52 protein-coding genes and 3 pseudogenes (1 of these 55 only partly in view) are annotated in these 57405 nt (G+C 55.7%); 26 read left to right on the forward strand and 29 right to left on the reverse strand.

Features of this window, described 5'->3' with window-relative positions; all coding sequences use genetic code 11:
- Window positions 1-332: pseudogene (locus ACR0DK_RS08460) on the forward strand (DDE-type integrase/transposase/recombinase); the annotation flags it as partial.
- 210 nt (window positions 333-542) lie between these two features.
- On the opposite strand, the gene ACR0DK_RS08465 reads toward ACR0DK_RS08460, so the two are convergent.
- The 5 genes from ACR0DK_RS08465 to ACR0DK_RS08485 form a co-directional block, all read right to left on the reverse strand.
- On the reverse strand, window positions 543-908 hold the full coding sequence (locus ACR0DK_RS08465) for a redoxin domain-containing protein (protein WP_480735720.1): 366 nt from the start codon (window positions 906-908) through the stop codon (window positions 543-545).
- A gap of 85 nt (window positions 909-993) precedes the next feature.
- The gene (locus ACR0DK_RS08470) at window positions 994-2274 is read right to left on the reverse strand and encodes a TRAP transporter large permease (protein WP_170566058.1); all 1281 of its coding nucleotides are present in this window, start codon (window positions 2272-2274) and stop codon (window positions 994-996) included.
- A 9-nt stretch (window positions 2275-2283) separates the two neighbouring features.
- Window positions 2284-2811, reverse strand: coding sequence for a TRAP transporter small permease (locus tag ACR0DK_RS08475; RefSeq protein ID WP_170396119.1), 528 nt, complete (start codon window positions 2809-2811; stop codon window positions 2284-2286).
- A gap of 75 nt (window positions 2812-2886) precedes the next feature.
- Window positions 2887-3870, reverse strand: a complete 984-nt coding sequence (locus ACR0DK_RS08480) for a TRAP transporter substrate-binding protein (protein ID WP_170396121.1) — start codon at window positions 3868-3870, stop codon at window positions 2887-2889.
- A gap of 51 nt (window positions 3871-3921) precedes the next feature.
- The gene (locus tag ACR0DK_RS08485; protein ID WP_480503412.1) at window positions 3922-4707 is read right to left on the reverse strand and encodes an SDR family NAD(P)-dependent oxidoreductase; all 786 of its coding nucleotides are present in this window, start codon (window positions 4705-4707) and stop codon (window positions 3922-3924) included.
- A gap of 260 nt (window positions 4708-4967) precedes the next feature.
- Here ACR0DK_RS08485 and ACR0DK_RS08490 point away from each other — a divergent pair, with 260 nt between their 5' ends.
- Together ACR0DK_RS08490 and ACR0DK_RS08495 are read left to right on the forward strand one after the other, a co-directional pair.
- On the forward strand, window positions 4968-5648 hold the full coding sequence (locus ACR0DK_RS08490; RefSeq protein WP_480735724.1) for a GntR family transcriptional regulator: 681 nt from the start codon (window positions 4968-4970) through the stop codon (window positions 5646-5648).
- A 53-nt stretch (window positions 5649-5701) separates the two neighbouring features.
- Window positions 5702-5995, forward strand: coding sequence for a cupin domain-containing protein (locus ACR0DK_RS08495; protein ID WP_480736612.1), 294 nt, complete (start codon window positions 5702-5704; stop codon window positions 5993-5995).
- A 140-nt stretch (window positions 5996-6135) separates the two neighbouring features.
- On the opposite strand, the gene ACR0DK_RS08500 is transcribed toward ACR0DK_RS08495, so the two are convergent.
- Both ACR0DK_RS08500 and ACR0DK_RS08505 read right to left on the reverse strand, forming a co-directional pair.
- The gene (locus tag ACR0DK_RS08500) at window positions 6136-7773 is read right to left on the reverse strand and encodes a GMC family oxidoreductase (RefSeq protein ID WP_480735727.1); all 1638 of its coding nucleotides are present in this window, start codon (window positions 7771-7773) and stop codon (window positions 6136-6138) included.
- A 10-nt stretch (window positions 7774-7783) separates the two neighbouring features.
- Window positions 7784-8812 carry a LacI family DNA-binding transcriptional regulator gene (locus tag ACR0DK_RS08505; RefSeq protein WP_480735729.1) on the reverse strand — a complete coding sequence of 343 codons (1029 nt, stop codon included), beginning with the start codon at window positions 8810-8812 and terminating at the stop codon, window positions 7784-7786.
- A gap of 247 nt (window positions 8813-9059) precedes the next feature.
- Here ACR0DK_RS08505 and ACR0DK_RS08510 point away from each other — a divergent pair, with 247 nt between their 5' ends.
- The 8 genes from ACR0DK_RS08510 to ACR0DK_RS08545 all read left to right on the forward strand — a co-directional run bounded on the left by ACR0DK_RS08510 (window position 9060) and on the right by ACR0DK_RS08545 (window position 18015).
- Window positions 9060-10517, forward strand: a complete 1458-nt coding sequence (locus tag ACR0DK_RS08510; protein WP_480736614.1) for an aldehyde dehydrogenase family protein — start codon at window positions 9060-9062, stop codon at window positions 10515-10517.
- A 55-nt stretch (window positions 10518-10572) separates the two neighbouring features.
- Window positions 10573-11547 (forward strand): ABC transporter substrate-binding protein, encoded by a 975-nt coding sequence (locus ACR0DK_RS08515; protein ID WP_170403556.1) that lies wholly within the window; start codon window positions 10573-10575, stop codon window positions 11545-11547.
- Window positions 11548-11614: 67 nt separating this feature from the next.
- Window positions 11615-13150 carry a sugar ABC transporter ATP-binding protein gene (locus tag ACR0DK_RS08520; RefSeq protein ID WP_255612040.1) on the forward strand — a complete coding sequence of 512 codons (1536 nt, stop codon included), beginning with the start codon at window positions 11615-11617 and terminating at the stop codon, window positions 13148-13150.
- A complete protein-coding gene (locus ACR0DK_RS08525; RefSeq protein ID WP_170403552.1) occupies window positions 13135-14112 on the forward strand; it encodes an ABC transporter permease in 978 nt (325 codons plus the stop codon). The genes ACR0DK_RS08520 and ACR0DK_RS08525 overlap by 16 nt, the downstream gene beginning before the upstream one ends.
- Window positions 14113-14115: 3 nt before the next feature.
- A complete protein-coding gene (locus ACR0DK_RS08530) occupies window positions 14116-15111 on the forward strand; it encodes an ABC transporter permease (protein WP_170403549.1) in 996 nt (331 codons plus the stop codon).
- Complete coding sequence (locus ACR0DK_RS08535) at window positions 15111-16211, forward strand: mandelate racemase/muconate lactonizing enzyme family protein (protein ID WP_480735731.1); 1101 nt, start codon at window positions 15111-15113, stop codon at window positions 16209-16211. Before ACR0DK_RS08530 ends, ACR0DK_RS08535 begins: the two co-directional genes overlap by 1 nt.
- A complete protein-coding gene (locus ACR0DK_RS08540) occupies window positions 16208-17248 on the forward strand; it encodes an alcohol dehydrogenase catalytic domain-containing protein (RefSeq protein WP_170511749.1) in 1041 nt (346 codons plus the stop codon). Before ACR0DK_RS08535 ends, ACR0DK_RS08540 begins: the two co-directional genes overlap by 4 nt.
- A complete protein-coding gene (locus tag ACR0DK_RS08545) occupies window positions 17245-18015 on the forward strand; it encodes an SDR family oxidoreductase (protein ID WP_170396139.1) in 771 nt (256 codons plus the stop codon). The genes ACR0DK_RS08540 and ACR0DK_RS08545 overlap by 4 nt, the downstream gene beginning before the upstream one ends.
- A 30-nt stretch (window positions 18016-18045) precedes the next feature.
- Here the strand turns inward: ACR0DK_RS08545 and ACR0DK_RS08550 are convergent, their stop codons facing one another.
- The 7 genes from ACR0DK_RS08550 to ACR0DK_RS08580 form a co-directional block, all read right to left on the reverse strand.
- Window positions 18046-18465 (reverse strand): secondary thiamine-phosphate synthase enzyme YjbQ, encoded by a 420-nt coding sequence (locus ACR0DK_RS08550; protein ID WP_170423991.1) that lies wholly within the window; start codon window positions 18463-18465, stop codon window positions 18046-18048.
- 112 nt (window positions 18466-18577) lie between these two features.
- Window positions 18578-19441, reverse strand: a complete 864-nt coding sequence (locus ACR0DK_RS08555) for a sugar phosphate isomerase/epimerase family protein (RefSeq protein WP_480735733.1) — start codon at window positions 19439-19441, stop codon at window positions 18578-18580.
- Between the two features lie 11 nt (window positions 19442-19452).
- Window positions 19453-20343, reverse strand: coding sequence for an NAD(P)-dependent oxidoreductase (locus tag ACR0DK_RS08560; RefSeq protein WP_170511757.1), 891 nt, complete (start codon window positions 20341-20343; stop codon window positions 19453-19455).
- Window positions 20344-20567: 224 nt separating this feature from the next.
- Complete coding sequence (gene uxuA / locus ACR0DK_RS08565) at window positions 20568-21749, reverse strand: mannonate dehydratase (RefSeq protein ID WP_480735735.1); 1182 nt, start codon at window positions 21747-21749, stop codon at window positions 20568-20570.
- Complete coding sequence (locus ACR0DK_RS08570) at window positions 21746-22798, reverse strand: Gfo/Idh/MocA family protein (RefSeq protein WP_480735737.1); 1053 nt, start codon at window positions 22796-22798, stop codon at window positions 21746-21748. Before ACR0DK_RS08570 ends, uxuA begins: the two co-directional genes overlap by 4 nt.
- The gene (locus ACR0DK_RS08575; RefSeq protein ID WP_480735739.1) at window positions 22795-23796 is read right to left on the reverse strand and encodes a Gfo/Idh/MocA family protein; all 1002 of its coding nucleotides are present in this window, start codon (window positions 23794-23796) and stop codon (window positions 22795-22797) included. The genes ACR0DK_RS08570 and ACR0DK_RS08575 overlap by 4 nt, the downstream gene beginning before the upstream one ends.
- Entirely contained in the window at window positions 23793-24809 is a 1017-nt protein-coding gene (locus ACR0DK_RS08580) for a Gfo/Idh/MocA family protein (RefSeq protein ID WP_480735741.1), read from the reverse strand. Before ACR0DK_RS08580 ends, ACR0DK_RS08575 begins: the two co-directional genes overlap by 4 nt.
- A 123-nt stretch (window positions 24810-24932) precedes the next feature.
- Here ACR0DK_RS08580 and uxaC point away from each other — a divergent pair, with 123 nt between their 5' ends.
- Together uxaC and ACR0DK_RS08590 are read left to right on the forward strand one after the other, a co-directional pair.
- Window positions 24933-26276, forward strand: coding sequence for a glucuronate isomerase (gene uxaC, locus ACR0DK_RS08585; protein ID WP_223118261.1), 1344 nt, complete (start codon window positions 24933-24935; stop codon window positions 26274-26276).
- A complete protein-coding gene (locus ACR0DK_RS08590; RefSeq protein WP_480735743.1) occupies window positions 26277-27473 on the forward strand; it encodes a mannitol dehydrogenase family protein in 1197 nt (398 codons plus the stop codon).
- Here the strand turns inward: ACR0DK_RS08590 and ACR0DK_RS08595 are convergent.
- From ACR0DK_RS08595 to ACR0DK_RS08640, 10 genes and pseudogenes are all read right to left on the reverse strand, one after another.
- Window positions 27460-28323: a sugar kinase gene (locus tag ACR0DK_RS08595; protein ID WP_170733460.1), complete on the reverse strand. Its 864-nt coding sequence runs from the start codon at window positions 28321-28323 to the stop codon at window positions 27460-27462. The genes ACR0DK_RS08590 and ACR0DK_RS08595 overlap by 14 nt on opposite strands.
- Window positions 28320-29201: a DMT family transporter gene (locus ACR0DK_RS08600; RefSeq protein WP_170396161.1), complete on the reverse strand. Its 882-nt coding sequence runs from the start codon at window positions 29199-29201 to the stop codon at window positions 28320-28322. Before ACR0DK_RS08600 ends, ACR0DK_RS08595 begins: the two co-directional genes overlap by 4 nt.
- A gap of 3 nt (window positions 29202-29204) precedes the next feature.
- Window positions 29205-30125: pseudogene (locus ACR0DK_RS08605) on the reverse strand (NAD(P)-dependent oxidoreductase); the annotation flags it as partial.
- Window positions 30126-30231: 106 nt separating this feature from the next.
- Complete coding sequence (locus ACR0DK_RS08610; RefSeq protein WP_480735746.1) at window positions 30232-31236, reverse strand: Gfo/Idh/MocA family protein; 1005 nt, start codon at window positions 31234-31236, stop codon at window positions 30232-30234.
- Complete coding sequence (locus tag ACR0DK_RS08615; RefSeq protein WP_480735749.1) at window positions 31233-32735, reverse strand: UxaA family hydrolase; 1503 nt, start codon at window positions 32733-32735, stop codon at window positions 31233-31235. Before ACR0DK_RS08615 ends, ACR0DK_RS08610 begins: the two co-directional genes overlap by 4 nt.
- A gap of 24 nt (window positions 32736-32759) precedes the next feature.
- Window positions 32760-33710 (reverse strand): phytanoyl-CoA dioxygenase family protein, encoded by a 951-nt coding sequence (locus tag ACR0DK_RS08620; protein WP_480735752.1) that lies wholly within the window; start codon window positions 33708-33710, stop codon window positions 32760-32762.
- A 10-nt stretch (window positions 33711-33720) separates the two neighbouring features.
- Window positions 33721-35343, reverse strand: a complete 1623-nt coding sequence (locus ACR0DK_RS08625) for a TRAP transporter large permease (RefSeq protein WP_170403499.1) — start codon at window positions 35341-35343, stop codon at window positions 33721-33723.
- Window positions 35343-36185 carry a TRAP transporter small permease subunit gene (locus ACR0DK_RS08630; RefSeq protein ID WP_255612041.1) on the reverse strand — a complete coding sequence of 281 codons (843 nt, stop codon included), beginning with the start codon at window positions 36183-36185 and terminating at the stop codon, window positions 35343-35345. Before ACR0DK_RS08630 ends, ACR0DK_RS08625 begins: the two co-directional genes overlap by 1 nt.
- Before the next feature lie 16 nt (window positions 36186-36201).
- Window positions 36202-37371 carry a mandelate racemase/muconate lactonizing enzyme family protein gene (locus ACR0DK_RS08635; RefSeq protein WP_480735755.1) on the reverse strand — a complete coding sequence of 390 codons (1170 nt, stop codon included), beginning with the start codon at window positions 37369-37371 and terminating at the stop codon, window positions 36202-36204.
- 79 nt (window positions 37372-37450) lie between these two features.
- Window positions 37451-38464, reverse strand: coding sequence for a TRAP transporter substrate-binding protein (locus ACR0DK_RS08640; RefSeq protein ID WP_170396175.1), 1014 nt, complete (start codon window positions 38462-38464; stop codon window positions 37451-37453).
- Window positions 38465-38661: 197 nt separating this feature from the next.
- Here ACR0DK_RS08640 and ACR0DK_RS08645 point away from each other — a divergent pair, with 197 nt between their 5' ends.
- Window positions 38662-39312: a GntR family transcriptional regulator gene (locus tag ACR0DK_RS08645; RefSeq protein WP_170396177.1), complete on the forward strand. Its 651-nt coding sequence runs from the start codon at window positions 38662-38664 to the stop codon at window positions 39310-39312.
- On the opposite strand, the gene denD is transcribed toward ACR0DK_RS08645, so the two are convergent.
- Entirely contained in the window at window positions 39309-40277 is a 969-nt protein-coding gene (gene denD, locus ACR0DK_RS08650) for a D-erythronate dehydrogenase (protein WP_480735758.1), read from the reverse strand. The genes ACR0DK_RS08645 and denD overlap by 4 nt on opposite strands.
- On the reverse strand, window positions 40274-41158 hold the full coding sequence (locus ACR0DK_RS08655; RefSeq protein WP_480735760.1) for an NAD(P)-dependent oxidoreductase: 885 nt from the start codon (window positions 41156-41158) through the stop codon (window positions 40274-40276). Before ACR0DK_RS08655 ends, denD begins: the two co-directional genes overlap by 4 nt.
- A gap of 190 nt (window positions 41159-41348) precedes the next feature.
- Here ACR0DK_RS08655 and ACR0DK_RS08660 point away from each other — a divergent pair, with 190 nt between their 5' ends.
- From ACR0DK_RS08660 to ACR0DK_RS08680, 5 genes are read left to right on the forward strand one after another with little or no spacing between them, the layout of a single operon-like run.
- On the forward strand, window positions 41349-42107 hold the full coding sequence (locus ACR0DK_RS08660) for an SDR family oxidoreductase (RefSeq protein WP_170396183.1): 759 nt from the start codon (window positions 41349-41351) through the stop codon (window positions 42105-42107).
- On the forward strand, window positions 42104-43900 hold the full coding sequence (locus tag ACR0DK_RS08665; protein ID WP_170635306.1) for an IlvD/Edd family dehydratase: 1797 nt from the start codon (window positions 42104-42106) through the stop codon (window positions 43898-43900). The genes ACR0DK_RS08660 and ACR0DK_RS08665 overlap by 4 nt, the downstream gene beginning before the upstream one ends.
- 11 nt (window positions 43901-43911) lie before the next feature.
- Window positions 43912-44760, forward strand: coding sequence for a fumarylacetoacetate hydrolase family protein (locus ACR0DK_RS08670; protein ID WP_223117826.1), 849 nt, complete (start codon window positions 43912-43914; stop codon window positions 44758-44760).
- Between the two features lie 31 nt (window positions 44761-44791).
- Window positions 44792-45676, forward strand: a complete 885-nt coding sequence (locus ACR0DK_RS08675; protein WP_480735762.1) for a 2-hydroxyacid dehydrogenase — start codon at window positions 44792-44794, stop codon at window positions 45674-45676.
- Between the two features lie 16 nt (window positions 45677-45692).
- Window positions 45693-46283, forward strand: coding sequence for a LysE family translocator (locus ACR0DK_RS08680; RefSeq protein ID WP_170565705.1), 591 nt, complete (start codon window positions 45693-45695; stop codon window positions 46281-46283).
- A gap of 47 nt (window positions 46284-46330) precedes the next feature.
- On the opposite strand, the gene ACR0DK_RS08685 is transcribed toward ACR0DK_RS08680, so the two are convergent.
- On the reverse strand, window positions 46331-47098 hold the full coding sequence (locus ACR0DK_RS08685) for an SDR family oxidoreductase (protein WP_170565707.1): 768 nt from the start codon (window positions 47096-47098) through the stop codon (window positions 46331-46333).
- A 69-nt stretch (window positions 47099-47167) separates the two neighbouring features.
- Here ACR0DK_RS08685 and ACR0DK_RS08690 point away from each other — a divergent pair, with 69 nt between their 5' ends.
- The 6 genes and pseudogenes from ACR0DK_RS08690 (at window position 47168) to ACR0DK_RS08715 (ending at window position 54268) form a co-directional block, all read left to right on the forward strand.
- On the forward strand, window positions 47168-48226 hold the full coding sequence (locus tag ACR0DK_RS08690; protein WP_170511796.1) for an L-idonate 5-dehydrogenase: 1059 nt from the start codon (window positions 47168-47170) through the stop codon (window positions 48224-48226).
- Between the two features lie 4 nt (window positions 48227-48230).
- Entirely contained in the window at window positions 48231-49037 is an 807-nt protein-coding gene (locus tag ACR0DK_RS08695; RefSeq protein WP_480735765.1) for a phytanoyl-CoA dioxygenase family protein, read from the forward strand.
- Between the two features lie 247 nt (window positions 49038-49284).
- A pseudogene (locus ACR0DK_RS08700) lies at window positions 49285-49992 on the forward strand (IS6 family transposase).
- Window positions 49993-50562: 570 nt separating this feature from the next.
- Entirely contained in the window at window positions 50563-52020 is a 1458-nt protein-coding gene (gene xylB, locus ACR0DK_RS08705) for a xylulokinase (RefSeq protein WP_223117832.1), read from the forward strand.
- Window positions 52017-52970, forward strand: a complete 954-nt coding sequence (locus ACR0DK_RS08710; RefSeq protein WP_223117833.1) for an aldose epimerase family protein — start codon at window positions 52017-52019, stop codon at window positions 52968-52970. Before xylB ends, ACR0DK_RS08710 begins: the two co-directional genes overlap by 4 nt.
- Window positions 52967-54268 carry a cytochrome-c peroxidase gene (locus ACR0DK_RS08715; protein WP_480735767.1) on the forward strand — a complete coding sequence of 434 codons (1302 nt, stop codon included), beginning with the start codon at window positions 52967-52969 and terminating at the stop codon, window positions 54266-54268. The genes ACR0DK_RS08710 and ACR0DK_RS08715 overlap by 4 nt, the downstream gene beginning before the upstream one ends.
- Here the strand turns inward: ACR0DK_RS08715 and ACR0DK_RS08720 are convergent, their stop codons facing one another.
- Both ACR0DK_RS08720 and ACR0DK_RS08725 read right to left on the reverse strand, forming a co-directional pair.
- Complete coding sequence (locus tag ACR0DK_RS08720; RefSeq protein ID WP_223117835.1) at window positions 54269-55780, reverse strand: CRTAC1 family protein; 1512 nt, start codon at window positions 55778-55780, stop codon at window positions 54269-54271.
- A complete protein-coding gene (locus tag ACR0DK_RS08725) occupies window positions 55770-56987 on the reverse strand; it encodes an ROK family protein (protein WP_480735769.1) in 1218 nt (405 codons plus the stop codon). The genes ACR0DK_RS08720 and ACR0DK_RS08725 overlap by 11 nt, the downstream gene beginning before the upstream one ends.
- 151 nt (window positions 56988-57138) lie before the next feature.
- On the opposite strand from ACR0DK_RS08725, the gene xylF reads away from it, so the two are divergent.
- Window positions 57139-57405, forward strand: partial view of a D-xylose ABC transporter substrate-binding protein gene (gene xylF, locus ACR0DK_RS08730; protein ID WP_170626596.1) — the beginning only. The gene runs 753 nt beyond the window's last position; only the first 267 of its 1020 coding nucleotides appear in the window; the start codon lies at window positions 57139-57141; its stop codon lies off the right edge, out of view.

Consider the following 57405-nt stretch of genomic DNA (forward strand, 5'->3'; position numbering starts at 1 on the left):
AAGACATTGATGAAGCGACACGGTAAAGCGGAAAACGTTGTCACAGATCGCTTCGCCTCATACAGAACCGCTTTCAGAGAGCTTGGTGCTGACAAAAAACAGAAAACGGGCCGGTGGCTCAACAACTGCGTCGAGAATTCGCACCTGCCTTTCCGACGACCCGAACGCGCCATGCAACGTTTCAGGCGGATGCGAAGTTTGCAGAAGCTCGCCGCCGTCAATTCCTCTGTCTACAACCACTTCAACGAGAAAGAGCGCTTGCCAGCCGAGGCACCTTCAAGCTGATACTCACCGCCGCTCTCGCCGAGTGGCGGGGTCTTTGTGACGAATGAAGGACAGCTATACTGGCCTAGCTGGGACTGGTTCGAATTCGCCTGACTGCACTGTTGCAGTTAAAAAACTGTTCCTCGGGTCGGGCGGTTGTTTTCGATATTGAACTTCATTCCGTCTAGCAATTCTTCAAGATCCGGGCGCGCAGCAGGGCCATTCGAAATGTCGACCAACATCAAACTGCCATCTGGCCGAATTCCGAATGCGCCGGGCTATGCAAACAATGTGGTTGTCTCAGACTCCGAAAGAGGGTCCGACACGTAGAGTCCAAGTGATCGCATCTGCGTTTCGGTCAATCCAAAGCCCAAGTTAAATGTCCAACCGAACTCTTCCTTGTCGGCCAAAGCCTTTTCTTTAGAGTCAGCGGAAACGACCACTACATCCATGACGCTGCTCCAATCAGCCAGCATGGCGTTCAATTTGTTGAGAAATCGCTTGCATCTGGGACAGTGACGCCCGCGATAGACGAAAAGCATCGTCCATCGATCTTTGGGCCGACCAATCTCTATTTCGCCACCGCAGACATCAAAAACACTGATCTGCTCGACGGGAGCATTCACTTTGGGTTTTTGCGACATGTCAGCTTCCTTTTTTTCATTAAGAGAGAAACTCGAACACAAGCTTAGCTTCAAGTGTCTGCCTTTAAACTTGAATGTACTTTATTCACCCAACCAAGCTTGGCAGTGTTAGTGAAATCGCGGGTACAAAAGTGATAAGCATTAATGCGAAGAGAATTGCCAAGTAGAAGGGCCATATTGTTCGCACGGCTTTCTCCATTGGCAATTTACCCACGGCGCAACCGACAAACAGGCAGGATCCGACCGGTGGTGTGCACAATCCTAATCCCAAATTCACGAGCAAGATCATCCCGAATTGCAGCGGATCAATCCCAAGGCTGTTGGCAACGGGTAGAAAAATGGGTGTGCAGATCAGAATTAGAGCTGCCATATCCATAATCATTCCAAGCAACAACAAAACCGCATTTACCATCAGCAAGATGAGTATAGGATTTTCTGTCAACCCAGTAAGCAGATCTACGGTTCTGTCCGGAACTCTGTAAAAGGTCAGCATGTAGGCAAACGCACCAGCGCATGCGATTAATATCATTACCATCGCCGTCGTGCGCACAGCAGAAGCGACAGCAATACAAAAGTTTTCCCACGTTATGCTTCTGTAGACGATCAGTGTGACCACGAATGCATATATGGCCCCAAACGCTCCGGACTCCGTAACGGTGAAAATACCCGACAACACACCGCCGACGATAATCACAGCCGTCAAAAGCCCTGGAATAGCACTGAAGAAGCTCACCACGAGCGCTTGCCAACCCGGGAAGGTTTCAGCTTGATAACCTCTGCGCACCGCTACAAGGTACGCCGCCACAGCAAGGCAAAGGCACATCAAAACTCCTGGAATAACGCCTGCAAGAAATAGCTTCGAGATCGATATTCCACCCCCGGCTGCGATCGCGAAAATGATCATATTGTGACTGGGTGGAATAATTATTCCGGCAATCGAGGACGTGACGGTCACGTTTACGGCGTAATCTGCATCGTAACCTTTCTCTTTCATCACAGGAACCAAGATAGACCCCAGTGCGGAAATGTCTGCGATGGCCGACCCTGAAATCCCCCCAAAAAGCATCGAAGAAAACACGTTCACAATTCCCAAGCCGCCGCGCACGGCCCCGACAGCGGCTGAAGCAAACCTGACGAGACGCATGGCTATCCCGCCGTGGAACATCAGCTCACCTGCAAAAATGAAGAACGGGATCGCCATCAACGAGAATACATTGATCCCGGAGACGATCCGCTGAAATCCGATCATCAAGGGTAAGCCTTCGAACCAAAATGCCGAAATGGCCGCTATTCCAAGCGCGAATGCTACAGGCGTTCCGATCAGAACGCAGAGGGCGAACACGCCAAGCAACAGAAGTATTCCCATCATTCGCCTCTATTCGATGCTGTCATTGCGCTCGTCAAAACCGACATAGAGGCGGATTAGATGACCAACGGAAAAGAGCAATATGAGGCCTCCGCCAATTGTGAGAGGCAATGAACGCAAGCCTTCGGGGACTTGAATCAATGGGATTAGCGATCCCCACTTAAAGATCGTAAGTCGAGCTCCGAACCACAGCATCAAGGCGCCGAACCCAGACATAAGCACGTCTGTGCAGATAACCAAAATGGTCCTCACACGTGGAGGAACTGCGGAACGCACGAGAGACACGGACAAGTGCGTGTTATCGTGTACACCTACAGCCGCCCCGAGAAACGCTATTGTCATGACGAGTAGCAAGGCGACCTGCTCGACCCAGGTCGGCGTCGCATTCAGGACATAGCGACCAAATACAAGCCATCCGAATATGACCGTGATGACAACCAGTGCGACACCAGTCAAAACCCGGCAAATATCGGCGATCCAATCCAGGATCTGGATCATCTTGCGCACTGGTGCCGGGGGCAGGGAAGTATAACTCATTGGCTCACAACTCTTGATCAGGCGTCCGGACCCGCATGTGCGGGACCGGACAATATCAGACCCAATGTAGCTAAATCAGTCCGTCGCCTGGATAGTCTCGACAAGCGGGCGTAAATCGGGGTTCGTAGTAAAGTAGGCTTCGTAAACCGGGCCCATAGCCGCTTGAAACGGGGCTTTGTCGGCCACTTCATTCACGACCACACCAGCTTCTTCGACGGCTGTACGGCTGGCTGCTTCGCGCTCGGCCCACAATTGCCGCTGAAGTTTTGCAGATTCCTGAGCTGCCTCTCGAACCGCGGCCTGCATCTCAGGTGACAGTGCGTTGAACGTGTCGGTATTAATGCAGATACATTCGGGTATTATCAGGTGCTGAGACAGCGAATAGAAACCTGCAACTTCGAAGTGGCCAGTTGACTCGTATGATGGCCAGTTGTTTTCGGCACCATCGACGACACCGGTTTTCAGCGCCTGATAAACTTCGGCAAACGCCATTGGCGATGGGTTGCCACCAAGCTCAGAAATCATGCCTGTAAAGAGGTCATTATTCATGACCCGAACTTTCATTCCCTCAACATCGGCAGGTGCGTTGATTGCCTTTGTTCCGTTGTAGAAGGAGCGAGCGCCAGCGTCATACCACGCAAGAGGTGTCAAGCCTTTGGCTGCCATACCTGCCGCAATTGCCTCGCCACCATCACTGTCCAAGACGCGGAACATGTGCGGGACGTCTTTGAATATAAAGGGCAACGATACAACATTGGCCTCGGCGACAATCGGGCCAATTGGGCCCAGGTTAAAGTTGCCGACTTCCAATGCGCCTGCGCGGACCTGTTCAACCGCGTCGGGCTGACTGCCCAGCGTGCCCCCATGGAACATTTGAAGGCTGATTTCACCGCCAGTTTTTTCCGTAATGAGTTCTGCGAATTTGTCCATCGCGATGGTGTTTGGGTAACCATCCACGTGGATATTCCACCCGCGCCAATCCTCTGCGAAGGATGCGCTCCCGGTAATTGCGACCACGGTCGCGGCGCTCATCAGCGTTTTAGTCAGTTTGATATTCATATTTTCCTCCCTAGAAAACAGACAGTTGACTCGATGCCCGGCGAAGGCCGGTTATGAAAAGAGCAGGCCTCCGTTGATGTCGATGTTCGCGCCCGTAATGAAAGCAGCGGCGTCTGAGGCCAGATAGGCGACCAGATTGGCGACATCCTCAGATGTGCCTTCGCGTTTAAGCGGCGTGGCGCCGGCCACGTTGGTCCGCACTTCGCTTTTTGTGAAGACATTGTGAAAATCGGTGTCGATCATGCCCGGGCAAACCGAATTTACCCGGATGTCCGGCCCCAGTTCTTTGGCCAATCCACGCGTCATCGTCATGACCGCACCCTTCGAGGCCGCATAGGCGACCGCGCCTGGGCCACCCCCGTCACGCCCCGCCTGACTCGCAAACCCGACGATCGCGCCGCCTTTTTTCATATGCGGCAACACGGCCTGAACAGCGCGGGCAAAAGAAGTGGTGTTCAGGTCCATGACATGGCACCAATGCTCCATATCCATCTCAGACAGGGTCTTCCGGGCCAGCAATCCGCCGGTCACGTGGGCAAGAATGTCGATCCGAGGTCCGAATGTCGCAATAGTCTCCGAGATCAGCCTTTCCACATCCGCACCGGAGGTCATGTCGCCCTGTATGGCAATCGCCTTACCTCCGGCAGCCGTTATTTCCTGAACCGCCGATTCCGCACCCGAAGATGAGCTGTGATAGTTGATCGCGATCGACGCTCCAGCCTTGGCCAGTTTCATGACGCAGGCGCGGCCAATGTCCCGTCCGCCGCCGGTTACGATCGCAACCTTCCCTGCCAGTTCCATGTTCGGGCCAATCTGTTCAGCGTTCAATTCGGTCATTTTCTTGCCCCCTTGGCTCCCCGGTCATCCAGTCAGTGCGCCCGTTTTGGTCTTTGAGCCTTAACGAGCATTCAGCCGTGTTGCCTATTGTAGTCGACTAGGATACTAGTATTGTCAACAAATTTGTTTGGGAGCCACAAAAGGCTTCGCACGGCCCGTGCTAAATGGATTGGCTGGAGATACATTGAGGAGTATCGGAGGGAGAGGCCTAGTGGCCCAGAATGCCGCCGGTGTTGGTCACGCGCAGAAAAAGGCAGGAAATGCAAAGTATTACGGATAAAATCGAGCGGCGCACAACCACTGACATCGTATATGAGAGTTTGTACGAGGCGATCGTTTCACTGGAAATTCTGCCGGGAACAAAACTGTCCGAAGCAGATATTGCAAAAAAGTTCGAAGTGTCGAGGCAGCCGGTCCGCGATGCTTTCAACAGGCTTGAGGCGCAGGATTTGCTGCTGATCCGACCACAGAAAGCCACGCGGGTACGTAGTTTTTCCATGGAACGGATCGGTCATGCGCGCTTTGTTCGCCTCTCGGTCGAGTTGGAAGTGGTGCGCGCTGCATGTCGGAACTGGAAGCCCGAATATTCGAAGCTGCTGGAGGACAATCTCAAGCGGCAGAAAGACGTCGTTTCAAGGAACGAAGCCGAAAAGTTCCATCAGCTCGACTATGACTTTCACCGTCTGATTTGTGAGTTGAGCGGCAACCCGCTGGCCTTCAACACGATTCAGGAATGCAAAAGAAAGATCGACCGCCTTTGCGTTCTAAGCCTTGGGCGCGAGAGCGAGGCCGACATTCTGGTTCGGGATCATGTTGAGCTGGCAAAAGCGCTGGCAGACCGCGACGAGGCGACTGCGACCGAGATGATACGCCGCCATCTGGGCCGCATCGACAAGACCATCGAGGAGGTTCACTCGAAACATGCCGAGTATTTCGAATAAATTGAACGCCGCCAACTGACTAAGGACCTCGCATTATGACCTAGAGCTATCCGATTGTATCACCTGCATCAGGTGTCACGCGCCAGGTTTTGGCGGATAATGAAGACCTCATGATGGTTTCATTCCGGTTTGAAGAAGGTGCCGAAGGCGTGTTGCACGACCATCCGCATGTGCAGTCGACATTTGTGCGGTCCGGGCGGTTCAACTTTGTCATCGGAGATCAGGAGCGAGCGTTGGAACCCGGTGACAGCCTGATCATTCCGTCCGGTGTAAGCCATGGTTGTGTTTGCCTGGCTGCCGGAGAGTTGATCGATTGCTTCACGCCCAGGCGGGACGATTTTCTGTAAGGCGTTTTCCGTCCGCGCCATGACCTTTGGCCACGTTCTGCGCATTTAGGCAGGGTAGTCTATTTTCGGTGGGTCGGACAGGGCGACGCCATATTCTGCGTTAGAAGTCGGATCAATGACGGGCGACGCCGCAGCTCAGGTTAGGAATTGCGTATCTCGCGGGCTGATCCGATGCCGAGGATCAGGTCGGCGCATCGTTCGCCCAGCATCATGGCAGGTGCGTTTGTGTTGCCGGCGTTGATGTCGGGCACGGCTGACATGTCGCACACCCGCAAGCTCTCAATTCCGCGCACGCGCATCCTGGCGTCCAGCACGGCCATTCCGTCGCCGTCCCGGCCCATTTTGGCAGTGCCCGCCGGGTGATAGTTGGTTTTTACGAATCGCTTGCAATGTGCTCGTAGCGTCTGGTCGTCGTCCGCTGTGGGAATGACGATTTCGCGAACCCTTTGAGCAAGCGGGCCCGACGTGAATGCCCGGCGAAAGAACCGCTGCCCCCGGATCATCTCCTGCATGTCGTCTTCATGCTTCAGAAGGTTGGGCGAGACCACTGGCATGGTGTGAGGATCGGCCGAGCGAAGCCGGACCTCTCCGCGTGATTTCGGTTTGACCACGACGGTCGTAACGGTCAGGCCAAAGTCATCCTGCACCTCGTCCAGAGCGTCGCGATCCAGATAAACAATTGGCACGCAAAAAGCTTGAATGGTTGGTTCTCCATCAGGAATCGACGGATTGACAAACGCGCCGGCTTCGACACCGGCGGAAGTCACCGGTCCGCTGCCGAACAGTTTGAACTGGATGCCGTTGCGAAGCATCCGCCAGCCCTCACCTTGTTTGAAGTATCCGTAGGGACCGTTGGTAAAGGCGGTAATTGGAACTTCGGGGTGGTCGATCAGGTTCTGGCCAACCCCAGGCAATGGGCAGATCACGGGAATACCGTGATCGGCAAGATGTGCATCAGGTCCGATGCCTGATAGCATTAGGATTTTTGGCGTCACCAGAGCGCCCGCCGCAACGACAACTTCACCATCGCACCGGACCGTGTGGGTTCCGCGTTTGTCTCGATACTGCACGCCGACGGCCTTATCGTTTTCGATGATGACTTTGCTGACCGTTGCGCCAAGCTGGATGGTCAAGTTCGGGTTCGTCTCGAGAGGGGCGAGAAACGCATAGGCTGACGAACTGCGCTTACCGGCGCGATTGGTGAACTGATAGAACCCGACACCGCGCTGCGTTGCGCCGTTAAAGTCCGTGTTGAATGGTTCGCCAAGGGCCTGCACCGACTGAACGAACCAACGTGACATGTCGTCGATATGCCCCGGATCCGAGACCTGCACCGGACCGTTGCTGCCATGCAGGTCATTGTGAAGCCTGTTATTGTCTTCCATTCTACGGAAGTAGGGCAGCACATCATCCCATCCCCAGCCGACCCCGTCGTTGGTCTGTCGTAGCAGGTCGTCCCACGCGTCATAATCAGAAGGGCGGCCGCGCATATAGACCTGGGCATTCACAGACGACCCGCCACCCAACACGTTGGCCTGCGGAATGTCATGCACGCGACCGTCCAGGTGGTCCTGCGGTTCGGTCTGGTGGTAGGTCATGAACTTGGACCCGTTGATCATCTTGAAGATACCCGGCGGCATGTCCAGCAACGGATGGCGGTGCGAATGCCCGGCCTCCAGCACCAGAACCCTGCACTTGCCCTGGTTGACTAGTCGCGCTGCAGCGGCTGCGCCGGCAGAGCCGCCGCCGATGACGATATGATCGAAGGTTTCCGTCATGAATTCGCCTTCAGGCCCGGCGTTTGGGTTCGCTGATCGAGTCGCGCTCCACCAGTTCGCATTCAAGCTTCACGAGAGGGTGTCGCTGACCATCCGTCGGACCGTGGAACAACTGTTCGATGACCCAGCGTCCCATCGCCCTAGTTGGAAGGATCATCGAGGTCAGGGGGGGCGACAGGTGTCGCGCGGTTTCGTCATCGTCAAATCCGATGACCGAGATGTCTTCGGGGATGGATAGGCCAAGTTCCTTGAGCGCCTCATAGCAGCCGATTGCCATTCGGTCATTCTGACAGAAAATGGCGGTTGGCGGAGAGGGCAGGTCCATCAATTCGCGCGTGGCAGCATAGCCTGCGCTGGGCAGCCAGTTGCCCTCGATGACCAAATCCTCGTCAAATGGGATGTCGGCGGAAGCAAGGGCGTTTCTGTACCCGGTCGTTCGCCCTGCGGCGCATTCCATGAACGGCTCGCCGGTGATGGTGGCGATTCGTTTGTGCCCCGCCTTGATCAGGGCGTTGGTCGCCGTATGTCCAGCAGCGACTTCGCCAGGGATCACCGCAGGAAAAGAGAGGTCGTCGCAAAAGCAGTTCAGCAGCAGAACCGGGGTTGCGGTCTGCCTGAGTATTTCCGGAACGACCACCCGCCGGGTGAAAACGGTTGCGTAAATGATGCCCGCAACCTGTTGGTCGAGGAAATACCTAAGCGTTCTGGGTTCGACCTCGGAGTCGTTTTGGGTTTCTGCCAGCAATACAAGATTACCCGTGTCCCGAACGGCCTGTTTCACGCCATTAAACGCGTTTACCATTTCGGGGCTCGACGCCAGATCGTCCACGACAAAAGCGATGGTGCCGTCTAATGCCGAGGGCCGAGGCGCGCTGTCCTGGGGTTTCCTGAGTTGAGAGGGCATGGCGTATCCAAGCGTGTTGGCGGCATCCAAGACTCTTTGCTTTGTGTCCTCGGAGATTTTGACGGAATCGTTCTTGTTTAGAACCAGCGATACTGTCGTCTGTGAGCACCCGGCGACGCGTGCAATATCATGCATCGTTATGCGCTGCCGGCCCGCGACTCGTCCCACGCCCCTGTGCTGCCCGGTCTTGTTCGCTTGATCGTTCATCGCTCAACCTTTTTGTTCGCTTCCTTTTTATCGACTATGCGGAGGACACGCAACTAATATTAGTGAATAGTAATTAATATTAGTGTTGACGAAATAATATTATTAGTGTTTTGATCGGCAGTGCGGTCGCCAATGTGGTCTGACCGAGCAAACGCGGGAGGCGAAATTGCGGTCTGTGGTGGGGGAGTTGGGTCAGGTGGTTCGGCATTCGATGTTCATCGATGGCCGCTTTACCGACTCTGACGCGGACACGGTTGGTGTCGAGAACCCTGCAAATGAAGAGATCGTTGCGCAAGTTCCAGATGGCGGTGCCGCTCATGCGGATGCGGCCGTCGAGGCGGCCCATCGTGCTTTTAGCTCGTGGTCCTCGCGTCCGGCGATCGAGCGGGCGCGACTGGTTCAGCGGTTGGCCGAAGCCATCCGGATTGACGCCGGGCGTCTGGCAGCCTTGATCACGGTCGAGCAGGGCAAGCCGATCACGCAGGCCCGAAGTGAAGTTGATGCTGCTGTTACCTTTCTTTGCCATGCGGCTGAAGAGGCCCGGAGGATTTCGGGTGACATAGTGGCATCGGACAACAAGTCCGAGGAAATCCAGATCCGGCGTCATCCTTATGGCGTTGTTGTTGCGTTGACGGCCTGGAACTATCCGTTGGCATTGGCCGCCAGGAAAATCGGGCCTGCGCTGGTCGCGGGCAACACTGTTGTTCTGTTGGGGCACGAAATCACGCCGCTGTCCGGTCTCGCGATCGCCGAGCTTGCCGAAAAGGTCGGGTTTCCGCCCGGTGTTCTGAATGTTCTGACAGGCAAGGGGCCGGTGGTAGGGCAGCGGTTGGTCGAACACCCCGATACCTCACTGATCACAATGACCGGCAGTACGCGCGCCGGCAAAGAGATTTTTCGCGCCGCGGCCGACCGGATCAAGGTTGTCCGGCTCGAGCTTGGCGGCAAGGCTCCGTTCATCGTGATGGAGGATGCGGATATTGACGCCGCCGTTTCGGCCGCGATTGCCGCCCGGTTTGCCAATTGCGGCCAGATTTGCACCTGCAACGAGCGTATGTATCTACATCGCGGCATTGCGGATCAGTTTCTTGAAAAATTCGTGTCTGCGGCCCGTGCTTTGTCGATCGGGGATCCGATGGAGGACTGCGATCTGGGTCCCAAAGTCAGCAAGGCCGAGGTGTCCAAGGTCGACGAAATCATCAAGCGCAGCATCACGGAAGGTGCCACGGTCCATCTGGAAGGCGGGCCCCTGTTGGACAGCGCGCACCGCAAAGGACACTGGATGTCCCCGACGGTTCTTGAGGTCTCAGACAACGGCAATGCCGCGATGCAAGAGGAGGTCTTTGGCCCTGTGGCGACAGCCATGCGAGTCGAAGATTTTGATCAGGCGATAGAATTTGCGAATGACACATCATTCGGGCTGTCTGCCTATCTCTTTACGGGATCGCACCGCCGATTGATGGAGGCCCCGAGCCGTTTGAAGTTCGGCGAATTGTACCTGAATCGCTCCAATGGTGAGGCCGTACAGGGATTTCACACCGGTTGGGGTTTGTCCGGGGTTGGGGGCGAAGACGGCGCGTATGGCTTCGATGGCTATCTGAGGAAACAGACGACTTACATGAATTGGGCATGACCTGAGAACTCGCGGTCAAAACGGAGGCGACCGCACCAATGGAGGAGGAATAACCATGAAACGCAGAACTCTTTTGATCTCGACGGTTGTCGCGGGTGCGCTGTTGGGCACCACGGTGATCGCGCAGGATCTGCCACCGCTTGAGCAGAAGGATCGCTACAAGGTCGGCTTTGCGCAGATGGAATCGAACAACCCGTGGCGCATTGCCGAAACGAAATCTTTCCATGACACAGCCGAGGCCTGTGGCTGGGATCTGATCGCGACGGATGCGGCCGGATCTGCGGCCAAGCAGGTTGCGGATGTGGACAGCATGATCGCCCAAGGCATCGACGTTCTGTTCCTGCCCCCGCGGGAAGAAAAGCCGTTGATCCCAGCCGTTATGAAGGCCCGTGCAGCAGGAATCCCGACCTTTTTGGTGGACCGCTCGGTTGATCCGGCCGTTGCCAAGCCGGGCGAGCATTTTGTGGCGTTCCTTGGGTCGGATTTTATTGATCAGGGCAACCGGGCCGCACAGTGGCTGATGGAGAATTTCGACGGCGACAATGGCGTCATCGTCCAGTTGGAGGGCACGACTGGTTCTTCACCTGCAAATGACCGCAAAAAAGGTTTCGACGACGCGATTGCAGCGGATGACCGCTTTGAGATCGTGGCTTCTCAGACCGGTGACTTTGCGCGCGACCTGGGTCGTCAGGTGATGGAAACCCTGCTGCAGGCGCACCCCGATGTGAACGTGGTCTACGCCCACAATGACGAGATGGCGATCGGTGCGATCCAGGCTCTAGAACTGGCCGGCCGCAAGCCCGGCGAGGACGTGACCATCGTTTCGATCGACGGGACACGCGATGCACTTCAGGCTATTATCGATGGCAAGATGGGGGTGACGGTGGAAAGCTCGCCCTTCTTCGGCCCTCTGGCTTGTGAAGTCATGAATAAATACGCAGCTGGCGAGACGATCCCGGAATGGGTGAAAGTCGAAGATCGCATCTTTACCAAGGACAATGCGGCCGATCACATCGACGAAGCCTATTGATTCTCCCTGGTGGGTGGTGCTGGCCTGTGGTCGGCGCCGCCTGCAAGTAATCGGAGGAAGACATCTCATGAATGCGCTCGTCTCGATGTCGGGAATTGAAAAGTCGTTTGCCGGCGTACCGGCACTTAGCCAGGCCAACCTGGAAATCGCGCCCGGCGAGGTTCATGCGCTGATCGGCCAGAACGGTGCCGGAAAATCGACGATGATCAAGGTTCTGACCGGAGTTTACGATCGGGATGCCGGCGACGTTCATCTGGCGGGTGTGCCGAGCCGCATCTCCACTCCGCGCGAAGCGCAGGAATCCGGAATTGCCACCATCTATCAAGAGCTCAACCTGGTACCGCTGCGGTCAGTGACTGAAAACATCATCATGGGGTACGAGCCCAAACGTCTCGGCTTTCTGGTCGACTGGCGCGAGGGCAACAGGCGCGCACGCGAGGTGCTTACGCGCTTTGGCATAGATATCGACGTGACCGAGCCGTTAGGAAATTTCTCGACAGCGATCCAGCAGTTGGTTGCAATTGCGCGGGCTGTATCGCTGGATGCGAAACTTGTCATCATGGATGAACCTACGTCGTCGCTGGATGCCAGCGAAGTCGAGGTGCTGTTCGGTGTTGTGCGCGAGTTGAAGAAACAGGGCGTGTCTGTTCTTTATGTTTCGCATTTCCTCGATGAGCTGTTCCAAATATGCGATCGAGTCACAACGATGCGAGATGGGCGCACCGTCAGCAGGCGTAACGTCCAGGACACGACCAAACTGGAAATGATCGCGGACATGCTGGGCCGCAACAAGGATGAGATCGCGGCAGACGGTCTGACGGACTTCGCAGGTGCCAAGGCCAAGAAAGGCGATATCGTTTTGCGGGCGGACTCTGTTTCAACAGGCCCGCGGCTGACGCATTTCGACCTCACGCTCCACCGCGGGGAAATCGTTGGGCTGGGCGGATTGCTGGGCTCTGGCCGGACCGAGGCGGCGCGCGCTTTGTTCGGAGTGGACGGGAAACGCAGCGGCGCAATCGAGTTGCATGGCACGGTCGGTCAACCGTCCGGACCGGGTGACGCGATCGCGAACGGCGTCGGCTTTCTGACCGAAGATCGCAAGGCCGAAGGGATCATTCCAGACATGTCCGTGCGCGAGAACATGACGCTGGCCCTGCTGCCGAAACTGGCCAGCCGTGGTCAAATCGACTTTGCCCGCGAGCGCGAGATCGTTCAGGCCTTTATCGACGATCTGGGCATCAAGGCGGCGCATATGGACCAGCCCATTCGCGAGTTGTCCGGCGGCAACCAGCAAAAGGTGTTGCTTGCCCGCTGGCTGGCGACGCAGCCCGACATCCTGATACTCGACGAGCCGACCCGAGGCGTGGATGTTGGCGCCAAGCGAGAGATCCAATCGTTCATTCGGTCTTATGTCGAGAAGGGGTTTGGTGTCGTCCTCATCAGTTCGGAATTCGAAGAACTGGTGGAAGGCGCTGACCGCATCGTTGTCATGCACGAGGGACGCTCGGTCAAGGAACTGACCAACCCCGGGGTCACCGAGAACATACTGGTGCGCGCGCTTGCGCATCATGAAGAAGGAACTGGTTCATGGACCGCGCAATGAAGTTGCCGCAACGGGTCGCATCAATGCCCTTCCGCTTTCACGGCGGCATCGCCGCGTTGGTCGCCCTATTAGTGTTCAACGCGTTTTTCACACCTAATTTCCTGCAACTGCAAACCCTGTTCGTAAATATCAGCCAGGTCGCTACGATCGCCATCGTGGCCATGGGGATGACGCTGGTAATCGCCACGGGTGGGATCGATCTGTCGGTTGGGGCGGTCATGGCGCTGGCGGGGGCGCTTGCTCCGCTGATCTTTCTGTCGGATCTGGGCGCTGCCAATCCGATGCTAGGCGTCACTTTGGCCATTGTCCTGCCGCTGTTCATTGCGGGGCTATGCGGGGTATTCAACGGCGTGATGGTTGCCGTGTTGAACGTGCAGCCCATTGTTGCGACGCTCATTCTCTTCATCTCTGGTCGCGGTATTGCCCAAGTCTTGACGAACGGGAACCTGCAGACGTTTTCAAACCCTTCATTCAGTTATCTTGGAACTGGTAAAGTGCTTGGTTTGCCGTTCCAGGGCTGGCTGGCGCTGGCCATTGCCTGTGTGCTGTTTTGGGTGATCACCAGAACCACATGGGGCCGTTACCTGTTGGCCATAGGGGGCAATGAACGTGCGGCCTATCTGTCGGGTGGTCCCGTCCGACGGGTCAAGATCGGGGCCTATGTCATCTGCGCGGTGCTTGCGGGCCTAGCCGGTTTGATCGTGGTTGCAATCAACTCGGCCTCGGACGCCGCGCGCAACGGCAATCTGATGGAGCTTGATGCCATCGCGGCCGCGGTTGTTGGCGGGGCTCTTTTGCAAGGCGGGCGAGCGCCGATCTTTGGTGCCATACTGGGTGCCGTCATCATCCAGTTGGTCAAATATACATTGTTGGCCAACGGGGTAGAGGACGAAGTTGCACTGATCGCCAAGGCCGTCATCATTATCCTGGCCGTTTGGGTCCAGCAGTTTCGGAGGGTTTAATCGATGTTGGATGAAACGGCTTTTGACCTGCGAAAATACCTTCGACGTAATTCGGCCTCGGTGACGGTGTGGATCGCTCTGCTGGCTTTGATTCTGTTCGGGCTGATGCGCTATGACAACTTTGGCAGCGCCTACAATTTCTCGTCTTTCCTGAATTACAACGCGATGTTCATCGCGATTGCGCTGGGCATGTGTTTTGTGATCATGACCGGTGGGATTGATCTGTCGGTCGGGTCCGTGGCGGCCTTTACCTCGGTTGTTGCGGCCTATCTCAGCCCGTATGGGATTCAGGTTGCGTTGCCTGGGGCCGTTCTTGCCGGGGTTGGTTTCGGGGCGATCAACGCCTTTTGCATAATCATCCTTCGGATCCCGCCCTTCATCGCCACGCTAGCCACCATGCTGGCCGCAAAAGGTGGCGCATTGGTGATTTCGGGCGCCCAGACAATTTCGGTCGATTGGGGGTCGAACTTCACCAAGCTTGGCATGGGGCAGGCGTTTGGCCTGTTTCCATGGGCGATCGTCATCGTGGCCGGACTGACTCTGGCACTTTGGCTGGTGCTGGAAAGAACAACCATCGGGCGGACCGTCTTGGCGATCGGTGGCAGCGAGGATGCCTCGAACCTCATGGGCCTGAAGGTCAATCGCGCCAAGGCTTTTGTCTACCTGCTGTCGGGTGGCTGTGCGGGGCTGGCCGGAGTCTTTCTTGCCTCGGGTTTTGGAGCTGGGCAACCCCTTGAAGGCATCGGATGGGAATTGTCAGCCATCGCTTCTGTGGTTGTAGGCGGCACTTTGTTGACGGGTGGGATGGGATCGATCCCTGCGACCGTCGCCGGCGCGCTGTTGCTGGGGCTGGTCTTCAACGTTCTAAACTTTGAAAACGGTCAGGGCACCATCAGTTTCAGTGCCTATTGGCAAATGGTCATACGTGGAGGCTTTCTATTTGCGGTCATCCTTTTACAGTCTCGGGTTATTGCCAGGCAGCAGAAGGTCTTAGGTTAATGAATCGCATAGAAAGTGTATCAGCGCGGCTGTTCAACGTTCCGCTCGCCGAAGTCCTAGTCGATGCCAAACATGGGGATCACACGTTTTTTCAATTGATCACGGTCACCATTCAAACCTCGGATGGGGTCGAGGGGGTCGGGTATACCTATACCGGGGGAAAGGGTGGTCACGCCATTCTGGCGATGATCAAGCATGACCTGGCACCGTTCCTTGTTGGACAAGACGCCGAACAGATCGAAAGCCTGTACGATGCCATGCAGTGGCACGTGCACTACGTGGCACGGGGCGGGATCGCCTCGTTTGCCATCTCGGCCGTGGATATTGCACTGTGGGATATTCGCGGCAGAACGCAGAATGCGCCATTGTGGCAGATGGCCGGTGGAGCGTCGAAAAGGTGCAAGGCCTATGCCGGCGGGATCGACCTGAATTTCTCGTTGGAGAAACTGCTGCGTCAGACCGAAGGGTACCTTGCGCGTGGGTTCAACGCAGTCAAGATCAAGGTCGGTCAACCAGACCTAGCCGACGATCTTGCACGTGCCCGGGCGGTGCGCGAGATGCTGGGGCCGGACCGGTTCTTCATGGTCGATGCGAATTACTCTATGAGCGTTGAACAGTCCATTGTGGCTGCCAGAGGGTTCGCCGATTGCGATATTCTGTGGTTCGAGGAACCGACTATTCCAGACGATTACAAAGGTTATGGTCGGATTGTCGAAGCGACGGGCGTTCCCCTTGCCATGGGTGAAAACCTGCACACCATACACGAATTTGAATACGCCTTTGATGACGCGAAACTGAGTTTTATCCAGCCCGATGCCTCAAACTGCGGTGGAATCACCGGCTGGCTGCGCGTGGCCGCGCTAAGCGCACAGCACGGCATTCCGGTTTGCAGTCATGGGATGCAGGAGCTGCACGTCAGCCTTGTTTCTGCGCAACCCAACGCAGGCTGGCTAGAAGTACACTCATTCCCGATAGACCAGTACACGACCCGTCCACTAGTTGTCGAAGACTGTCTGGCAGTGGCCCCGGATACCCCGGGAACCGGAGTGGAATTCGACTGGGATAAATTGAATGCGGAACACAAGGAGATGCATAGATGACGACCCAGACGATCACTGCCGCATACTACAGGGGCGATAAGAGCTTTGCAGTAGAGCAAGCCCAAGCGACAGATCCGGGTCCCGGCGAGGCTGCCATTCGTGTTGCCTATTGTGGGATTTGTGGGACGGATATGCACGTCTACCACGGCAACATGGATGCCCGCGTCGGCCTGAACCGGGTTATTGGGCATGAGATGTCAGGTGTGGTCGAAGCGGTGGGCGAGGGCGTCGATACGGTCGAACCCGGCCAGAAGGTCGTTGTCCGACCGCTTGATCACTGCGGAGAATGCCCAGCTTGCAAGCGGGGGCATCAGCATATCTGTCAGAATCTCAAGTTTCTCGGCCTCGACACCGATGGCGCGATGCAAGAGATCTGGACTGTTCCGGCCCACACGTTGCACGTTCTGCCGGATGACTTGCGCATGGATCACGCGGCGCTGATCGAGCCGGTTGCCGTTGCCTGCCACGATGTGCGGCTGTCTGACCTGCAACCTGGAGAGGACGTTGTCGTTATCGGCGGCGGCCCGATTGGCATCCTGGTTGCCATGGTTGCGCGGGACGCGGGTGGAAATGTCGTGATTTCCGAAGTGAATCCGAACCGTCTTGCGATTGCTGAAAAACTTGGCTTTGACACGATCAACCCAATCGAAACCGATCTGGTGTCCACAATCAACGCGCGCACGGGCGACAAAGGGGCAGATGTGGTTTTCGAGGTGTCAGGAACGCAGCCCGGTGTCGATGCAATGACCGCCGTTGCCGCGACTCGGGCCCGGATCGTAATGGTCGCGATCCATGCTCAAAAGCCCCAGATCGACCTGTTCCAGTTCTTCTGGCGAGAGCTGCAACTGATCGGTGCTCGGGTCTATGAGCCAGAGGATTACGAGAAAGCCATTGCAGTTGTCGCCTCGGGCGGAGTGGACGCGGATGTTGTGATCACGGACGTCAGCCCTCTGGCAGACATCCAGGCCGCGTTCGAAGCACTGGATCGCAGCCCAACCGCAATGAAAAGCCTGATCGAAGTAGGACCGCGTTCATGAGTGTTTTGCAAAGTTTCGACCTGACGGGAAAGACGGCCCTTGTGACCGGGTGCAAACGCGGTATCGGGCGCGGTATGGCCGAAGCATTGGCATCGGCCGGAGCCAATATCATCGGAGTGTCCGCCTCGCTCGAGCTGTCTGGCTCGGATGTCGAAAAAGCCGTGACGGCGATGGGACGCAATTTCCGGGCCTACCAATGCGACTTTTCGGATCGCGCCGCGCTGCATGGGTTCATTGATCAGTTGAGAGCCGACGGACAAACCCCTGATATACTTGTCAACAATGCCGGCACGATCAAACGCAAACCCGCCGCCGAACACCCGGACGACTGGTGGGACGAAGTGATGGAGGTAAACCTGTCCTCGCAGTTCGTTCTGTCACGCGAGATCGGCAAGGACATGCTGGCGCGCGGCTCGGGGAAGATCATCTTCACTGCATCGCTGCTGACATTTCAGGGTGGCATCACCGTTCCGGGCTATGCGGCCTCGAAAGGCGGGATTGGACAGCTGACCAAAGCCTTGGCCAACGAATGGGCCGGGCAGGGCGTAAACGTGAATGCGATCGCGCCTGGCTACATCGCGACCGACAACACCCAAGCCCTGCGGGATGATCCGGTCCGGTCGAAGTCGATCCTGGAACGAACACCCCAAGGCCGTTGGGGTACGCCTGTTGATTTTGCCGGGCCGGTGGTCTTTCTGGCCTCTGCTGCGTCGGACTTCGTCAACGGTGAAATCCTTGTAGTCGACGGGGGCTGGATGGGGCGTTAGCACTGCCAACGCTCCATGTGATCCAAGGCATCACGTCCCGATGTAGTGCACCTTCAATCGGCGTGCCTTGGGTGCTTCCCGATGTTCGAACAGGTACAGGCTTTGTACGCGACCCAGCGGAAGCTGCCCCTGTTCGACCGGGATCGATACCTGAGTTTGCGTCAACAGCGCCCGCAGATGCGATGGAGCGTTGTCGTCCTCGGTCGGGCGGTGGTGATACTTGCCTGGTGACTTGGGTACGAGTTTCTCGAAGAACGTCTCGATATCCTTGAGCACATCGGGATCGGCATTGGCCTGCACCAATAGCGCGGCACCGGTGTGGACGCACCAAAGGGTCAACAGGCCCGAGACAAATTCGTGTTCGGACACCGCACGCTGCACGATCCCGCTGATGTCTATGAGGGATTTGCCCGGCGTTTCAATGGACAGGTCAAAAAACTCTTGCTTCATCCAGCAGGCCCTTTCCTTGATTTCACGCGAACGCGCCCAGCTTTCTACACCCCATTTGGCATTCAGCAATGGGGATCAAACTTTTGATTTTGAACGCATATTGACTGCACGTTCATGCAAACAGGCTTTTGAACCTGTCCACACACAGACGAAAACCATCTTCGAAATTCCCGTTGCCGGGGTGATAAACGCTTTCGAAAGAAATGACGCCATCATAGCCGTCGGATCTGAGTGCGTCCGCGATGGGTTGGAACAATGGCGCAAGCTGACCTTCCCCCATGCGGCGCACTTCCAGTGTTGCCCGCGGCGTGTCGACCTTTACGTCCTTGATATGAATGTGACCCAGATAGCCGCCGCGCAGTTCTTCATAACCGTCCGGGTATGCCAGTTCATGGCACCAGCAGTTGTTTCCGGGGTCCCACAGCACTTTCAAAGAGTCTTTGGCGTCCAACTCGTCAATCAGCTTTCGGGCTGTATAGTTGGAATTGACCAGCGTGCCGTTTCCGGTTTCCACGACAAGCGTCACGCCCTCAGCTCTTGCCAGTTCAACCGCCGGCGCGATCAGCGGCGGCATCGAGTCCCATACCCCATGCGCTACGTTCCACTTCTCGGCGCCGTTTTTTCCCCACAGTATCTGCTCTTTTCGTTGCGTCATGATCCGAACCAGCGGAGACCCAACAACATGCGCCATGTCGATTACGCGTTTCAAGGCGTCCATATGCCGAGTGTGGAGGTCGTCGCCGGGCCTATTGGTAGCTGTCATCCCCGCAAAGATATGGCGCGACAGACATGACACAGGCTTGCCCCGGTCGCGCAAAAGCGCGTCGATCTCGGCAATTTGCTGCGGGGAATGATCCCCGACCTCCGCATCGCCAACAAATTGAAGCTCTGCATAGTCCAGGCTGAACTCGTCCATCACGTCCACGGCATGCCGCAGATCGCGGGAAATGCCGTCGCAAATTACACCCAATTTCATGTCCGGTCCCCTCAGCGATGCAATTCTGCGCCAACGATCTCTTCGATGACGCGAGTACACACCCAGTTGTCGCCATTCGGGTATTTAGTTTTTCCTGCGTGAAAGATCTGCATTGCGGATGACGCTGTGTGCATGGGAACGCCCAATGCACCGGCGAGTGCCAGCGAGATCGTCAGGTCCTTATGCATGGTTGCGATATGGCTGCCGGTGGCCTCGAACTTGCGATCAATGATGTTTTCAAGGGCGGAATTCACGACGCCGCACCCCGCGCTGGATGAGGAGAACACATCAAGCAATGCCTGACCGCTGACACCGGCTTTGGCCGCCAGGGCCGCAGCCTCGAATGTGGCGGAAAAGATCGATCCGATCAGGGATTGCAGGCAGGCTTTCACGGTTTGCCCGTCGCCAGCGTTTTCTCCGACTCGATGAATTGTTGCAGACACTGCCTGCATGACTTCGGCGTTTCGGTCCAGCACATCCGCAGCACCGGCAGCCATCATCGTCAATGTGCCGTTCTGCGCGCCGGGAAACCCACCTGAGACCGGCGTGTCGATCAGATGTATGCCTGAGCCTTCCATATCCTGCCCGATGGCGCGGGCTTCGGCCGGGGTAATGGTCGCCGACAGGATGACCGTCCCGCCTTTGGCCATGTTCGCAACCAGCCCGTTTTCACCCAGAATGACATCGCGGGCCTGATCTCCGTTCATTACCATGACAAACACACTGGCGGCGTGTCGACCGACCTGTCCCACGCTGTCCTTGGGCTGGCCGCCCATGTCAGCAAATGCCGTCATGCGCGTCTCGCTCAGGTCGAAACCTGATGTTTCAAAGCCATTCTTGATCAGGTTCTTGGCAAGGCCGCTGCCCATGTCGCCAAGACCTATTACGCCTGCAGTTTTCATTTGGACTCCTCCCGATATTTCGCCATTGCCGTATGGCAGACGTTTCGAAAAATGATGCCCAATCGCATCGGTTTTCGCGGGAGTTTCACGCGTCTTTTACAGACGTCGGGCGAGTCCGGAAGACACCCCGCTGCCCGTTTACGTATAGCAATTAAACGAAGAATGCGGCGCTCAGGCAAGCATAGAAGTGTTGCGGGCGAAAAGAAACCGCCTGATCCGACGCGTTAGGAGAACGCCGCCATGATGCCGCGCAGTTCCGCAAGCCCGCGCATACGCCCGATCAACGGATAGCCGGGAGTACTGTGTCCACCCAGATCGCTCAGCAGTTCTTGTCCGTGGTCGGGCCGCATCGGAATTTGCCAGTCGCAACGCCCTTGGGATTTGCGGCGGCGCTGTTCGTTCATCAGTTCGCGAATTGTGCCGACCATGTCGGTGTCGCCCTCCAGATGCGAGGCCTCATAGAAGTCCGGTTTCTGGCTGTCTGATCCGGCGATGCGTTTGGTATTCCGCAGATGGACAAAGTGAATTCGGTCGCCATGCCTGCGCACGAAGTCCGGCCCATCAAATTCGGGGGAAACTCCCAGCGATCCGGTACACAATGTTGCGCCGTTCGCCAACAAATCAACCGCATCCAGAACGGCGCCGTAGTCATCGGTACTGGACATGATCCGCGGCAGACCAAGCAACGAGAACGGCGGATCATCTGGATGACAGCACAAGCGTAGTTCCAGTTCTTGGGCGACTGGGGCGACTTCTGACAGGAAGTCGATCAGGTTTGCGCGAAGCCGGTCACGGTCGATATGTGCATAGGTCTGCAACAAAGCGCGCACGTCCTGCACGCTCCACTGATCGTTGGCGCCGGGCAACCCCGCAGTGACATTGTGTTGCAACTGGGCCTTGGATTCATCCGACATGCGCAAGAAGCGATCCTTGGCCGTTTGCTGGACGACGCTGGAATAGTCTTCGGACGCGCCCGGACGTTCAAGAATATGTATGTCGAAAGCAGCAAAATCGGTCAGGTCGAACAGCATGGCCGTTCCGCCGTGCGGCTGCGGTGCGCGAAGGGCGGTGCGCGTCCAATCCAGGATTGGCATGAAGTTGTAGCAAACGATTTTGATGCCACGGGCGGACAGGGACCTGAGGCTGGACTTATACGCCTGCAGATGTTCAGCCATGTCTGCGGACTGTGTTTTGATCGCCTCGGAGACGGGCAGGCTTTCGACAACGTCCCAACTGTACCCGGCAGTAGCCAGAACTGCTTGCCGATCGGCGATGCTTGGTTCGTCCCAGGGCTGTCCCGGCGGGATGTGATGCAGCGCGGTGACGATGCCCTGAACCCCGACTTGATGGAGAGCGGCAAGGGCGATCGGATCATCGGGTCCGAACCAACGCCAGCATTGTTTCATGGCAGCCATCCTTCATACAGCGGGTGATCGGACCTGATGGGAAGAGCAACGCGCTGCCCGGTGCGCGCCGCGTGATAAATCGCTGTCACAAGGCCGATGGATGCAGCGCCATCCTTCAGCGTAACGGCCGAATTTGCCTCGGACCGCAGCGCCCTGCCGACTTCGGTAAAGAACCCTTCGAAACCTGTTGGCTCGTCAGTGGCGGCTGCAAGGGCCTCGTCGATAGCGGCTTGATACACAGGGTCTCGCGCGACGAATGTCCAGGGCGTTTGACCCGGGGCATAGGGTTCGGTGCCAGAGGTGGCGGTCACCTTTTCAAAGACTAGCCGCAGGCGGGTTTCGTCCGTGGCGGCGCCCAGGGTGATATTGCTTGTGCACAAAGCTCCGGAAGTCATACCAAAGCAGATCGCGGCGCAGTCTTCGGTCTCGATCGGGTTTACCCGCGTTGTGGCCATCGCAGACACCCAGGCGACATCACCCGCGATATGAGTCAGCAGATCATGGTTGTGGATGGCATGGCCCAGCACTGCGCCGCCGCGTTCACCAGCCCATGTTCCCCGCCACGGCACCGCGTAATAGTCTGCCCCTCGGGACCAATGGGTCTCAAGCGCGGCAGTTTGGACCGCTCCGGTCAGGCCTGCGCGTTGCAGGTGGCGCAGTTGGGCCAGTGACGGCCCCCACCGGTATTGAAACACCGGAAACACCTGCTTGCCCGCGCTGCGTGTGGCTGCCGTGATCCGATCCACATCTTGCATCGAGGTCGCAAGAGGCTTTTCGCAGACAACGTGTTTTCCTGCGGCCAGTGCTGCAAGGGTGGTCGGTACATGCAGATGGGGCGGCAGGCAGATGTCGATGACATCAATCGCCGGATCGTCAAGAGCGTCCTGAATGTTGGTTAGTGCTCGAAAATCCGAGTTCTGCCGTATCTGTTCGATCCGGTCCGTATTCTGGTCGACCACGGCGGCTACGCGAAAGGTGCGGTCAAGCCGTTCCAGAGCGTCCAGATGTTGCGCACCGATACCTGCGCCAAGGATCGCAACGTTGATCATCTGCGTTCCGCCATTTCCTGCGCGTGCAGTGCCAGTTCCATGACCGTAAAGCAGTGGGTCTGTGTCATCGCGGTTTCGGTCCGGTTGCGGATGTCATCGGCCAGGCGCGCGAAGTAGGGAAGGCCGGCGTCGGCTGCGTCGATCTTTTGGCAGGTTTCACCATTGACGAGGATCAGATGGTCTGTCCCTGAGGCCCCACCCACATCGACGTATTTCCGCAACTCGATATATCCTTCGGTTCCGAGGATCGTCAGACGACCATCCCCCCAGTTTGGCAAGGCATCCGGCGTGAACCAGTCAACCCGGATGTACCCGGTGCCATTCTCGCTTCTTAGATTGAGTTCTCCGAAATCCTGCAATCCGGGATCTTTGGGGTTTGCGTAGTTCGCCACATAAGCGCTCGTGAGTTCTGCGGTTTTCGAACCTGTGTAATGCAAGAACTGATCGATTTGATGCGAGGCGATGTCGGTCAGAATGCCGCCATAGCGGTCACGCTGAAAAAACCAATCCGGCCGGGTTGCCCGGTTTAATCGGTGCGGGCCAAGCCCAACCGTCTGGATCACGCGCCCGATGGCACCGGACTCGACCAACTCGGTCGCCCGGGTGCTGACGGGCGTTTCAAATCGTTCGGAAAAATTCACCGACCAGATTCTACCGGTGTCGGCGACAGCTCGCTTGATCTGGTCGAGTTGCTCGAACGTCGTGCAGCCCGGCTTGTCGCTCATGACATCCATGCCGTTTTGCATGGCGCGGATCGTCAACGCGGCCCTATCTGCCGGTATTGCCGAAATCAGCGCCAGATCCGCCCCACTGGTTAGGGCGTCTTCCAGTCGGGCCAGCCGCGGAATATCGGGAAACCTTTTGACGTAGCCCGGTAGCGTTTCCTGATCGCCTTGTGTCCAGTAGCCAACGCAGTCCACGCCGATTTTACGCATGTTTTCCGTCATGCCATAGATATGGCGGTGGTCCAGGCCAAGGGCGACGCAGGTCAGGCTCATGAGATGACTCGTGTTTTCTGGCCGGTTCGATTGGCGATCTGCATCGCGTCTATGACGGCGTGGGTCAAAAGGGCACTGCGTCCGGTGGCCATGGGCAGCGTGCCATCGGCAACAGCCTTGGCGAAATCCTCGATGACCGCCTGATGCCAAGCATGGGTGAACGCCATGGGATCGGCCCCTCCGCCTGTGGCGGACGTTTCGCCAACCGTGGATTTATGACCATCGAAAGTCGTTAAGGTCAGGACACCTGACTCCAAATGCGCTTTGGCGCGTGTGCCTTGGATGGTAATGGACTCAGCGGCCCCGGGATATTCGGCAGTAGTCGCCATCATAGTGCCCACTGCGCCGTTATCCATTTCAAAGATTGTACCTGCCCAATCCTCAGCTTCGAGAACGTGTAACGGAGTTTTTCTCATCATGGCTTGAATGCCCGAGATCGGCCCCAGCAGCCACATCGCAAGATCAAGCGTGTGGATTGCCTGCGAGATCATGACACCGCCTCCGTCGCGCGCATAAGTGCCGCGACCCGGCTCGTCATAGTAGCTCTGATCGCGCCACCAGGGGACACGGATCTCCACCGTGGCGATCGCGCCCAGCTCACCCTGTTCAATGGCTGATTTCAGCGCCTGCGAGGCGGCGCGGGCGCGGTGCTGAAAGACGATGCCCAGCGGCACACCGGTTACCTCGCACTGCTCGACGATGGCTGTCGCGGCGCCCAGCGTTCTCTCGATGGGCTTTTCCATCAGGATCGGTTTCGAAGCGCTCGAAAGAACCCGAACCAACTCTGAGCGCTGATCGGGCGGTGTTGCGATGATCGCAAAGTCGACGTTTGGGTCGTCTGCGATTTCCTCGATCGAGCCGAATGCGCGGGTGCCGTTTCGCTGCGCGAACTCAGCTGCTTTTTCGCAGTTGCGCCCGAGGACGCCGGCAAGACTGAGGCCTTGATCCGATGCTTGAATGGCAGCGACATGCGTGCCCGAAACCATCCCCAAACCAATCAGCGCAATATTCATTCATTCCCCCGGATCACACGGTCAGTCTGCGGGTTCGAACGGGAAAGATGCAACCATTAAAAACTGTGTTAACAATTGCGGGCAGCAGTATCGGAGGCAGAATTGACTGGCAATTTGAATGGCATGGCAGAAAACCTGTACTTGGGCATCAAGGACCTGCCAATCGTGTCTCCGCATGGTCACTGCGATCCGGGGTGGTTTGCAACCGATGAGCCGTTTCTCAACCCGGCAGAGCTGCTTGTGGTTCCCGACCATTACGTGTTCCGTATGCTCTATTCGCAGGGCGTTCCCTTGTCCGAACTTGGCGTTGGGGAAGAGGGGCGAAAGAAGGATCCCCGCGTCGTTTTTCGCACCTTTGCCGAACACTGGCATCTGTTTCTGGGAACGCCATCCCGGATCTGGATAAGCTACGTGCTGCACGAAACGCTGGGCGTGTCTGAGGCGTTGTCTTCTCGCACGGCTGACCTGATTTATGATGAGATCTCAGAAAAGCTGACGCGACCCGAATTTCGTCCGAGGGCTTTGTTCGACAGGTTTGGGATCGAGGTTCTGGCGACCACGGATTCCGCTCTTGACGCACTCGTGGAGCATCGGGAGATCCGTACAAGCGGTTGGGGCGGGCGGGTTGTTCCGACGTTCCGCCCAGACGGGGTTTTGGATGGGGCGGACCCGGAGTTCGTACAGAACCTGAACAAGTTGGCCGAGCTGACAGGCTGCGATCTGGACAGCTATGATGGCTACCTCAACGCGCTGCGAATGCGGCGGGCTTATTTCATCCAGCTGGGATGTACTGCCACCGACCACGGTATCGAACGCGTAAAGACCGAGTGGCTGGACGACCCGGAAGCGCTGTACCAGCGGCTGAGACGGCGGGAAGGTACCGAACAGGATGCTCGCCGGTTCTATGGGCATATGCTGATCGAAATGGCGCAGATGTCTGTCGATGATGGCCTGACAATGCAGATACATGCTGGCAGCAAGCGCAACACGAACCACGCGGTACTGCGGGACTTCGGACGGGACAAGGGGGCCGACATTCCAATCGCGATGGATTGGGCCACGGGCCTTGAGGCGCTATTGAACCGGGTCGGTAACTCGGCAGAACTGCGCATCATACTTTTCACATTGGACGAAAGCACCTATGCCCGTGAATTGGCCCCGATGGCGGGACATTGGCCGTGCCTTAGGATCGGGCCGCCTTGGTGGTTCCACGACAGCCCAGCCGGGATTGCGCGGTATTTCGATCAGGTCGTTGAAACGGCCGGATATTACAATCTGGCCGGATTCAATGACGACACGCGGGCTTTTCTGTCCATTCCTGCACGTCACGACCTGTGGCGACGGGGTGTGGCGTTTCATCTGGCCGAGCAGGTTGCGCGCGGCTATTTCGGTCGGGACAGTGCCGAGCATCTGGCGAGATTGCTGGCGGTCGATCTGGCGAAACAGGTTTACGGGTTGCAAAGCTAGATGGGTACAATTCTTCACTTCGGTCTTGGAAACTTCGCCCGGGCGCATTTGCTGGACTACACCGATCAAGCGGGCGGATGGGACGTTGTCGGCGTCAGCCTGCGTTCATCCTCGGTTCGGGATGGATTGGCCCGACAGGGTTTCGAGTACGATTTGTGCGTACAGGGGCAGGGAGTCCGGCGCATCAAAGCTCTGCGTGACGTTCTGGTCGCGCCCAAGGATCGCGCAGAGATATTCGATGTGATGGCGGATGCCGAGATCATTTCGGCAACCGTTACCGAAAAAGGTTATCACTTGGACGCCGCGGGCAAGCTGAACCTTCAGGACCCGGCGATTGCCGCCGATCTGGCAGGGCAAGGGCCTGCGACGCTGATCGGGTTTTTAGCTTATGGCCTTGCTGAACGGCGCAGGCCAGTAACGGTACTAAGTTGTGACAATCGCATGGAAAACGGCAAGACGCTCGAAACGGCAGTTGCCGATTTTGCGGAAGCAGCCGGTCTGGACGTGAATTGGGACTCTGTTCGCTTTCCCAACGCGATGGTCGACCGGATCACCCCGGCTACCACGGACGCCGTTCGCGCAATCAGCGGCGATCCTATGGCTGTTCCGACCGAGGCGTTCTCGGAGTGGGTGATCGAAGACAGCTTCTCCGGTCCGCACCCGGATTGGCCGGGGGTGCAACTGGTCGATGACGTAGCCCCGCACGAGATGCGAAAGCTGCGCATGTTGAACGGTGCCCATTCCCTGTTGGCTTATGCCGGGTTGGAGCGGGGCATGACCTACGTCCACGAAGCGGTTCGAGACCCGGTTTTGCGCCCGCTGGTTTCTGAGTTGATGAAGGATGCGGGCGCAACGCTGCCCGCTGCACTGCAAGCACAGGTTCCGGATTATGCCGAGGCTTTGTTGCGCCGCTTTGAAAACCCCGAGCTGGCGCATCGTCTGGACCAAATCGCGATGGATGGCAGCCAGAAGCTGCCGTATCGGTTTGTTCCCACACTCCGTGAGACCGGCTCTCAGGCGGTGATTGCAGGGATGCGGGCCTGGATCTCCTATTGCATGTCCGAGATCGCAAAGGGCAGGGCGCTGAACGATCCTTGCGCGTCGGAAATTGCCAAGGCCGTCAAGCAGCCGGACCCGGTAGCGCTGCTTTTGGGTCTCGTTGGCGCTGAGGATCTCGCGCCACTTATCCGGGAATGATCGCGCCGCGGAACTGAACAACGGTGGAAGCCAAATTGTGTCCAGCCATCAGGGCGTCGGCCTGTGACTTCCCCATCAGCAAGGCCGCGAGGTACCCACCGTTGAAACTGTCGCCCGCCGCTGTCGTATCCAGCACGTTTTTGGCAGGTTCATAGGTTTGGTCAGTGTTCTGACCGATGGACAAAGGGCCATTCTCTCCGCGTTTCAACGCACCGACACCGTGATGATCGGCAAAGCGTGCAGCCACCTGGTCCGCGCTTTCCCCGAACAATGCCATCTCGTCGTCAATGGACGGCAGGGCAATGTCTGCACGTTGCCAAAGCCGTTGGTTAATCTGCCGAGCGTGTTGGACGCTGTCCCAAAGACGCGGACGAAAGTTGCTGTCATATACCAACCGAACGGAAGAGCCTTCGAGCCAGTCCAGAAGCGCAAGCCTGACTGCATGCGGAAGAATGGCCACGGAAATCCCTGACAAGTACAGCACGTCGTAACCGTTCAGCGGGCTGAAGTCGTGATCGGCAAAAAGCTGGCGGGCGGCCGCCTCGCTGCGCCAATAGGTAAAGCTGCGTTCACCGTCCGCAGATGTCGTGATCGCGTATAGTCCCGGAGAGGCGTTCGGAATGATGCGGATGCCGGATGTTCCGATGTCATGACTGGCGATGAAGTCCACGATACGCCTTGAGAACGGGTCGTCGCCTAGACATGTCACATACTCCACCTGCAGGTCAGGCGCGGCACGGTGCATGTAGATGGCCGTGTTCAGCGTATCCCCCGCGACGCCCACCTTTGCGCCGGTTTCCAGCATGGACAATTCGATCATTGCTTCGCCGATGCAGGCAATTCGCGTCATTTCTTTTCTCTTTTCCAGATGATGAGACCGGCAGCCATGATCAGCGCAGCCCCCGCCAACGTGAATGCGTCCGGTACCGTGTCAAAGAACAGATAACCCCAGATTGCCACGTAGATTAGGAACGAATAGGTGAATGGCATCAACTGGTTCGCCGTTCCAAACCGATGCGCGTTCGTCAGCAGCTGATGCCCGCACCAACCAAACACACCAAGGCCGATCAGTACAATCAGGCTCCACGTGTTTTCTGGCTGGACCCAAAACCAGATGGCGAACGGCAACAGGACCACCGTACCGGTAAGCCCGAGGTAGAATTGCATAGTGTCCACGGCAACAACCCCGGACAGCCTGCGCGTCATAATCGAGTACAAAGCCAAAGCGGTGGCATTATATACGATCAGCAGCATGGTCGGATGAAAGGCCGAACCAAACGGCCGTACGACAACCAACACCCCCAGAAAGCCCAGGATGATAGCCGCCCAACGCCATGGGCCCACGCTTTCTTTCAATACAAAGACGGACAGAAAGCACACGATGACCGGGCTTGAGAACATGATTGCCGACACAACGGTCAGTGGCAAAAACCGTAGGGCATAAAAATTGAAAACGGTCGCCGAGATCAGCAGCAAGGCCCGGCTTATCACCTGCCATGGATGGTCAGTCTTGAACCGACCGGCCTCTATCCCGCCCTTGGCGATCACGCCCACTGAGATCACGAAGTGCCCCGCATAGCGCATGAACGCCAACTGAAATGCCGGCACGCCGGCCAACGCCAACCACTTGGCCCCAAGGTCAACCAACGAAAAGAACAGCCACGCCATCAACATCAGCACAATGCCAAGGCGCGGCAGGTCAGCGGTGGGGTTGGCGGAGACGGCCATCGATCAGGTGTTGAAACGCTTGACGTAGTAGTCAACCATCTGGCTTACCATGTCATCCGCCTGACCGTGGTCGCGGGCGTCATTCAGCGCCGAAAGCGTGCCCTGCGACATCACGCTGGTAACGCCTGCCTCGCGCGCCATTCGGTCATAATACCCGAGGTCTTTTGCCGCGTTCTTGATGGCAAAGGCCAGCTGATTTGGGTCGCTCTCAACGCCATAGGCTTTGACGAAATCCATCATTCCGGAATGCAGCGGCCCTGCGGCCATCACATCATACAGCTGCTTGCGGTCAACACCGGTGATGTCAGCCATGGCAAAGGCTTCGGCCATCGCGTTCGCAACGGTCATTCCGAAGAAGTTGTTGATCAGCTTGATCGTGTGCCCGGACCCAACGGGGCCAAGGTAAAAAACGTTTTCGCCCAAATCTTTCAGTGTCGGCTCGGCCTTGTCAAAGGCGGCCTTGTCTCCAGACGTCATAATGTTGAGCTTGCCTTCTAGCGCGTGTGAAGGTGTCCGGCCAAGCGGTGCATCAAGATAGCTTCCGTCGGCTGCGGCAACCTCCTCGGCCAAGGCGCGTGTGCTGCCAGGAAGCGAGGTGCCAAAGTCGATGACAATCGCGCCGGATTTCAATCCCGCAATCACTCCATCTGCACCGTGCATTCGGCTCTCGACCTGTTCGGAGGTGCCCATGCACAGCATCACGATGTCGCTGGCCTGAGCCAGTTCTTGGGCGTTTCGCATCTCGCGGGCGCCTCGGTCAATCGCGGCGTCCAGGTATGTGCGGTCGCGGTTTCCCAATACAGCGACCGAATGTCCTTGGTCCAACAGTCGGCTCACCATGGCTCCGCCCATTAGTCCCAAGCCGATAAACCCGATTGATGGTTTGCTCATTGGTTTCCCTTTCCGTGAATGTGTCTGGTTTTTATTCTTGTGTTTGTTGCGGGCGGCTTTGCTTTTTTAATGCTCATATTGCCCGGTGGATAATCATTGGTTTTTGGGTGGTCCGGCATTTGGCCGGGCCGCATGTCCATCAGGCCGGCGCCCGCGCTCGGGTCGTTCGCGCCTTTAGCGCCTGTTCAATCCGTGATGTGACCTCGAGCGTTCGGGCTGCATCCTCGACGTCAATCAGTGGAGGAGCGCCATCGATCACGTCAAGGAAGTGATCCAGCTGCACCTCTAGCGGTGCGCGTTGTTGTTCCGGTCGTGTAAGTTGGTCTTTTTGGGCCGCAGTGCCCCAATCCTGTCCGCGCCACAGGGTCATGGAGGGAAAACTCACAGCGCCACTGGTTCCCGTGATCCAGATCATGTCCTGATGGGTCGTGCCGATGTTCGGGTTCTCGCCGGTTCCGGCCTCAAACCCCCAGGGGCTGGGTGCGGTATCGGCAAAGCTGATAGTGCCCGTCGCGCCGTTTTCGAATGCGATCGCGACAGCCCCGCTTTCTATCCGTTCTGATCCGCGGATGGGCGCTCCGGGCAGGGCGACGACATCCGAGATTTCTCCGATCACAAAGCGCAGGACATCGATATCATGCACCAGATTGATCATGACTGGGCTGCCATCGGAAGTCCGCCAGTTCTGTTCAAAATAGCTGTCGGGTTTGCGCATGGCCCACAGCAACGAGACATTGATGACTTGTCCGATCGTACCTTGCGCGATCACCTCCTTCAGGTGTTGCAAGATTGTATGATACCGCCGATGGTGGCCTACAAGGCTGCGGACATTGGCCTGGCGAACGGCCGTCTTCAGGCGCAGGGCATCATCGACCGACGCGGCAACCGGCTTTTCGATCAGCATGTGCCAACCGCGGGATGCGGCCAGAATGCCATGTTCGGCATGCAGGCGGGTCGGAGTGGCGATAATGACGCCATCTACCGGGTCCTGCACCTCGTCCATACTAGCAAAACGCGGCGCGTCGATCTGGATCGAGCCATCTGGATCGGCCAACCCGACCAACTGGCAACCGGGATGCTCAATCACGGCGCGGACGTGGCGGATACCGATTAATCCGCCGCCGGCTACAAGGATCCGTTTCACATCACCGCTCCGATTTGCCAGGGAACAAATTCGTAGTCACCCAAGCCCTGCGCCTCGGACTTGGTCCGCGCGCCAGAGGCGACTTGGAGCAGCCGTCGGTATATTTCCTGTCCTTTTTCCTCGACGCTGGCGCCTTTGGTCAGAATGTCGCCCGCATTCACGTCCATGTCTTCGGGCATGCGTGCTGCCAATTCAGAGTTGGTAGCGATTTTCAGCGTGGGTGCCGGTTTGGACCCAAATGCAGAGCCGCGTCCCGTGGTGAAGCACACAAGGTTGCACCCAGCCGCGATCTGCCCGGTCACCGAGGCCGGGTCATATCCGGGGCTGTCCATGAAGGTGAAGCCTTTGGCGGTGATGGGTTCGGCGTATTTGAATACACCGGTCAAAGGGGTGGTGCCGCCCTTCGCCGCTGCCCCCAGCGACTTCTCTAGGATGGTCGTCAGACCCCCTTGCTTGTTGCCGGGGCTTGGGTTGTTGTCCATCGAACCGTGATTGCGAGCGGTATAGTCCTGCCACCAATCGATCAGTCCGATCAGTTTTTCCCCAGTTGTGCGACTAAGGGCGCGGCGGGTCAAAAGGTGTTCGGCTCCGTAAATTTCGGGTGTTTCCGCAAGGACACCTGTGCCGCCTTGCGCAACCAACAGGTCGCAGGCATGTCCGAGCGCCGGGTTCGCGGTCACGCCGGACCAAGCGTCCGAGCCACCGCATTGCAGCGCAACCATCAGTTCGGACGCCGGGGCTTCGCTGCGCCTCGCCTCATTGGCAATGGGAAGCATCTGGTTGATCTTGTTGATGCCCATTTCCACGGTCCGACGCAATCCGGCGACGTTCTGGATGTTCATCGTTTGGAAGGTGGGACTTTGCTTCAGCCCATACGCGTCCAGCAGCCAGTCGATCTGGTTCATCTCGCAGCCTAGACCGACCATCAGAACGGCAGCGTGGTTGGGGTGTTTTGCAAACCCCCACATGACCCGTTGAAGGGCTTCAAAACCGTCGCCGGAATCGGCCATTCCGCAGCCCGTTCCGTGGACAAAGGCCACCACGCCGTCGACGTTCGGAAACTCGGCCAGCTTGTCCGGCGTGAAGTGATTGGCGATCATGCGGGCCGCAGTTGCCGAACAGTTCACGGTGGTCAGAACCGCGATGTAGTTGCGCGTGCCGACCCGACCGCTATCCCGGTGGTAGCCCATAAACGTATCGACCGAGTTGGCGGGTTTCGTGGGTCTGTGATCCGTCGCAAACTCGTAGTTCACGCTGGTGTTGCGGAACTCGACATTGTGGGTGTGCACATGGTCGCCGGGTTCAATCGGTTGGGTGGCGTAGCCGATGATCTGGGCGTACTTTCTGACCGGATCGCCGAGTGCAAGATTCCGCGTGGCGACCTTGTGCCCCGAGGGGATGCGCGCATTGGTCGTGACATCCTCGACCATACTGCCGGCCTCCAGGTGCCGAGTTGCAACCACCACGCTATCCGTTCGATCTAAACGTACAAAAGTCATAATCAGCTTTCCTGGCGGCAGCAGCTAGGCGCAGAACGGTGAGTCCGATGACCACCGGTGAATATCTATATGCGGCTTGCCAGACAGTCTTGCTCGTGCCGCCTCCCAATTGGACTTGCAGACGCGCCAATCTCGCAGCTCGGTTTCGGGGCGCGATCTGGACCTCGCGATGAAGCTGGGGAAATGATCTCGACCGGTCGGCTGGCCTGCCGCGCTAAAGCGGATGTCGAACGACCAGCGGAACCGGTCCGTTTTATTGATCAGCGAAGCGTGTGGCGTCAAAGGGTGAAACAGGATTATCCCGCCGGCCTTGACAGGAAGGGGTACGGCGCGGCCTTCATCAATGAACCCGTCAGCAATGCCTGTCTGCGTCCGGGCACAATGCGGCAGGATGGTTTGGTCCTGTGCCTTCGGCAGCACTTGCAGGCAGCCGTTTTCGACGGTTGCATCGTTGACGGCAATCCACACCGTGACCATGTCGGTCTGATCAGCATCCTCCAGCGCAACCGCTCGGTCCTGGTGCCAGTCCGTTGCGGTGATGTGCGCGCGCACCTCGTCCTTGGACAGCTTCAGGGCAGGTGGCTTCAGCCGAACGTGCTGGATTGGATTGCTCACCAACTCTGGCCCGATCAGCTGCTCGACGATGTCAAGCATGGGACGGGCCGTCAGCAAGTCGAACACTGCGGGCCCAATATGGAACGGTGTGTCCGCCATGATCCGATCGCCGGGCAGCGAGATGTCCAGCGGCTGGAAATAGTCGCATCCGGCCTGATAGGCGGACAGAAGTTTGTCCCAGAAGGTCATTCCGGACGGCTCGTCCTTGACCAGCCCTTTTCCGTACCAACAGTCATAGAGCCGGTTCAGGACATCCGAGTATTCCGCTTGCACCCGACCCAGGACATCGCCGGGAATTACATCCTCAACCACGAGGTATCCATCGGTCTGGAACTTGCCAATCTGATCTTGTGTCAGCATGGGTGCAACCTCACAACAGCAGCGCGATGATGCCAGGCCAGATCAGAAGAACGGAAAGCGCCAGCAACTGGATCCCGATGAATGGCAGGAAGCCGCGGAAGATATCCGTTAGGCTAATATGCGGCGGGGCCACCGACTTCAGGTAGAACGCGGCCGGGCCGAAAGGGGGCGAGAGGAAGCTGACCTGCATGTTCATACAGAACACGACGCCGAACCAGATGGCGACATGACTCGGCTCCAATTGGCCAAAGACTCCGATTTCCTCGATAGGAAGGCGCAGGACGATCGGCAGAAAGACCGGAATGATCAACAGTACGATGCCGACCCAATCCATGAATGCGCCCATGAACAGCAAGATCAGCATCATTACCAGAATGACCAACATGGTTGGCAGCTCCTGGCCGACGATCAGGTCGGCCACGTATTGGGGCCCTCCAGCAATGGTGTAGGCACCCGCCAGCGCGGCGGCACCGATCGTAACCCAGATGATGGTGCCTGTGGATTTTAGTGTCCGCATCAAGCTGTCCCAAACCAGCTCGAACGATCCTTCGCCCCGCAGGATGGCGATGATCAGGACTGCGAAGGCGCCCATACCAGCAGCCTCGGTGATACCTGTGATCCCGCCATAGATCGAGCCGAGCACGACGCCGATTACAACCAGCGGCGCGACGAGACCCTTGCCCATTTCCCAACCGATTTTTGCGCGCTGTCTGCCAAAGACGAAGAAAATCAGCAGAAGGGCGACGATCGTGATGCCGGCAAACCAGGGTAGGTAGTCAGCCGTTCCCAGCCTCGCGGGCTCACCCTGGCTGGCAGCGTTCGAGCCTGAGAGCTCGAAAAACGCGGCCCGGATAAACAGAACGGTGGAAAATCCGGCGACAACGATGCTCATGAAGGCCCCAAACAGTTTGCGTTTCTCGGCTGGTTCGGGGTCGTTCGGGTCCGGTTCCGGCAGCGGAGCGTGATGAGGATTCAACCGCGTGCGGATGATGATGTACAGGATGATCATCGAGGCCAGCATGAAGCCGGGAATGAAAGACGCGGTGAACAGCGACTTGATCGAGGTTTCGGTGATCAGCCCATAGATGATCAGAACGATCGAAGGAGGGATCATGGTGCCCAGAGACCCTGAGGCGCAGATGACGCCGATCGCGAGATTCTGATCGTAGCCCAGGCGCAGCATCTGGGGCAGGGCGATAAGGCCCAGCAGGACAACCTCACCGCCGATGATGCCGGACATGGCAGCCATGATCACCGCCATGATCGAGGTCACGATCGCGATGCCGCCGCGTGTTCTGGACAGCCAGACATTCAGCGACGAATACATGTCGCGCGCGATCCCGGACCGCTCTAGCAGCGACGCCATGAAGATAAACAATGGCACGGATATGAGCACGTAGTCCGTTAAGAGCCCGTATATCTTCTGCGCCAGGATATAGAGCGGCCCAGTCCCTGGCCGACCGGTGAGAATCCCGTCGCCGAATGAAAACGGGTTTAAAAGCAGTGTCGGTTCGAACTTGAGCACAAGAACCAGAACCGCAAGCGAAGCCGAGGCCAGACCCAAGGGCATCCCGATCGCCAGAAGCACAATCAGGGCGACCATCAGGATGAGTGAGATTGTTCCGATGTCCATTAGTCTTGTCCCACCGCCCGTTTGATCATTTCAATTTCGTCTTCGTCCGGTTCATCTGTGTGGATTTCCGGTTCTTTGTTCCAATCCGCGACCAAGTTCAAAATTGCTTGCATTGCGACGAGCGTAATCACGATCAGCACCATCGGCTGCAACGTCGCCGGGATCGGAGGATTGAAGGCAGAGCCATAAAGCTCCCATTTGTAGAGCTTGTTGACGAACACCTGTTTGTAGCTGCCGTAGACAAGAAAGAAGGCAAATAGCACGATCAGTATAGTCGAAACCGTATCAAAAACGCGCTGAAGCCAACGTGGAACTGCGTCGTACATCAGGAATATTCGAATGTGACTGCGTTGCTGCATGGCGTAGTAGCCAGACATCAAAAACACAAAGCTGGCGAACCAGAGTGTCATTTCGTTGGCCCACTCGGTCGGCTTCTCCAGGATATAACGCATGAAGACTTCGTAGAGCATGACGACAGTCATGATTGCTATCATCATCATCGTCACTCGACCTATGAACAAGGCGAAACGGTCCATAACCGTCGAGCCTTCGAACTCCATCGTCGCCGGGCGCACGGTCTTGGTACCAATCACTGCAAGAAACGGTAGAAGGACGAGCGCGGCCATGTCGATGATGTCGACATACCCCCCGAATACGCCAGACAATTCGGGCGTAACGTCGCTGCGAAGATATATTTCAGTTACCTGACTTTTGAGGGATTCAGAGGTGTAAGGCAGCCAGTCCAATAGGAATGCGGGAAGATGCCAAACAAGCCAGCTGGCTGTTGCGACGAAGGCCAACGGTATGAGCCATTCAATTAGTCCGCCTGAGTTCTTGTGCATCGCGTAACCCTCGTCCTTATCCTTCGATCCTGTAGTGACCGATAAAGTCTCGGTCCGGCTCGACACCCAATCCGGGGCCAGTCGGTATCATGACTCGGCCGTTGTTGGCCTTGACCTGATTTTGAATTTCCAGCGGTTCGGTCAGCAGATCGTCCCGAAACTTGTTGTCCGTTGTGTCGAACTCCAGCATCGGCTCCCATGGATGCAAGCCGCCTGGAATTGCGGGCATGGCCGCTAGTAAATGCAGATTAGTTGCGACGGCGATGGCGCTACCCCAGACGTGATTTACGACCGGAGTGAAATGTGCGTGGCATAGAGACAGTACCCTGAGATACTCTGAAACACCGCCCAAAGCACAAACCTCTGGCTGCGCGATATCGATGCCACGGTTTTCAAGAAGATTGCGCCATGCCCAGCGATTGAATACCGCCTCTCCGCCTGAGATGTTTACTTTAAGCGAAGTGCGCAGTTCGCGGTATCCGTCAATGTCTTCTGGCGCGACCGGTTCTTCGAACCAATATGCGTCCAGTTCTTCCAGCGCCCGACCGACAAAGAACGCGTCTGAAGTCGTATAGGCATGGTTTGCATCAACCATAAAAGGAAAGTCCTCACCAACTCCGCGTCTAACTGCTTCGCACAGTTTCACATCAGGCTTCGGGCCAAAGCCCGTTTTCATTTTGGTGGCGGTAAATCCCATTGCCTTGATCTTTGCGGCTTCATCCTCAAAACGGCTTGCAAGACTAGAAATCGGTTCATCCCGGAGCATCATGCCGTAGCCGTAGCAAGGAACGCTTGCGCGATGAGCCCCGCCGACAAGCTTATGGAGGGGGAGGCCAGAGATTTTGCCGGAGATGTCCCAAAGTGCGATGTCCACCCCGGACAAAGCCTGTATTGGCATTCCGCTTTGGCCATGGTCTCGCAAAAGATTGTACACCTTGTGCCAGATCACGTCTTTGTCCAAAGGGTCCATGCCAAGGACCATTGGTTGGATTACCTTTTCCACGATGGATTTGTTCGCAATGGCTACGTTTCCGGGACCAAAGCACTCCCCCCAACCGGTTACCCCTTCATCTGTCTGAATCTCGACCAGATGGGTTGTACGCTTGTCATAATACTGTTGCGAGTAGCCCAGAACTTCCGGCATGTCGTACTGCAGTACATGACTTATTATTCTGGTGATTTTCATGAAGTTCTGGATCCCGGCGCCGATCCGGAGAGGCCGCAAGTGCGGCCTTTCCGTCTGTCGTAGTTCGATCGAAGCCTGATTACTGCATTGCGCCCAGGTCACGCAGGAAGTTGATGTGGCTTTCCAAAAGCGCCTGTGCTTCAGGTGTCGTTGCGAACTCCGTCCAACCGACCTGAACGGCCGCGCGATACGCTGCCAGGTCTTCAGGCGACCATTCGTACAACTGAACGCCTTTTGCCTTCAGGTCTTTTGCAGTCTGAGCGTTCTGCACTTCATTGATTGTGGCATTGTGCAATGCCAGGCTATCCATTGCGACTTCCATGATCTTCTTGTGATGCGCGGGCATCGCTTCCCAGACGTCTTTGCGACAAGCTAGGTGATCTGCAGGCATCGAGTGGAAACCGGGATAGTTTGTGTGGCCTGCGATCTCGTACAGACCGAGGCCCACATTGTTCGTCAGGTTCGCAGCATCCGCACCATCAATGATACCGGTTTCCAAAGCCGTGAAGATTTCGTTGAAGTCCATCACGATCGGAGAAGCACCAAGTTCCGCGAACACCTTGGTTGCAAGGCCTGGAGGCGAGCGGAACTTCCAATCCTTGAAGTCTTCCACTTTTGCAATCGGCTTGGTCGAAGACAGCGACTCTGGCCCGGGAATCCACCATCCGATGAATTCCATGTCGTAGCCGTTGTATAGATCATTTACAGCTTCTCTTCCGCCGCCATGAAGAAGCCAAGCCATTTGCTGATATGGGTTCTGATATCCGCCGAGCAGGTCGCCCGCAAACTGGAAGGCCGGGTTTTTACCGGTCTGATAGCCGCCGCCCGTCATGTCGCAATCCAGAATTCCGGTAGCTGCGGCATCGAAGGTTTCAACTGATTTGACCACCGAAGAGGAATAGAACATTTCAACTTCGATTTCGCCGTTCGACATTTCCTGAATGTCTTCAACGAATTTTGCAGCCATCTGGCCTGACAGAGTTTCGGGCGAAAAATGGGTTTGAATTCTAAGCTTCGTTGTTTCAGCCATCGCGAAACCGGCTGCCATTGTCGTGGCTACGGCCGCCAGGGCCGCTGTCTTGACTATTTTCATATTGTCCTCCCAGACGTTGAGCGTGCGCGGTGTGGAAGATCTTGCCGCCTCCTTTGCTGTCGCGCAGGTAAACGTTAAGCCGACGAATCGAATGCAACAAGAAAAAATTGAAATTTCTAAAAATTTCGAGATTCTTGCGATAATTCGAAAATAAGGTTAGGACGCTACTTGGACAAAACTTGAAGGTGCATACTGGAATGAACGACGAAATAGATATTTATCAAGATCTTAAGATGCGCCTGATCTCTAATGGATTCGAGCATGGAGCGAAGGTGCGGGCTGAAGAACTTCGTAAAGTGTATGGCTGTTCTGCGAGCGCCGTTCGTGAAGTCCTTTTTCGTTTGGCCGCTGTTGGTTTGGTGGACTTTCAGGAACAAAAAGGTTTCCGCGTGCCAATGCGATCGCCGCAGAAGCTTATCGAATTGACGCACGTCCGTGTTCTGTTGGAGGCCGAAGGCACCGCAATGTCGATCCGTAATGGCGGGGTGGATTGGGAAGCAAGATTGACGGCCGCACATCACAAACTCAGCCATATCGAAAAACGCATTCACGCCACAGACGACCCGAGCGGCCTTATCGAGATATGGTTTGCCTCTGAAAAGGAGTTTCACCAAACACTTATTTCTGCCTGTGGCTCGGAAACCTTAAAACAAATGCATAGCCGAGTTTATGCGCAATTCAGACAGCAGTTGATGGTGGCAGACCGGAACTTTGAATTCATTTCTCAGAACATAAGACACCATGCCGATATACTTGAAGCAGCATTGTCAGGGGATGAGCAGTTAACACGAGAGAAAATTCACGATCATCTTGAACGCCACCTAACTGGAAAGACGATGGGCGACTAAAGCCGAAAATCGTCTTCCAAATACACGCGAATGATTTCGTCGAAGCTTGATTCCGCCTCGAACCCCAACTTCAGAGCGCGATCTGTTTGAAAGTCGCGCGGCCAATTCTTGACTATTCGTTCGATTGTCTCGTCGGGTTCTTGCCTGATTAGGCCAACCGCTTCTTGGCCGGCCACTTTGCGCAGAGCTTCGATTTGTTCGGCGACGGTGCAACTTACGCCAGGCATGTTCAATGCGCGTCTGTCATTCAAAAGCTGCGTGTCCATTGTTGCTGCGTGGGTCAAAAAAGTCGCAGCGGCGCGGGGGCTGGCGTGCCAATGGCGAACGGTTTCGGCAACTGGCAAGACAGCCTCATCCCCATTCAATGGCTCTCGGATTATACCCGAAAAGAAGGACGAAGCGGCAGCGTTGGCTTTGCCCGGGCGCACACACAAAGTGGGCAAGCGCAAGGAAATACCGTCGATATATCCTTTCCTGCTGAAATCCGTGATCATCAATTCAGCGGCCGCTTTCTGCGCTCCGTAACTTGTCAAAGGTGCCGAAAGGAACTCATCGCTTATCTTTTCGGGGAATGGTGACCCGAAAACTGCTATGGACGAGGCAAAAACCAGACGAGGTGTGTACTCGTTTCCTGATGCCTCGTGTTCATCCTTAAGTTCGTTCAGCAGTGCCCACGTTGCCATAAGGTTTACATCCCAACCCAACGCAAAGTCTGTTTCAGCTTGGCCTGAAACGATAGCTGCAAGATGGAAAATGACGTCTGGTCGCTGCTTAGCAAAAGACTTAGCTATGCCTGACGCAGTCAAGTCCCCCACAATTTGACTACCTGCCGCACTGTCGGGCGGGAACGAGAGATCGAACAGTGAGACTTGGGCATCGGCTCCAAAGGTTTCTTGGGTCGACACGCGATGGGCCAGTTTCTGGCCCAGCATTCCTGCGCCGCCTATAATCAGGATCCGCGTCACAGCATTCCGTTCCGTTTTTTGAGTTCTAGATACAAAGCCGAATGATCCAGTTCGGCCCCATCCATTTCGTCTATCAGATAATCGAAACGGTCGCGCACAGATCGGGTGCTAGGTAGCTCAACGCCAAGGCTTCGTGCTTCCTCCAGCGTGTTGTCCAAATCCTTTAGTTGAAACTTAGACAAACCTCCGGGTGCAAAATTTCCATCAGACATGCGTTCGCCATGTTGTTGCAAGATAATACTATCCGCAAAGCCCCCCTTCAGTGCGGCCCTCAACGCGGTGGGGTCCGCACCACCTTGCTGAGCCAGTAGAGTCGCCTCGGCGACTGCCGATATTGTTACAGCGACAATTGTTTGATTGGCCAATTTGCACAATTGACCAGAACCACTTGGGCCAACATGTACAGGCCGGCCCATTGCTGTCAGAACCGGTCGCACGCGCTCCATAACGTCCTGATCGCCACCGACCATGATCGCAAGGGTGCCAGCTTCGGCACCTTTGGTGCCACCGGAAACCGGGGCGTCCAGATGCAGCACCGCCATCGAGGAAAGCTGCGCGGATTGCTCTCTTGCGTGTTCGGGTTTGGCGCTCGACATATCAATCCAGATCATCCCCGGTTTGAGTTGCTCGCGGAAAGCCTCGTCCGCAAGTAGCGCGCCGGTCGCGTATCCATCCGAGAGCATGGTTATTATTACGTCTGCACCCGAAACCGCCAGCGGGGCAGTTTCCACCAATGTCGCGCCTTCTGCTGTCAACGGTTTTGCCTTTTTCAAGCTGCGGTTCCATACAGTGAGCGGAAACTCGGCGCGCAAAATATTCCGCGCCATAGGAGCTCCCATCAGGCCGGTTCCCAACAGAGCCACTTTGAACTGCTTGCTCATCATCTACTGTCCTTCCGAAGGTGCGCCACGCATGGTTATGGCCAAACCAAAATCTCTGTCATACGCTAACGGCTCTGTGCCCACATGCCAGAAGTCGTTGCAAATCCGCCAAGGTTTCTTTGCTTCTCGGTTGATCTGTGGGGCGACGTAACACTTGTCCAATCGCCACTTTTGAGGTCGGAATATTTATATGTCAGAAAGACTTAAGGGAAAAAGCGTCCTGGTCACAGCCGCCGCACAGGGGATCGGACTTGCAAGCGCAATTGCAATGGCAAGAGAGGGTGCAAAAGTCTATGCGACGGATATTAGCCCCAAAAAACTAAATTTGATTCGCGGTCAGAATCTCGAAAATCTCGAAATTTTCGAGATGGATGTGACGAATAATGACAGCATTCATCATGGGGTCGCGCGAGCGAAGCCGGACGTTTTGTTCAACTGCGCAGGGTTCGTGCATCACGGAACTATTCTGGATGCAACCGATGAAGAGTGGGATTTCGCCATGGACCTTAATGTGCGCTCAATGGTGCGCACGACAAAGGCTGTATTGCCGGGAATGCTAGAGCGCGGAGGAGGCTCGATAATCAATATGTCTTCCGCACTGGGTTCCATAATCGGTGCGCCAAATCGTTTTGTATATGGAACGACAAAAGCCGCTGTTGTCGGGCTGACGAAATCGGTAGCCGTGGACTTCATAACAAAAGGAATCCGGTGCAATTGCATTTGTCCGGGAACAGTCGACAGTCCCAGTTGGCGTGACCGCGTAGATGCGTTGGGCGAGCAACTGGGCAGCAGAGAAGAGGCCCTTGCACAATTTGTGGCGCGACAGCCTATGGGGCGTGTAGCGAAAGCAGAAGAGATTGCTGCATTGGTCGTCTATCTGGCGAGCGATGAAAGTGCATTCACCACAGGACACACGCACATAATTGACGGGGGTTGGTCAGGCCAATGACAAAAGTATCAAAAAACGATTTGCGATCTCGCAAGTGGTTCATGAATTCTGAGAACCTTGAGATGACTGCATTGTATCTGGAAAGATACCTGAATTACGGATTGACCCGTGAGGAACTGCAATCAGGCAAACCGATCATTGGCATTGCTCAGACCGGCAGTGATTTGAGCCCCTGTAATCGGCATCATATCGAATTGTCCAAACGTGTTCGCGATGGAATCATCGCCGCCGGGGGAACGTGCATCGAAATACCGGTCCACCCGATACAAGAGACAGGTAAACGGCCAACGGCGTCACTCGACCGCAACCTGGCTTATCTGTCCTTGGTTGAGAGTCTATTCGGGTATCCGATTGACGGCGTTGTTCTGAACATTGGTTGCGACAAGACCACGCCCGCGCTTCTTATGGCCGCTGCGACCGTCAACATCCCAGCGATTGCCCTGTCGGTCGGCCCCATGCTCAACGGTTGGTGGAAAGGTGAACGCGCCGGATCGGGAACGGTTATTTGGAAAGCGCGCGAAGACCTTGCGGCTGACGAAATTGACACCGATGAGTTCATGGAAATCGCAGCCGCCGCAGCACCTTCGGTGGGCTATTGCAATACGATGGGAACAGCAACGACCATGAATTCGCTTGCTGAGGCCTTGGGTATGCAATTGCCCGGATCAGCAGCCATTCCAGCCCCGTATAGAGAACGCGGTCAAATCAGTTATGAAACGGGTAAACGCATTGTGGACATGGTCTGGGAGGATCTACGCCCCAGCGATGTGATGACACGTCAGGCATTTGAGAATTCGATTGTTATTAACTCTGCGATTGGTGGATCGACGAACGCTCCGATCCACCTGAATGCAATCGCCCGGCATCTTGGTGTTCCATTGAACAACGATGACTGGCAGAAACTTGGCCACGACGTTCCACTGTTGGTTAACATGCAGCCTGCGGGTGAGTATCTGGGCGAAGATTACCAACAGGCCGGAGGTGTACCCGCCGTTGTCGGAGAGCTTCTTGATGCTGGATTGCTGCCTCATCCCGATGCGATAACGGTGAACGGTAAGACGATGGGCGATAACTGCTCGACGCGCCGGTCTCAGAATAGCGACGTAATCAAGCCTGTCAGTAGCCCGGTTAAGCAACAGGCGGGGTTCATCAATCTCTCGGGCAACCTGTTCGAGAGTGCGATTATGAAAACATCTGTGATCTCAAAGGCATTTCGAGAGACCTACCTGTCGAACCCGGATGATCCTGATGCATTTGAGGGCAGGGCGGTTGTGTTTGATGGGCCTGAGGACTTTCACCATCGGATCGATGATCCTGCAGAAAACATCGACGCAAACTGTATACTGATTATGCGCGGAGCGGGACCAAAAGGATACCCTGGTGCTGCAGAGGTCGTGAACATGCGGCCGCCCGCATATTTGTTGAAACAGGGCATAGAAGCCCTTCCTTGCATCGGTGATGGACGGCAATCCGGTACATCAGGAAGTCCGTCTATCCTGAATGCCTCACCCGAAGCTGCAGAGGGTGGTGGGTTGGCCTTGGTGCGAAATGGCGACCGACTGCGCATCGATCTTGGAAAAGGCACAGCGGATATGCTGGTTTCGCTTGAAGAGCTGCATGAACGCGCCCGCGATCTGGAGGCAAAGGGTGGTTATTCAACCCCGCCCAACCAATCCCCCTGGCAGGAATTATTCCGTGAAAAAGTAGATCGGTTGGATCGCGGGATGACGCTCAAGGGTGCAGAAAACTACCGCGATATCGCGCGAGGCTTCATGCCACGCGATAACCACTAAAAGGAACAGAAATGAAACTTGTTCGTTACGGCGCCAAGGGCTCGGAAAAGCCAGCCTTGGTCGACTCTGAGGGTCAATTGCGGGATCTGTCCGCTCATATCAATGATATCACGGGGGATATGTTGGATGACGGAACGCTTGATAACCTGCGGTCATTGGATCCGAACAACCTGCCAATTGTAGAGGGTGACCCTCGTATCGCGCCGTGTGTCGGTGACATCGGTAAATTTCTTTGCATCGGTTTGAACTACTCGGACCATGCTGCAGAAACCGGCGCAGATATTCCCGAGCATCCGATACTTTTTTTCAAGGCGAACTCGGCTGTCATAGGTGCCTATGATGATGTTGTTATGCCGCGGGGGTCTACACATACCGACTGGGAATGCGAACTGGGGGTCGTCATTGGTAAGACGGCCAAATACGTTTCCAAGGCCGACGCACTCCAATATGTTGCGGGCTATTGCATCGTAAACGACGTGTCGGAAAGGCATTTTCAAACGCAACTGACCGGTCAATGGACCAAAGGAAAATCCTGCGACACATATGGCCCTACCGGCCCGTGGTTAGTGACCCGGGATGAGGTGCCGGATCCCCAGAATCTTGGTATGTCACTGGATGTAAACGGTCAGCGCATGCAAACCGGGAATACCGCCACGATGATCTTTTCCGTTGCCGAGATCATTGAGCATCTAAGCCAACTTTTTACGCTGCACCCCGGTGACGTCATTTCAACCGGAACACCGCCCGGTGTTGGAATGGGGATCAAACCGGAACCAGTTTATCTGAAAAAAGGCGACGTCATGGAGCTTCGTATCGATGGGCTTGGTGTTCAGCGGCAAAAGGTCGGCCAAGATGACTGACTTGTTGCAAATCGGAGGGATCACTGAACGGATGCGAGAACGCCTGTCTTCAGTGTTCAATATTCATCAATTGGACGATTTCAACGCGGAAAGTATTACGCATATCGTAACGAACGGGCATGATGGCGTTCCGCATGACATAATGATTTCACTCAGTAATCTGAAGATGATTAGCGTCTATGGAGTCGGCTACGACGCCGTCGACGCTAATGCTGCGGCTGAGCGTGGGATTGTTGTGACGCACACGCCCAATGTGTTGAACAAAGAAGTCGCAACCACCGCCGTTCTGCTGTTGCTGTCATGTTATCGAGAACTCATACGTGACGATAATTACGTTCGGTCCGGACGGTGGGAAGTTGAAGGTAATGCCCCTTTGACGCGATCAGCGGACAATCAAAAAATAGGCATTCTTGGTCTTGGTCGCATTGGTCAGGCGATTGTTGATAAGTTGGAGCCGTGGGCACCCGAAATCTCATATCACACCCGCAATCAAAAGGATGTCCCGTACCGATATTTCGACAATTTGGTTGAAATGGCAGAGCATGTGGACGTCCTCATATGCATCACGCCCGGCGGCCCGTCGACCAATAAGCTGGTCAACGCTGAGGTGTTGCGCGCGTTGGGGGCAGACGGCACTCTGATAAACGTTAGTCGAGGTTCGGTTGTCGACGAAACTGCCTTAATTAGTGCATTGCAAAATGGTGAGCTCGGGTGGGCAGGGCTTGATGTCTTCGAGGACGAACCGCGCGTTCCAAAAGCATTGCGCGAGTTGTCCAATGTCGTTCTGCTCCCTCACGCTGGTAGCGCGACTTTTGAGACGCGTGCAGCAATGGGTGACCTGACTGTCGACAATCTGCTGCAACACCATAAGGACGGATCGGTGATCACAGCTGTGCCGGAATGCAGAGATCTGTAATAGGCCAATCTGAAAAGTGTTTGAGTTTGCTGTTGCGGTTTTCTTTCTGCTGATTACGCCGGGCCCGGGTGTTTTAACAACCGCGGGTATTGGATCAGCATTTGGTTTTCGAGCTGGACTCGCCTTTGTGGCTGGTCTGATGCTGGGCGGGTTCATCAACATGATGTTAGTTGTCTCTGGAGTCGCTGCAGTAGCTTTGGCTATACCGGTACTTAGAACTTTGCTGCTATTTGCCTCTGTCGGGTATTTGGGATTTCTCGCCTGGCGTATTGCAAGCGCTGGCTCAAAGGTCGGGTTTTCCCCCGCGGTCTCGCCGCTTGGTTTTGCGAACGGTCTGACACTTCAGTTCATCAATCCCAAGGCTTACGTGGTCGGCACAGCATTGTTTTCAGGGTTTGCCTTTTTGCCCGATGCGCCCGTTTGGGAGGTCGTCATAAAAATCGTAGTATTCAATATGATTTGGGTGCCAGTGCACATGATCTGGCTGGGTGCTGGCGCAAAGCTGGGTAGCCTTGATTTAAGCGAGAGATCGCATCAAAGGATCAATATTGCGATGGCCGCTTCATTAATGGTGGTTGTGGTGATTGCCTTGGGGTCGGCGCTATGAACGATATCTAAGTCGGTCTTACTTAGCAGGCGATTGGAAGCTGCAGATCAAAGTGACGCCGTTATTCCACCATCGACATAGAGAGTATGACCATTGACGAAACTGGATGCAGGGGAAGCAAGGAAAATGGCGGCGCCGACAAGTTCTTCTACATTGCCCCAGCGACCGGCCGGGGTACGTTTCTCAAGCCATGAGCTAAACTCTGGGTCGGCAACCAAGGCGGCGTTCAAAGGTGTATCGAAATATCCAGGCGCAATGGCATTGCAGTTTAGACCATACTTAGCCCAATCAGTTGCCATTCCTTTTGTAAGATTGGTCACGGCGCCTTTTGTCGCCGTGTAAGGCGCAATACCCGGTCTTGCTAATGCGGATTGAACCGACGCAATGTTAATGATCTTACCAGACTTTCTTTCAATCATGTGCCGTGCCACAGCCTGACCGACGTGAAAGACGGACGCTACATTTGTCTGTAGCAGGCGCTCGAAGGCATCAGCGGGGAAATCCTGTAACTCCGTCCTGTGTTGCATTCCGGCGTTGTTTATCAGGATGTCTATTGGGCCGACTTTTTCTTCAAAGTCGTCCACAGCAGATCGGACACCTTCATGATCGGTTGCATCGAACGAAAGTTCGCGTACCGAGGCACCTGTTTCGCTCAGCTCGGATGCTGCTGACGCTAGTTTAGTGGCATCGCGCCCGTTCAAAACGACCTGCGCACCGGCGGCAGCCAAACCACGAGCCAACGCAAATCCGATGCCTTGGCTAGAGCCTGTTACGAGCGCGCGTGTTCCCTCTAGGCTAAACATTTCAAGCGTCATGCAAAAATCCCTTGGTTGTCAGCACCGACTATCCGTATCTTTTGGCAATCTGTATAGGGAGTCCGTGCAATGTCTTCGGCCAGTGTTGCTGTTGTTATCCATGCCGCAAAAGATCTGAGGTTGGAAAACCGGGATGTGCACGACGTGGGGCCAGACGAAGTCTTGATTGCCATGCGCGCGGGAGGGATTTGCGGCTCTGACCTGCATTATTATAACCACGGTGGTTTCGGCGCGATCAAGTTGCGTCAACCGATGGTGCTTGGACACGAAATCGCCGGGGAAATAGTGAGAGTTGGGTCAAGTGTGCAGGGGTTGCATTTAGGTCAACTGGTTGCAGTATCTCCATCCCGACCTTGCCAATCCTGCCTTTATTGTCTGAACGGGCAGCAAAACCACTGTCTTGATATGAAGTTCTATGGCAGTGCGATGCCGTTCCCGCATATCCAAGGCGCTTTTCAAAGCAAACTCGTAGCGAAAGCCAGTCAATGCGTTCCGGCAGATGGGTTAAGTCCTGCGCAGGCCGCTATGGCCGAACCTTTGGCGGTCTGTTTGCACGCGATTAAACAAGCCGGGAGCCTCTTAGGTAAAACGGTACTTATCACGGGATGCGGTCCAATCGGCTGCCTCACGATCTTGGCGGCGCGTCGTTCTGGGGCGGCCAGAATAGTGGCGACGGATATCTCGGACCAGACCCTCGCTCTGGCGCGTGAATGCGGGGCAGACGATGTCATCAACACCTACACCGATCCGCAAAAACTGGAGCAGTTTGAAAACGACAAGGGTCAGGTTGATGTACAACTGGAGTGTTCCGGGGCTCAATCGGCTCTGGCTTCTGGCGTCGCATGCTTGCGCCCGGGTGGAACATTGGTTCAGCTTGGTCTAGGCGGAGACATGACAGTGCCGATGCAGGCGTTGACTGCAAAAGAGATAGTGCTTTGCGGGTCTTTCCGTTTCCATTCCGAGTTCTCAGTCGCGGTCGAGATGATGCGAAGCGGACTAATTAACGTCGACCAGTTGGTAACGCATTCCTTCGAAGTTGGCGAGGCTGTCACTGCCTTTGAGGTCGCGTCTGATCGAAGCCAATCAATGAAGGTGCAGTTAACGTTTCCAGAAAATGACGATGGATAGACGAATGAGTGATATTGCAAAGACTTATGAAAGAGACGGTTTCGTAGCTCCGCTGGATATCCTGACGGCTTCTGAGGTCCAAGCGCTGCGCAATGATTTTGAGAAAGCTGAGCGTATTCTCAGAGACGACCCAGATAAACTCAAGCTTCTATATTCTTATCCGGACAGGCTGATACCATCATTCGATGCACTACTTCGCCATCCGAAGCTGATTGAGGCTGCTTCAACGGTGTTAGGGCCGGACCTCATGGTTTGGAGCGGTGCACTTTTCGTAAAAGAAGCGCGATCATCGAAGATAGTCTCGTGGCACCAAGACTTGACCTATTGGGGATTGGATGATGCTGAAGAGGTTACTTGTTGGGTTGCGATTTCAGAAGCGTCTGAGCAAAGCGGGTGTATGAAGTTTGTTCCTGGCAGCCACAAAAGCCGTATCGTGCCTCACGTGGACACCTTCAGCGAAAACAATCTTTTGTCACGCGGGCAGGAAATCGCAGTCGATGTGAACGAAAAAGATGCAGTTGCTGCCGAATTGCGTGCAGGGCAGGCATCCATGCATCACGGGCATCTCTTTCACGCATCAGGGCCCAATAACACAGACGATAGACGCATTGGTGCGGCGTTGCGTTTCATAAAGCCTTCAATGAAACAGCAGAATGGCGTGAAAACTCTGGTTGCGTTAGTCGCAGGGCGAGATGATTTTGGGCATTTTTTAGTTGCGTCCTCCCCTCAGGGCTTTTTGCATGAGAACGATTTCGTTTTGTGTCAAAGGGACGCAGACCGCAAGAAACAAATACTCTTCGCCGGAGTGTAATGGTTCCCCTCGCAAGTTCAGAACCATTGTTATTTCGACCCGATAGCCGACCTGAAGCGCGAAAACTGGTGGACTTACAAGTGTTATCATCGTCGCTCAGCTTTCTTCCATCGGGCAATAAGCTGAAGAGGTCGTCTACGGCAAGCTCGAAATTTGACTATTCATCGCTAGCTCATAAGGCATTCTTTTTGTTCTTGTCAGAAGAACTTTGCTTAAGCGGGGTAGGGGTGTTGTGTAGCTTTTGCGCATGACCAGACCTGCTTTTTTCAGATATTATAAAACCAGTCCTGAGATTATCCGCCCTGCGGTGATGCTGTACATCCGCTTCCCGCTCTCGCTTCGGAAAGTCGAAGATCTGTTGCACGAGTGAGGCATCGACGTGAGCCACGAAACTGTCCGATATGGATGGAACAGGTTCGGTCCGATCTTCGCCTTTGAGATCAGACAAAAGCGGGTGCAACAACTGCGTGCATTCTCGAAATGGAAGTGGCAGGTGGACGAGTTTTTCGTGAAGTTGAATGGCAAGAAACATTACCTCTGGCGGGCCGTAGATCATGAGGGCGAAGTGCTGGAAGCAGTTGTCATCAAACGTCGAAACAAAGCTGCAGCATTGAAATTCCTCAAGAAATTGATGAAGCGATGCGGTAAAGCGGAAACCGTCGTCACGGTTCGCTTCGCCGGACACAGAGTCGCGGTCAGAGAGCTGGGCACGCTCGAAAAACAACCGACGGGCAGGTGGCTCAACAACCGCATCGAGAACTCGCACCTGCCGTATCAACAACGCGAGCGCGCGATCCAGGGTTTAAGGCGCATTCGAAGTTTACAGAATTTCGCTTCCGACCATTCCTACGTATACAACCACTTTAACCAGGAAATATCCCTCACCAGCCGAGACTCCTTCAAGCTGACGCGAACCGCCGCTCTTGACGAGTGGCGTCAACTTTGTTCCGGATAGGTTCACGATTTTGAGTCAAATTGAGACTGGTTCGAATTTGTCTGACAGCACCAATGGAGTTTGAAGCCTAGGACCCACCCAGCGTTTCGTTGTAAGATGATACTCGGATATTCGCGCTATTATTTGTCGTGCGGTTATCCACGCTTGGATTGCCAGAATCCACTCATCTGACGAATGACGGGCTTCATGATCCGCGCCGCTAGTTGTGGAAATGGGGCAATTTTCTGAGATTGGTTGTTCAATACAAGCCAGAATTGGACGCGCAAAAGCGGATGAACCTAACTATACCACGCAGCTAACTGCGAGGTGTTTGGCGAAGTAATTTGGGAACCACTTCCTCAACGAACAGGGCGACGATTGGCTTCATGTTTGCGATGCGCAGGAACAAGACAGCTGCGCTTGTTGTGATTTGCGCTACTGATCAGAGATACGGATTTCGCCGTTTGGTCGATAAATCTGCAGTGGTGCGGGGTTATCTCACAGAGAAACCAACTTGCCTGAAACTTTTGTTGACAATATCTATTCGGCTATTAATTTTAGCAACTAAAATAAAGATAGGTGGGTTCAAAGATGTATCTTGGATTGGACTTGGGAACATCTGGTCTTAGAGGGATTCTTGTCGACGACGCAGGTTCCGTCGCAGGTAGCGCTGAGTCCATTATCCTTACGTCTTCCTCAAAACCCGGATGGTCCGAACAGTCCCCTTTGGATTGGGTGGAAGCTTGCAAAGAAGTCGTCAGTCAGCTTCGGGCTGCACACGGAAACGCGTTTTCTGCGCTGCGCGGCATTGGTTTGAGCGGGCACATGCACGGTGCGACTCTTTTGGATGCCAATGGTAACGTGTTGCGACCGTGCATTCTGTGGAACGACACGCGGGCATCTAAAGAGGCAGAAATTCTTGATCAACTGCCGGGTATGCGTTCGAGTTCAGGCAATATCGTTTTTCCGGGGTTCACGGCCCCCAAGTTGGAATGGGTCCGCGCAAATGAGCCTGACCTGTTTGCTAAAACTGCCAAGGTCCTGCTACCGAAAGACTACCTGCGGCTCTGGCTGACCGGAGACTACGTCAGCGATATGTCTGACAGTGCCGGAACTTCATGGCTGGACGTTGGTGCGCGGCGATGGTCGGAAACCGCACTGGAACAGAGTCACATGAACATCGAACAAATGCCTCGACTGGTCGAAGGCAGTGATCCGGGCGGGGAGCTGCGGTCCGAGTTGGAGCAAGAGTGGGGAGTGTCTGGACCGGTCGTGATTGCAGGGGGAGCAGGGGACAATGCCGCTGCCGCCTGTGGGATAGGCAGTACAAGCGATGGAGCTGGCTTCTTGTCCCTCGGAACCTCAGGTGTGTTGCTGGTGTCCAGAGACATCTATGCTCCAGCGCCAGAAACGGCGATACATTCTTTTTGTCATTCTGTCCCTGACAGGTGGATTCAGATGGGTGTTATCCTTTCTGCGACAAACAGTTTGAACTGGCTTTCCCGCAATCTGGGCCAGTCCGTTGGGGACATGATCGCCTCGCTGCCTGCCGATCTGGATGGCCCATCAGAGATCACGTTTCTGCCTTATCTTTCAGGTGAGCGGACGCCTCACAATGACAGTGCAATCCGTGGTGCGTTCCTGGGTGTGGATATTTCCTCGGAGACCACTGATTTGACGCGGGCTGTCATGGAAGGCGTCGCCTTTGCAATGCGGGACTGTTTGGAGGCCCTCAAGAGTACCGGAACAAAGCCAACCAGCCTTTTGGCCGTTGGCGGCGGTGCGCGATCTCGGTATTGGTTGAAAAACCTGGCCACCGTGCTCAATACGCCCCTTGCCTTGCCCCGGGGCAGTGAATTTGGTGCCGCCATCGGCGCCGCCCGCCTGGCAATGTGCGCCGTCAATGGCGCAAACCCGGACTCTGTGATGATGTCGCCCAAAATCGACACGGTGATCGAGCCTCGTGGGGATCTGATCGATGCATTCGAAAATGAATACCAACGTTACCGGCAATATTATTCGGCCTTAGCACCTTTTGCGAAACGATGAACAAAAGGCGGGACATACCTCCTCAAATCGAACGAGCCGTCCTGAATGATGGCGACATGCGCGTGTCGCTACTCAGCTACGGGGCGACAACTCAAGGTTGGTGGTACAAGGGGATGCCAATGATCCTTGGATACGAGAACCCGCGGGACTACGCCACCGATAATAATTATCTGGGCGCAATCGTTGGGCGTGTCGCCAACCGGATTGGAGCAGCGCGTTTTGACATGGAAAATGTTCGGTATGAACTGGACGCAAACGAGGGTCGAAATTCCTTGCACGGTGGGCGGGCAGGCCTATCGCATCAGAATTGGGCTCTTGAGCAGATGACAGCAAACGAGGCCGTATTGCGCCTCACTTCCCCGGAGGGTGCCAGCGGTTATCCGGGAACCGTCAGATTTGAAGTGCGAGTAAGGCTGGACTATCCGCGTCTGGTTTATTCGATTTCAGCGCAGCCGGATCGGCCGACACCCGTAAGTATAGCGCAACATAATTACTATAGCCTGGGTTGCGTAACGGGCATTTCAGAACATTGTCTGCGGCTGACTTCAAACCGTTATCTTGAAGTTGACAATCAGGGTATTCCCTCGGGCAAGATTGTGGACGCAAGAGATAGTGGTATGGATTTTTCCGCGCCGAAAGCGATCAGTGCCGTTTTGACGGATTTGGACAACTACTTCGTTTTCAACAGCGCACGAGAGAAGGGGCTTCCGGTCGCCGACCTTACTACACCCACGGGTTTGAAGCTATCTGTATGGTCAGACCAGGCAGGGGTGCAAATTTACTCCGGGGCTCACCTCACGGAACCCTTTTACAAGAGCGCTGGCGTGTGCATCGAGCCATCGGGTTATCCCAACGCGCCCAACATCCCCGAGTTCCCGTCGATCATATGCGCTCCTGAAGCCCCTTACGAGCAGACATTGATTCTGCAGATTTCAGAGGGTGTGACATGAAGCTTGTTACACCGATTGTTGCTTTTAGCGTGGTAATTGCGTCCATTACGGTGGCAGCGGCTCAGAACCTTGGGCCAATCCCAGAATTTGTTGAACCTGGCGTGAAAGAGGTCCAACTTGGGCGACTGCTTTTCTACGACCCGATCTTGTCCGGGAACAGGAATATCAGCTGTGCGACTTGTCATCACCCCAAACTCGGCACGTCCGATGGGCTCTCGCTTGGGATCGGTGAAGGTGGTGCGGGTCTGGGGGCAAAGCGGAAATTCGATGCGAAAAACCCGCCGGAGCAACGGATCCCGCGCAATTCGCCGGGTCTTTGGAATCTTGGCGCAACCGAGTTCACAGTCTTCTTTCATGATGGGCGCCTTGAAACTGATCCGACACGCGCGAACGGTATCAGGACGCCGCTGGGCACTCATATGAGGTCAGGTTTCAAATCCGCTCTGGCAGCTCAGGCAATGTTTCCGGTGCTGTCTCCTGATGAGATGGCAGGCCACTATTCCGAGAATGACGTCAGCCAGGCTGTACGCCTCGGGTTGCTTACTCAGGAAGGCGGGGCGTGGGATTTGATAGCGGCTCGCGTCGCGGCCATCCCGGAATACGAACAGCGTTTTTCTCAGGTTGCACCAGGAGATACGATCACCTTTTCCGCTATTGCGAATGTAATAGCTGATTTCATTGCCTTCGAATGGCGCGCTGTCAATAGCCCGTTTGACCTTGCGATGCGGGGGGAATCTGAGTTGCCGGAAGATGCTCAGCGCGGCATGCAGTTGTTCTACGGGAAAGCAGGGTGCAGCATCTGTCATTCGGGCTGGTTCCAAACAGACCACAAATTTCACTCCATAGCGATGCCGCAGATAGGACCCGGAAAAGCGGCGCGGTTCGAAAGCCATGTCCGGGATGATGGGCGCCTACGCGTAACTGGTGACGCAGAGGATGCGTTTGCGTTTCGCACGCCCTCGTTACGCAATGTAACGCTGACGGCCCCGTACGGGCATAACGGTGCCTATGCGCAGCTTGAAGATATCGTGCGCCATCATCTCGACCCAGAGGATTCCCTGCGTTCGTACTCCTTGGAAATGGCTGTGCTCCCTGACTTTCCGGGTGCAAAGGATCAGCTTCCATTGTCGAACCCAGAGAATTTGGATGCGATTGCCCGAAGCAGCGACCTGTCAAGGCTAAGTCTGACGGATCAGGAGATCAGCGCGCTACTGAGCTTTCTGGCCAGTCTGGAAGATCCCGCGGAACGTCTTGGTGTTCCAGATCAGGTTCCAAGTGGACTGCCGGTTGACCAATGATCATCGCTCAATTTGAATGATCTGATTTGATTGGATTTCCTGCCATCCTCCTTCTTCGCCATCAGGCCAAATAACCCGAACTTCGATTGCCTTCGCATCCCCCAGTCCAAAATGATGAAGCCCTGCGATACCGCTGGTGTGCCCTCCACCGATTGTGATTTCCCGGGTTACCACACCTGACTCGGTCCTGGCCTCGATAAAGCCGCCGACCGCGAAGCGGTTTGGTTTATCTTGGGAAATGTCCAGCATCACCCAATTCCCGGTGTGGGGCTGGTTTTGATAGACCTCAAGTTCCGAGCCCCGGTTAATCACCACCAGATCAAGCCAGCCGTCATTGTTGAAGTCAGCCAAAGCCGCGCCGCGCGACTTGGCCATAGAGGCAACGCCAGCCTCGACTGAAGCTTCTTGAAATTGACCATTCTCCAGTTGTAACAGTAGGTTGTTGGGGTCATTCAATGCTGCATCTGGCATCTGCTCGACATTTCCCTTGGCGACAAAGATATCGTCTAGACCGTCGTTGTTAACGTCGCCAAATTGCGCATGCCATCCAGTTGATGGGCGACCGTCGTCTCCAATATGTGGCCTGTGAGCGGTTGTGCCTTTGCTGTAAGTGGCGTCTCGCCAGGTTGGGCCGCCAGCTTCGGGGTCAAAAACTTGAAATTTTTGGTCACCCATAGAAGTCAGGTAAACTTCGGGGAAGCCATCGCCTGTTAGATCTCGTGAAGCGATGCCCATGCCCCAGATCGAATATGCCAACCATCCGTCTTCTTTCGAATAGGGGCGTGGAGTTTTTTCCATTGCCCACAATTGCTCGTGGCCGCCACGTACATAGTAATGGCGATCGTTACTGACCCGCAGATCCGCTTGCCCGGTGCGGGACCAGTCAGAAAAGAGAATGGACAGCGCGCAATAGCCTGGTTCGAGATGTTCCGGTGGCTGGTAACTGCCGCCACTGGGCCGGTATAGGACCGTGGGTCCGCAAGTCTCAAACGGGCCGTCGGGATTGTGACGATCAACATAAGTTCCGAAGGCCAATGTTGGCAGAGTCTGATTAGCTTCCCAGGTGGCAGAGAACCCGGTTGTCCAATGATCCTCTGATCGGAAGCCAAGGGAGCTGAAGGGGCGGAACTTGCAATCAGGCTCACCTTTTATAAGCAGATCGGGGCCGACGCGCAAAACAGCCAGATCCATAACGCCATCACTGTCGACATCCAGCGGGTAAGCCCCAGTTACGTCGACCATGGAAAGCAGCTCGGGGGTATCAGCACGAAATGAAACGCTTTCGTGCGACGTGTTTCTAAACAGTTTGGATGTGTTGGTGCCACCCGCTGCAAAGAGTTCAGGCAACCCATCACCGTCACAATCGAAAACGGCGACCCCGCCGCCAACAAAGTGCTCCCAGCCGCCGTCATAAATATGAGCGCCGATGTCAATCTTTTGGAACTGCGGAGCTTGAGTTTCTGCGCTGGCCGCAGATGCAAAAGCGAATAGGATACAAAGCTCAGGGCGCATTTGTCGACAGCTCCATTACCTTGAGGATCGAGACCTGCTCAATCCCGTACGCCGCAGCTCCCTTGGCCCACATAAGGTCGCCCCAGTGATGGGCTGTGATTTCCGGCAAGGGGGTATCGACATTCACGACGCCACTGCGAATTCGGGTCATCACCTCGTCCGAATTCAGGTGTTCTAAGTCCATCTGAGCTCCGGACAAAATAATGCGTTCGGGATCAAACAGATTGATCAGATTGGATATTCCCAGACCAAACATCTGGCCCGCGCGGGCCAGAACGGATTTCGCCCTTTCGTCTCCGGATCGAGCATTTTCGTGGATCTCTTTAATGGTTTCCGTTCCAATGCGTTGATCGGCGACGGTTGCTTCCCGGATCAGTGCATAGTCCCCGACATAGGCCTCAAGGCAACCCCGCTGGCCGCACTGGCAAAGCGCGCCGTCCAGTTGGACTTTTGTGTGGCCAAATTCCGCTCCGCAGCCTCTTTCCCCGCGATATAGCTTACCGTCCAGGACAATTCCAAGCCCAACGCCGTGTTCGATCGTGACGACAAGAAAGTTCTTAAAACCCTTGCCTAACCCAAAGAGTTGTTCCGCCTTTGCTACCAGGTTGGCGTCGTTTTCTATAAAGGCGGGGCAGGGCAGCTCTGTTTCCAGAAATTGGCTAAAATCGACGTTTCTATCGGTAAGTGAAGAGGACCAGTGTACAAAGTTCCTTTCTGCGTCCACGAGACCGGCAACCCCAATTGACACTCCTGATAAGGTGTCGAGGGTCTCGTTGATCTGAGCGCAGGCCTCATCCAAGGCCTTGCGAATAGTTGCCACTAATGCGCCTGGCGTCATCCGGACGTCGTCCAACGGATGTTTGTATGACGTGACCTCGTTGCCTTTGAAATCTACAAGGATGACCGAGATCATGTGGCGCGCCACTTTGAGGCCCGCAACAAGGTAAGAGCGGCCATCCAGCTGAAGTAAAACTCTGGGCCGACCCCTTTTGGCGGATTTGGATTGCGGTTCGGATTCGATCTCTTTGATCAGCCCCGCAGATATGAGGTCGGCTGTGGCTGCAGTAACCGTCGCAGGGCTGGTCTGCAAAGCGCTGGCGATATCTATCCTGGAGATCGAGCCTCTTGTCCGAATATGTTCCAACACCCGCAGGCGCGTAATGTTCCGCTGGTCCGCGGCATTTTGAGAAGCTTTGCTTTTCAGCATCTTGGCCTCACGAATCTGGTTCTTACCTCAATCTATTTGGATTTCGCCTGTCCTAACAGACTAAATATTTTACCGGCTGAAATAAATATGGTATTCAAAATTGTGAGAGCCGCGAATCGAAATGCGATGGCTCGGCAAATGGGAGGAAATCATGAAGAGAATTCTCAGCTTTTCGGCTGTGGCCACCTTGTTGGCTTCGACCGCATTCGCAGAGCCAGTGGTCGGCGTGAGCTGGTCGAACTTTCAGGAGGAGCGTTGGAAAACAGACGAAGCGGCCATCAAGTCGGCACTTGAAGCAGGCGGTGCCGAGTACATTTCGGCAGACGCGCAATCGTCCTCCGCAAAGCAGCTATCGGACATCGAAAGCCTGATCGCCCAGGGTGTGGACGCGCTTATCATCCTTGCGCAGGACGCGCAG

The sequence above is a fragment of the Ruegeria sp. CE6 genome, from assembly GCF_056537485.1.

Coding starts and splice junctions, on each gene's coding strand:
- ACR0DK_RS08515 (WP_170403556.1), top strand. CDS start 10,573: ATGAAACGCAGAACTCTTTTGATCTCGACGGTTGTCGCGGGTGCGCTG.
- ACR0DK_RS08640 (WP_170396175.1), bottom strand. CDS start 38,464: ATGAAAATAGTCAAGACAGCGGCCCTGGCGGCCGTAGCCACGACAATG.
- ACR0DK_RS08530 (WP_170403549.1), top strand. CDS start 14,116: ATGTTGGATGAAACGGCTTTTGACCTGCGAAAATACCTTCGACGTAAT.
- xylB (WP_223117832.1), top strand. CDS start 50,563: ATGTATCTTGGATTGGACTTGGGAACATCTGGTCTTAGAGGGATTCTT.
- ACR0DK_RS08635 (WP_480735755.1), bottom strand. CDS start 37,371: ATGAAAATCACCAGAATAATAAGTCATGTACTGCAGTACGACATGCCG.
- ACR0DK_RS08545 (WP_170396139.1), top strand. CDS start 17,245: ATGAGTGTTTTGCAAAGTTTCGACCTGACGGGAAAGACGGCCCTTGTG.
- ACR0DK_RS08520 (WP_255612040.1), top strand. CDS start 11,615: ATGAATGCGCTCGTCTCGATGTCGGGAATTGAAAAGTCGTTTGCCGGC.
- ACR0DK_RS08465 (WP_480735720.1), bottom strand. CDS start 908: ATGTCGCAAAAACCCAAAGTGAATGCTCCCGTCGAGCAGATCAGTGTT.
- ACR0DK_RS08540 (WP_170511749.1), top strand. CDS start 16,208: ATGACGACCCAGACGATCACTGCCGCATACTACAGGGGCGATAAGAGC.
- ACR0DK_RS08485 (WP_480503412.1), bottom strand. CDS start 4,707: ATGACCGAATTGAACGCTGAACAGATTGGCCCGAACATGGAACTGGCA.
- ACR0DK_RS08620 (WP_480735752.1), bottom strand. CDS start 33,710: ATGCTGACACAAGATCAGATTGGCAAGTTCCAGACCGATGGATACCTC.
- ACR0DK_RS08615 (WP_480735749.1), bottom strand. CDS start 32,735: ATGACTTTTGTACGTTTAGATCGAACGGATAGCGTGGTGGTTGCAACT.
- ACR0DK_RS08720 (WP_223117835.1), bottom strand. CDS start 55,780: ATGCGCCCTGAGCTTTGTATCCTATTCGCTTTTGCATCTGCGGCCAGC.
- ACR0DK_RS08575 (WP_480735739.1), bottom strand. CDS start 23,796: ATGAGCCTGACCTGCGTCGCCCTTGGCCTGGACCACCGCCATATCTAT.
- ACR0DK_RS08580 (WP_480735741.1), bottom strand. CDS start 24,809: ATGAATATTGCGCTGATTGGTTTGGGGATGGTTTCGGGCACGCATGTC.
- ACR0DK_RS08600 (WP_170396161.1), bottom strand. CDS start 29,201: ATGGCCGTCTCCGCCAACCCCACCGCTGACCTGCCGCGCCTTGGCATT.
- ACR0DK_RS08725 (WP_480735769.1), bottom strand. CDS start 56,987: ATGCTGAAAAGCAAAGCTTCTCAAAATGCCGCGGACCAGCGGAACATT.
- ACR0DK_RS08570 (WP_480735737.1), bottom strand. CDS start 22,798: ATGATCAACGTTGCGATCCTTGGCGCAGGTATCGGTGCGCAACATCTG.
- ACR0DK_RS08715 (WP_480735767.1), top strand. CDS start 52,967: ATGAAGCTTGTTACACCGATTGTTGCTTTTAGCGTGGTAATTGCGTCC.
- ACR0DK_RS08675 (WP_480735762.1), top strand. CDS start 44,792: ATGCGAGAACGCCTGTCTTCAGTGTTCAATATTCATCAATTGGACGAT.
- ACR0DK_RS08710 (WP_223117833.1), top strand. CDS start 52,017: ATGAACAAAAGGCGGGACATACCTCCTCAAATCGAACGAGCCGTCCTG.
- ACR0DK_RS08665 (WP_170635306.1), top strand. CDS start 42,104: ATGACAAAAGTATCAAAAAACGATTTGCGATCTCGCAAGTGGTTCATG.
- uxuA (WP_480735735.1), bottom strand. CDS start 21,749: ATGAAACAATGCTGGCGTTGGTTCGGACCCGATGATCCGATCGCCCTT.
- ACR0DK_RS08645 (WP_170396177.1), top strand. CDS start 38,662: ATGAACGACGAAATAGATATTTATCAAGATCTTAAGATGCGCCTGATC.
- ACR0DK_RS08555 (WP_480735733.1), bottom strand. CDS start 19,441: ATGAAATTGGGTGTAATTTGCGACGGCATTTCCCGCGATCTGCGGCAT.
- ACR0DK_RS08670 (WP_223117826.1), top strand. CDS start 43,912: ATGAAACTTGTTCGTTACGGCGCCAAGGGCTCGGAAAAGCCAGCCTTG.
- ACR0DK_RS08595 (WP_170733460.1), bottom strand. CDS start 28,323: ATGACGCGAATTGCCTGCATCGGCGAAGCAATGATCGAATTGTCCATG.
- ACR0DK_RS08590 (WP_480735743.1), top strand. CDS start 26,277: ATGGGTACAATTCTTCACTTCGGTCTTGGAAACTTCGCCCGGGCGCAT.
- ACR0DK_RS08475 (WP_170396119.1), bottom strand. CDS start 2,811: ATGAGTTATACTTCCCTGCCCCCGGCACCAGTGCGCAAGATGATCCAG.
- ACR0DK_RS08625 (WP_170403499.1), bottom strand. CDS start 35,343: ATGGACATCGGAACAATCTCACTCATCCTGATGGTCGCCCTGATTGTG.
- ACR0DK_RS08560 (WP_170511757.1), bottom strand. CDS start 20,343: ATGAAAACTGCAGGCGTAATAGGTCTTGGCGACATGGGCAGCGGCCTT.
- ACR0DK_RS08690 (WP_170511796.1), top strand. CDS start 47,168: ATGTCTTCGGCCAGTGTTGCTGTTGTTATCCATGCCGCAAAAGATCTG.
- ACR0DK_RS08655 (WP_480735760.1), bottom strand. CDS start 41,158: ATGAGCAAGCAGTTCAAAGTGGCTCTGTTGGGAACCGGCCTGATGGGA.
- ACR0DK_RS08695 (WP_480735765.1), top strand. CDS start 48,231: ATGAGTGATATTGCAAAGACTTATGAAAGAGACGGTTTCGTAGCTCCG.
- ACR0DK_RS08470 (WP_170566058.1), bottom strand. CDS start 2,274: ATGGGAATACTTCTGTTGCTTGGCGTGTTCGCCCTCTGCGTTCTGATC.
- uxaC (WP_223118261.1), top strand. CDS start 24,933: ATGGCAGAAAACCTGTACTTGGGCATCAAGGACCTGCCAATCGTGTCT.
- ACR0DK_RS08550 (WP_170423991.1), bottom strand. CDS start 18,465: ATGAAGCAAGAGTTTTTTGACCTGTCCATTGAAACGCCGGGCAAATCC.
- ACR0DK_RS08660 (WP_170396183.1), top strand. CDS start 41,349: ATGTCAGAAAGACTTAAGGGAAAAAGCGTCCTGGTCACAGCCGCCGCA.
- ACR0DK_RS08535 (WP_480735731.1), top strand. CDS start 15,111: ATGAATCGCATAGAAAGTGTATCAGCGCGGCTGTTCAACGTTCCGCTC.
- ACR0DK_RS08630 (WP_255612041.1), bottom strand. CDS start 36,185: ATGCACAAGAACTCAGGCGGACTAATTGAATGGCTCATACCGTTGGCC.
- ACR0DK_RS08525 (WP_170403552.1), top strand. CDS start 13,135: ATGGACCGCGCAATGAAGTTGCCGCAACGGGTCGCATCAATGCCCTTC.
- ACR0DK_RS08505 (WP_480735729.1), bottom strand. CDS start 8,812: ATGCATGATATTGCACGCGTCGCCGGGTGCTCACAGACGACAGTATCG.
- ACR0DK_RS08685 (WP_170565707.1), bottom strand. CDS start 47,098: ATGACGCTTGAAATGTTTAGCCTAGAGGGAACACGCGCGCTCGTAACA.
- ACR0DK_RS08500 (WP_480735727.1), bottom strand. CDS start 7,773: ATGACGGAAACCTTCGATCATATCGTCATCGGCGGCGGCTCTGCCGGC.
- ACR0DK_RS08480 (WP_170396121.1), bottom strand. CDS start 3,870: ATGAATATCAAACTGACTAAAACGCTGATGAGCGCCGCGACCGTGGTC.
- ACR0DK_RS08490 (WP_480735724.1), top strand. CDS start 4,968: ATGCAAAGTATTACGGATAAAATCGAGCGGCGCACAACCACTGACATC.